Annotated in this window: 29 protein-coding genes and 1 pseudogene; 15 read left to right on the top strand and 15 right to left on the bottom strand. The window is 46.8% G+C overall.

Annotated elements, in window-relative coordinates:
* The first annotated feature begins 32 nt into the window (after positions 1-32).
* Positions 33-275: a hypothetical protein gene (locus HRU42_RS12510; protein ID WP_295031591.1), complete on the top strand. Its 243-nt coding sequence runs from the start codon at positions 33-35 to the stop codon at positions 273-275.
* 184 nt (positions 276-459) lie between these two features.
* Here the strand turns inward: HRU42_RS12510 and HRU42_RS12505 are convergent, their stop codons facing one another.
* The gene (locus HRU42_RS12505; protein ID WP_295031590.1) at positions 460-1,443 is read right to left on the bottom strand and encodes a transposase; all 984 of its coding nucleotides are present in this window, start codon (positions 1,441-1,443) and stop codon (positions 460-462) included.
* Between the two features lie 70 nt (positions 1,444-1,513).
* On the opposite strand from HRU42_RS12505, the gene HRU42_RS12500 reads away from it, so the two are divergent.
* The 3 genes from HRU42_RS12500 to HRU42_RS12490 all read left to right on the top strand — a co-directional run bounded on the left by HRU42_RS12500 (position 1,514) and on the right by HRU42_RS12490 (position 4,313).
* Positions 1,514-2,437 (top strand): DEAD/DEAH box helicase, encoded by a 924-nt coding sequence (locus HRU42_RS12500; protein ID WP_295031588.1) that lies wholly within the window; start codon positions 1,514-1,516, stop codon positions 2,435-2,437.
* A 331-nt stretch (positions 2,438-2,768) separates the two neighbouring features.
* Entirely contained in the window at positions 2,769-3,380 is a 612-nt protein-coding gene (locus tag HRU42_RS12495; RefSeq protein ID WP_295031587.1) for a hypothetical protein, read from the top strand.
* A 201-nt stretch (positions 3,381-3,581) separates the two neighbouring features.
* Entirely contained in the window at positions 3,582-4,313 is a 732-nt protein-coding gene (locus HRU42_RS12490; protein ID WP_295031585.1) for an NYN domain-containing protein, read from the top strand.
* A 1,010-nt stretch (positions 4,314-5,323) separates the two neighbouring features.
* Here HRU42_RS12490 and HRU42_RS12485 read toward each other — a convergent pair.
* The 12 genes from HRU42_RS12485 to HRU42_RS12430 all read right to left on the bottom strand — a co-directional run bounded on the left by HRU42_RS12485 (position 5,324) and on the right by HRU42_RS12430 (position 16,727).
* A complete protein-coding gene (locus tag HRU42_RS12485; RefSeq protein WP_295031583.1) occupies positions 5,324-6,538 on the bottom strand; it encodes a porin in 1,215 nt (404 codons plus the stop codon).
* Positions 6,538-7,809 (bottom strand): glycine betaine/L-proline ABC transporter ATP-binding protein, encoded by a 1,272-nt coding sequence (locus HRU42_RS12480; RefSeq protein ID WP_295031581.1) that lies wholly within the window; start codon positions 7,807-7,809, stop codon positions 6,538-6,540. Before HRU42_RS12480 ends, HRU42_RS12485 begins: the two co-directional genes overlap by 1 nt.
* Positions 7,802-8,701 (bottom strand): proline/glycine betaine ABC transporter permease, encoded by a 900-nt coding sequence (locus HRU42_RS12475; RefSeq protein WP_295031579.1) that lies wholly within the window; start codon positions 8,699-8,701, stop codon positions 7,802-7,804. Before HRU42_RS12475 ends, HRU42_RS12480 begins: the two co-directional genes overlap by 8 nt.
* Positions 8,702-8,785: 84 nt before the next feature.
* On the bottom strand, positions 8,786-9,790 hold the full coding sequence (locus tag HRU42_RS12470) for an ABC transporter substrate-binding protein (RefSeq protein ID WP_295031577.1): 1,005 nt from the start codon (positions 9,788-9,790) through the stop codon (positions 8,786-8,788).
* Between the two features lie 354 nt (positions 9,791-10,144).
* On the bottom strand, positions 10,145-10,561 hold the full coding sequence (gene mutT / locus HRU42_RS12465; protein WP_295031575.1) for an 8-oxo-dGTP diphosphatase MutT: 417 nt from the start codon (positions 10,559-10,561) through the stop codon (positions 10,145-10,147).
* 5 nt (positions 10,562-10,566) lie between these two features.
* Positions 10,567-10,779 (bottom strand): DNA gyrase inhibitor YacG, encoded by a 213-nt coding sequence (yacG, locus tag HRU42_RS12460; protein WP_295031573.1) that lies wholly within the window; start codon positions 10,777-10,779, stop codon positions 10,567-10,569.
* Positions 10,780-10,891: 112 nt separating this feature from the next.
* Positions 10,892-11,626 carry a cell division protein ZapD gene (zapD, locus tag HRU42_RS12455; protein ID WP_295031571.1) on the bottom strand — a complete coding sequence of 245 codons (735 nt, stop codon included), beginning with the start codon at positions 11,624-11,626 and terminating at the stop codon, positions 10,892-10,894.
* 7 nt (positions 11,627-11,633) lie between these two features.
* On the bottom strand, positions 11,634-12,239 hold the full coding sequence (gene coaE, locus HRU42_RS12450) for a dephospho-CoA kinase (protein ID WP_295031569.1): 606 nt from the start codon (positions 12,237-12,239) through the stop codon (positions 11,634-11,636).
* A 43-nt stretch (positions 12,240-12,282) separates the two neighbouring features.
* Complete coding sequence (locus HRU42_RS12445) at positions 12,283-13,194, bottom strand: A24 family peptidase (RefSeq protein ID WP_295031566.1); 912 nt, start codon at positions 13,192-13,194, stop codon at positions 12,283-12,285.
* A 43-nt stretch (positions 13,195-13,237) separates the two neighbouring features.
* Positions 13,238-14,512, bottom strand: a complete 1,275-nt coding sequence (locus HRU42_RS12440; protein ID WP_295031565.1) for a type II secretion system F family protein — start codon at positions 14,510-14,512, stop codon at positions 13,238-13,240.
* Between the two features lie 29 nt (positions 14,513-14,541).
* Positions 14,542-16,248: a type IV-A pilus assembly ATPase PilB gene (gene pilB, locus HRU42_RS12435; RefSeq protein WP_295031564.1), complete on the bottom strand. Its 1,707-nt coding sequence runs from the start codon at positions 16,246-16,248 to the stop codon at positions 14,542-14,544.
* 113 nt (positions 16,249-16,361) lie between these two features.
* Positions 16,362-16,727, bottom strand: a complete 366-nt coding sequence (locus HRU42_RS12430) for a prepilin-type N-terminal cleavage/methylation domain-containing protein (RefSeq protein ID WP_295031562.1) — start codon at positions 16,725-16,727, stop codon at positions 16,362-16,364.
* A 607-nt stretch (positions 16,728-17,334) separates the two neighbouring features.
* On the opposite strand from HRU42_RS12430, the pseudogene HRU42_RS12425 reads away from it, so the two are divergent.
* A pseudogene (locus tag HRU42_RS12425) lies at positions 17,335-18,066 on the top strand (IS1595 family transposase); the annotation flags it as partial.
* Between the two features lie 63 nt (positions 18,067-18,129).
* On the opposite strand, the gene nadC reads toward HRU42_RS12425, so the two are convergent.
* Complete coding sequence (nadC, locus tag HRU42_RS12420) at positions 18,130-19,047, bottom strand: carboxylating nicotinate-nucleotide diphosphorylase (protein WP_295031560.1); 918 nt, start codon at positions 19,045-19,047, stop codon at positions 18,130-18,132.
* A gap of 328 nt (positions 19,048-19,375) precedes the next feature.
* Between nadC and ampD the strand changes: the two genes are divergently transcribed.
* The 9 genes from ampD to HRU42_RS12375 all read left to right on the top strand — a co-directional run bounded on the left by ampD (position 19,376) and on the right by HRU42_RS12375 (position 39,817).
* On the top strand, positions 19,376-19,951 hold the full coding sequence (ampD, locus tag HRU42_RS12415) for a 1,6-anhydro-N-acetylmuramyl-L-alanine amidase AmpD (protein ID WP_295031558.1): 576 nt from the start codon (positions 19,376-19,378) through the stop codon (positions 19,949-19,951).
* 105 nt (positions 19,952-20,056) lie between these two features.
* Positions 20,057-20,908: a beta-lactamase regulator AmpE gene (gene ampE / locus HRU42_RS12410; RefSeq protein ID WP_295031556.1), complete on the top strand. Its 852-nt coding sequence runs from the start codon at positions 20,057-20,059 to the stop codon at positions 20,906-20,908.
* A gap of 210 nt (positions 20,909-21,118) precedes the next feature.
* Positions 21,119-21,871, top strand: coding sequence for a pyruvate dehydrogenase complex transcriptional repressor PdhR (gene pdhR, locus HRU42_RS12405; protein ID WP_295031554.1), 753 nt, complete (start codon positions 21,119-21,121; stop codon positions 21,869-21,871).
* Positions 21,872-21,983: 112 nt separating this feature from the next.
* Positions 21,984-24,644, top strand: a complete 2,661-nt coding sequence (aceE, locus tag HRU42_RS12400; protein WP_295031552.1) for a pyruvate dehydrogenase (acetyl-transferring), homodimeric type — start codon at positions 21,984-21,986, stop codon at positions 24,642-24,644.
* Positions 24,645-24,657: 13 nt separating this feature from the next.
* On the top strand, positions 24,658-26,535 hold the full coding sequence (gene aceF / locus HRU42_RS12395) for a pyruvate dehydrogenase complex dihydrolipoyllysine-residue acetyltransferase (protein WP_295031550.1): 1,878 nt from the start codon (positions 24,658-24,660) through the stop codon (positions 26,533-26,535).
* A 159-nt stretch (positions 26,536-26,694) separates the two neighbouring features.
* Entirely contained in the window at positions 26,695-28,125 is a 1,431-nt protein-coding gene (gene lpdA, locus HRU42_RS12390) for a dihydrolipoyl dehydrogenase (RefSeq protein ID WP_295031548.1), read from the top strand.
* Between the two features lie 297 nt (positions 28,126-28,422).
* Positions 28,423-32,802, top strand: a complete 4,380-nt coding sequence (locus tag HRU42_RS12385) for an EAL domain-containing protein (protein ID WP_295031546.1) — start codon at positions 28,423-28,425, stop codon at positions 32,800-32,802.
* Positions 32,803-33,001: 199 nt separating this feature from the next.
* Positions 33,002-37,480: an EAL domain-containing protein gene (locus HRU42_RS12380; protein WP_295031544.1), complete on the top strand. Its 4,479-nt coding sequence runs from the start codon at positions 33,002-33,004 to the stop codon at positions 37,478-37,480.
* Positions 37,481-37,621: 141 nt separating this feature from the next.
* The gene (locus HRU42_RS12375; RefSeq protein WP_295031593.1) at positions 37,622-39,817 is read left to right on the top strand and encodes a patatin-like phospholipase family protein; all 2,196 of its coding nucleotides are present in this window, start codon (positions 37,622-37,624) and stop codon (positions 39,815-39,817) included.
* A gap of 37 nt (positions 39,818-39,854) precedes the next feature.
* Here HRU42_RS12375 and HRU42_RS12370 read toward each other — a convergent pair whose 3' ends face one another.
* Positions 39,855-40,205: an HAD hydrolase-like protein gene (locus HRU42_RS12370; protein WP_295031543.1), complete on the bottom strand. Its 351-nt coding sequence runs from the start codon at positions 40,203-40,205 to the stop codon at positions 39,855-39,857.
* A 427-nt stretch (positions 40,206-40,632) separates the two neighbouring features.
* On the opposite strand from HRU42_RS12370, the gene HRU42_RS12365 reads away from it, so the two are divergent.
* On the top strand, positions 40,633-42,539 hold a 1,907-nt coding region (locus HRU42_RS12365), incomplete at its 3' end, for a bifunctional aconitate hydratase 2/2-methylisocitrate dehydratase (RefSeq protein ID WP_295031542.1).

The following is a 42,539-nucleotide window of genomic DNA, read 5'->3' as shown; positions in this document are numbered from 1 at the left end:
ATAGAGAAAGTCTCATTACTAAAGGATAATCTATGTTTCGAAACCTATTAAAAAAACTGCTTTCATGGCTTAGGGAACTCTGGAGTCTCTTTAAAGCCATTGATGGTGCAGTATCTAAAGAGTCCAAGGACACAATCAAAGCCAGCCACAATCAAAGCCAGCCACAATCAAAGCCAGCCATTATTAATCAGCCACAATCAAAGCCAGCCATTATTAATCAACACAATCAAAGCCAGCCATTATTAATCAACACAATCAAAGCCAGCCATTATTAATCAATAACATACCTCGCTGGCAATGCATGTCAATCTTCAACCACCCATCAGGACCAAAACCCTAAATGTTTGCTGGTAATTTTGTTTTGCAGGAGGTAAATAGTTAATTTCTGTTCGAAATTATGAATTTCAGGCAGCACAAAACTCAAACCTAAGATGTAAGTCTGAGTGAAACGTAAAAACCTTAATTATCAGCTCGTTTGAAGTAATCACAGCAGTGAGCAAAGTGCCGTCGTCGCTTACCCAAGTGTTCACAATAGCTGGTGAGTTCTTGCAGTGTCCCCACTGGGCCATGAAATAATTTGCCAAACTCAGAGGTCATATGTATCCAGTTGTCACTGGAAATATTTAACCGAGTGAGTATCTTAGAAGCACTTGCAGATATAGCCCCTCGTTTATCATCACGAAGAATCCTGCCGGTTTCATCGACTAATTCAAGATAGTCTTTAAGTGAAAATTGAATGCCTTTTGGCTGCTTGAGGCGCTCATTCCCAATAAAAGGCAGCAGTTTTTCTGGTTGTTTGCCTTTTAAAGCTGCTTTTACTCGCAATTTAAGGCTGGTGTGATCTGAAGTTTCTGGTGTATTAGCCATCTTGGCACGTATTGGATTGAGCTCTACATAGGCCATACAGGCCAGCACGGCGGCTTCATCGAGCAGGGCCTGTGACTTGAACCGGCCTTCCCAGAAATGCCCTGTACACTTATCCTCTTTATTCGCCATCCTCGCGATTGGCTCATTGAGGCAGCGCATAAACCAACTTATGTCACTTAATCGGCTACGATATAAGGCTATTGAATGTTTGAGGGCGTTAATTTCATGGCTTTCAATTATCTCACACTTTAGAAATTTTTGAGTTATTTCAGTTCCTTTAAACAGTTGATGCCAATGCTCGACGACCTCCCTATCTGTCCAGCTATTGGCTGACTCGATATCGATTCTCAACACCAGATGAAGATGATTAGACATCACCGCATAAGCTGCAATATCAATAGCAAAGATTGCACCTAACTTAAGCAACTGAGATTCAACCCATTCTCGTCGATGCTCATAGGATTGACCCGTATTAGGATCGACTCCTGTTAGCCATGCTTTGCGAACACATCTTGAGACTGCGTGGTACCACGGCGTATCTTCAATACTAATTTGAGTTCTTCTGGGACGGGGCATAACAACCTCCTACTTCTACTAATCTAACCAAAGCTTAGTAGGTGGATAGAAAATGCACAATTAACTCTGGGTGGCTCTATTTCTGCTAGATGCTTATAAAAAACATAAAGCAAATAAAAAGCGATTTGATTATGAAGATCAATTGTTTCTTATGTTGAAACACCTGAAAGACGACACGATTTTCAGATCTAAAATTCAGGCCAAGAATAAGTATATTATCGTTGATGAACTCCAAGATATGAGTAAACTTCAATGGAGAATCTTAGAGGAATTGATTAAAGGTGGGAGTAAGTTTTTTGGTGTAGGTGATCCAGCGCAAGCCATTTTCTCTTTTAGAGGTGCTGACTGCGAACACCTCAACACATTTATGAAGAGGTACACCAAGGGTAAGTCTTATCCTCTAACAAACAATTTCCGTTCAACACCACAATTACTCGCATTATCGAATTTTATTCGAACCAAAATCAGCAATAAATACCAGCATTTAGTTACTACAAATAGCGATGGCCTAAAAGCTACTGTTCAGGAGTGTTCCACGATTAATAGCTTTGCTGATTGGTGCCTTGAAGATATTAAAAAGAAGCTCAAAAATGGTACGAAAAGAACCGATATCTTGATTGTTGCGAGGTATCACGAACAAGTTGATCTTATTCAAGACATTCTTAAGAAGGGGAAGGTCAAAGTAGAAAGTGATGACCCTAATAATAAAGGTGACCTGAGGCCGAGCCTGAGAGGGGTTAAAGTCTGCACCATACACAGTGCAAAGGGAAGGGAGCGTAATGTGTGTTACGTAGTTGATCCTAGACTGTCAAGCAACGCTGTACTTGATACTAAGGCTGAGTATTTGAGACTTATGTATGTTGCTGTGACGAGGGCTATGAGTGAGCTTGTGATAGCAAAAAGTATGTGTGGTCAGACGAATTATAAAAACGCCACTACGGATGATATGAATATACTAGATGAGATTTTGTACCAAGATAAATTGTATACGTAATACAAGCCAGTAGCTTTATTCAGGCTCATTCATCTGATTTTAGGTAGTATAAAACAGTAACTGCGATGACGCTTACGACGGCCAAAAGAAGGCCGAGATCTAAGTGTTCCATGCTATCCCTTAACGATCCTTGTTAATGATGTGGAAGTATAGTAGTGGCAGTAACTTAATGGTAACGACAATTATCATGGAATTGTCTGAATTTGTAATTGCTCTGGTTCGGTTTAGGGTAAACGCTCTAACCTGTTTTTACCACTTTCCTTTTTAAGTTGCTTGAATGTCGATTTTAAGTTGTAATGCCACTCCTTAATAGGTATGCGGGTAGGTTGCTATGGATTTAAAGAGAATGTTATTAATCGCTACTATAGTTCCAATAACCTTAGCAGGGTGCGGAACATATGATCCAATGGTCTGGGATCATTACAATGAAAAGTCTGATAATTTAGGGTTAATTACAACAGTAAATAATTATGATCGAAGTACAAGGCGTGGTTCCTATTCTAGAACCGGTATCGAATCAATAACTGATGAATCGGGAAAAAAATTAGAAGTTAGTCTTTTTGCAAAGTATGTTTTAGCTCCCCCAGGTCGGTATGTCGTGACCTATTCTTGGGATCAAAAATGTAAAAGTAGTAAATGTGAGACAGAATATTATAGTGAAATAGTATTTCTGAAAGCTAAACGATGCCATATAACTCGTTCGTTCTATCGTCCTTTAATAAGATATCGAGAACAATCTTCTATGCTTTGTGAAGACACTTTTGTTAACAACGGTGACGGAACCTATACTCGAGGAAAACAAGTTTGTAAACCTATGTACAGCACTAGGACTAAACAAGGGCCTTTTTCTATAAAAGCGGATGAGTATGAGCTGGCTAATGATAATGAAACTTGTTTGTTAAATAAGGTTTTATCGACAACCGTTTCTAATAAAATAAATTAGCCAGCCATTGTTAACGTTACAGTTTTTGTGTTGTAGCCAAACATTGTTTTTGGAAGTAGGGAATCGCTTCACATAAACTTAACGATAACAGTAATTATCATGGTATTGGTCTAGCTCTCGTAAATTTTGTGCTTACCTATTTAGCAGTGTGGTATTGTTGGTGACATGAGTAGTTGTCAGGTTGTAAAGCAAGGAATGCTAATGAAAGATAAGGAAAAAATAGCTCTTTTTATCGATGCGGATAATGCACCAGCAGCAAAAATTGATGTGATCTTGTCTGAGCTAGCAAAGTATGGTGTCGTTAACATACGCAGGGCATACGGTAATTGGAAAAGCCCTAACATCAAGCCTTGGGAAGATGTATTGCATGAATATGCGATTCAGCCTATCCAGCAGTTCGATCTCACTAAAGGCAAGAACGCCACAGACATAGCTTTGGTTATCGATGCTATGGATATCCTCTATACCAAAGACGTTGATATCATATGTCTGGTGTCATCTGATTGCGATTTTACTCCCCTAGTCACTAGAGCACTCGCAGATGGTAAATTCTTGATTGGATTTGGTGAGCGTAAGGCACCGACCGCGTTTGTAAATAGCTGTTCCCGCTTTCTGTATCTGGACGGGTATGAACAGGGTGACGAAGAGCAACCTAAACTCGATAAAAGCCTGAACAAAGACACTAAGCTTATTAGCCTTTTAAGGCAGGCCATAGAGGCTGTTGAAGAGGATGATGGCTGGGCTATGCTCGGTCCAATTGGTTCTCATATTTCCAATCAAGCATCCTTTGATCAGCGAAACTATGGATTTAAAAAGCTTAGCGATCTCTTTGCTGCTATTGATCTGTTTGAATCGAAAGTGACACAAGGAACAGTGATTTGGATACGCGATATCAAGAGAGCGAAGCAGCAAGCTAAGAGACTGTCATCATGAGACTTCATGATAATCATTATGTTCGTACTTGACCACGATATAGTGGCAATAGCCTAATCGCTCCAGGTTCACTAGGTTGAGCCAAATTAGAACCTGTCGTGAAGTGGTTGTAACTTACGGTTATCGTGAAGTTGAGCCAGTTTAAGTCGTAAAATGTACGGTTTACCAATGGCTTGCCAACTTAATGATAATAATCATTATCGTTAAGTTAGGTATACATCTGCTCGCCATACTGATCTGTCACACGCTCTGTTACACTAAGTGTTACACGCTCTGTTACACACATTAGTGGTTACTTACTATGAAGATCAATAAAATTATATTGTGTGAGTCGGCTGAGTTGTCTTATCGGCCAACTCAACCTATTTAAACAACAACCGCATTCCGAAAGGGATGCGGTTTTTTGTTGTCTGTTAAACACGCTGAGCCTATGGCTCTTTGCTGTTGCTACGAACGCTATTAATTTATATTTCATAGCAAAAAGGTCAATTCCAGCATATTAGCCAATAGTGCTTACGGCTCGTCGTCGAGCTTTTTGCAAAACCAATCTGTTGGTCAAAACAACCCAAAACAACCAAGACACCCTGGATTGTCAGATTAATATCCTTTGACTAGGCTTAAGTCCGAGTTGTAGAGGAGGGTTTGTTATGCCAACATCAAGAAAAGCGTTAGTCAGTTTAGTACATTTATTTAATAATAAATCTCTATTGTTACTATATCTCATTGTGTTAGATAAGCTTTTCTGTGCGGAGTCTATTTATTACATCCAATAAAAAACCGCATTCCTTTCGGAATGCGGTTTTTTGTCTGTTAAGCAGGCCTGGCTCGGTGGGTATGATACCAATCGATATTCACTGCACCCGAGTCAGGCCACCTGGTTACGCTTAGAAGTAGTAACCGAAGTGTAATGTTCAGGCGCTTGTCACCGTCACCGTCACCGACCATAGAGCCACCGATAGACAAGGATTTGGTTCTCGGCGCTCACACGATCACATGCTCACACGTTACGCTTAGAAGTAGTAACCGAAGTTAATGTTCAGGCGCTTGTTGGTGTCACCGTCACCGACCATAGAGCCACCAATAAAGGGTTGGTTCTCGGCGATCACGAAATCGATGTAGGTGTATAAACCCCCTGAGGTGATCGCGACACCTGTAACGTTCATAAAGGTGTCTGGCTGAGCCGCAGGCTTGTCGGTGACCACTGTATAATCATTATAGAAGGTGAGGTTTGAAATCGGTCCTATGTCGACAGGCAGGCTGTATGCCACGTTGGCCATGTAGCTGGTGGCTTCTGCTGGGATCGAGTCATAGAAGGCGTAGGCGCCGACGATCATGCTTTCAACATCCATGCCTTCGACATCGTACTCGTAGTCGGTCAGCTGTAACTTAACGTTCCAGCGGTCATAGTTGACCACGGCATGCAGCGCTGCTGCCATGTGATCGCCATCGGTACCGTCTTGTATTTCCAGTTGACCTACCTGGCCAGATATACCCAGCTCGAGGGCAACATCATCGAATGTTAGGTTATGAGCATAACGAACGTTGACCGTGTTGGTTTCGGCCGCGGCCTTGTCGACACTCGGAGCGTCGTAGATGCCTTCGCCTGGCAGACGCACACCCACCACATCGTAGGAATAACGTGCGCTACGGTCAGAGACATAACCATCTAGGCCGCCCTGTTCGTCATTCTTGTAGAAGGCCAGATCGAGTCGGCTGGTATCGCCGCTATAGGTGTAATTTAGACCCATGTCGTAGTCGTCTTCCAGGCCAGTGTAGAAGTTGGAGCTGAAGAAGAAGCTGTTGGACGCCCAGGTCAAGATACCGAAAGGCACCTGAGTGATACCGATTTTACCCTGTTGCTTGTCATCGAAGTTATATCCGACCCAAGCATGGTGAATGACGTCCATGTACTGGTGCCAACGATACTGGGCAGAAAAAATGATGTCATCTAGGTTGCCATCGACATCGAGGCGGAATACGTCGAAGTCAAAATCGCCACCACGATCTTTATTATTCTCATCATAGTCCAAGTAGCTATACTGGAATCGAGCCGCACCGCCAAGCTTGATGGAGCTGTCTTTATCTTGTTTTGCCTGATCTTTATCGGATTCCAATTGTTCGATACGGGCTTTAAGAGCATCCAGCTCTCCGTCTGTTGGCGCAGCATTGGCGTTCGTGGCCAGTGCCAAGGCGATACAGGAAGCAGCAAGTGTGTAGCGGTTCATCATTTATCCTTATTGGTTAAGTTTTCTGTTTCTTTTTCTGTTTCTTTTTCTGTGCTGCTGTCAGCATCATCGCCGTAGAAATCTGCGAGCACGTCGGCGAGGTGAGAGCGGGAGAGCTCACCCTGTAAGTCACCATCTGCATCGACAACAGGCAGGGGAAAGTCTGATTCCATGGTCGCTGGAATAATACTTTCAAGCAGCGCATCTGGTGATATTGGGTCCATTTCTTCTACCTTGAACTCTTCCATCGGCGCTTCTTCATCTGTCTTGACGGCATCTTCCAATGCTTCTTGGCACACAACGCCCTGGAAACCTTCATCGGTAACGTAATAGGCATAGTTAGCCGGGATACGTTTCATCTGTTTGAGGGCTTCACCTGTGGTATCGGCGGTTAGACGATAGGCGGGCGGCTTCATGACGGTTTCGACCGTCAGGGCTCGCGGCCGGTTTACGTCCTTGACGAAGGCTTCGACGTAGTCGTCGGCAGGGTTAAGCAAGATGTCCACCGGCTCACCGACCTGGATCAGGTTGCCGTCTTTGAGGATGGCGATGCGGTCGCCAATTCGCAGGGCTTCATCTAGATCATGGGTGATAAAGATGATGGTCTTATGTAGCTTTTTTTGCAGCTCAATCAGTTGATCTTGCATCTCACTGCGGATCAGAGGATCCAGTGCCGAGAAGGCTTCATCCATCAGCAGGATTTCTGCATCGGTACACAGGGCCCTCGCCAAGCCGACGCGCTGTTGCTGACCACCGGAAAGCTGAGATGGGTACTGCTGTTCATATCCAGTCAGGCCGACGGTTTCAAGCCATTGTGTCGCTTTGGCATTTCTCGTGGCCTTATCTATCCCCTGTACACTGAGGCCATAGGCCACATTGTCCAGTACACTCCTGTGGGGCATTAACCCAAAGCGTTGGAATACCATGGCCATTTTGTTGCGACGAAATTGCTCCAACTCCTTGGTATTTAGCTTCATCACATCTATGCCTTCAACCAGGATTTGCCCTTCGGTCGGATCTATGAGGCGATTGAAGTGACGGATCAGGGTCGATTTTCCCGAACCCGATAGCCCCATGATCACGAAGATCTCACCCTTGTGAATGTCGAGGTTGATGGCCTTAAGGCCCACTGTATGGCCGGTTTTTGCCAGGATGTCATCCTTAGATAAACCAGCTCTAACCATAGACATGACGTTGGCTGGTTTTTTACCAAAGATCTTGTAGAGATTTTTTATCTGAATGAGCGGCTGTTTTTGTGCTTCATTAGTCATGTTGTCCACCCTGCATATGTTGCTGAGATCGCTTGGCGTAGGCTTGAGAGGTGCGATCAAAAATGATAGCCAGAGCGACGATGGCCAAGCCGTTGAAGAGTCCCAGGGTGAAATACTGGTTGGTGATTGACTTGAGCACCGGCTGACCTAGGCCCTTGACGCCGATCATAGATGCGATAACGACCATGCCCAGCGCCATCATAATGGTCTGGTTGATACCAGCCATGATGGTGGGTGAGGCTAAGGGGAGCTGAACGCCCATAAGGCGTTGCATCGAATTGGCACCATAGGCGGTGGCCGCCTCCAACACTTCTTTGTCTACTAGGCGGATCCCCAGATTGGTCAGACGAATGACAGGCGGGATAGCATAGATGATCACGGCAATGACTCCGGGCACCTTGCCAATGCCAAGCAACATGACCACGGGGATCAGATACACGAAGGCCGGCATGGTTTGCATCACATCCAGAATCGGCGTCACTATCGACTGGGTTCGATTGTTGCGAGCCATTAATATGCCGATGGGCACACCCAATAATATGGCCAGCAAGGTACATACGGTAATGATGCTAAGGGTGCGCATCGTATCTTCCCACATGCCGAAATAGCCGATAAGCAGAAATGACACTATGACGCCCAAGGACAATTTTTTTGAACGACTGGCCAGGTAGACCAAGCCGGTGATCGAGATGAGTACAGCCCACCAGGGGGATTGCACCAAGAGTTTTTCAAACCAGATAAGAAAGCGGAGCAGTGGATCGAAGAATGACTCGATGAGATCACCATACTCACGGGAAAAGTCCCGAAAGCTGCTGTCTAAATATTTACGAATTTCCAATAACGTGGCACGGTCCATTTTCGGAAACTTGCTGAACCAAGAAAAGTCAGCCATTACTACCTCTAAAGTGTTTACACGGGATAATCTAGATGGGAAGCAAAAACGCGAGGCCCTGAGGCCTCGCGTTTTTATTTGGGTTTACAGTGCTTTTATTGCCGTTTTCACCCTGGCGGCGACATCGGCGGGAACCCATTTTAACCAGGTATCTTCATGGTTCATCAGGAAGTACTCGGCGGCGATAATGCCGTCTGCCTGATTGTCTTCCATCCAGGCCAGCAAACCGTTCAGCTGGGTATTGGTCAGAGAACGATTACCTAGATACTCGAATATCTGCGGGGATTTTTCGGCGAAAGCTGTGGTGGTGACGGTTTGCACCAATGACGATGGGTACATGGTGACCTTAGGCTCGGCGCACTCCTCCTTGGTAGTACAGTCGCGAAAATGATCCGCATCGATACCGCTGCCAAAATCTACCTTGACCATCTTGTATTTACCCAATATTGCTGTGGGCGCCCAGTAATAACCAAACCAAGGTTTTTGACGCTCATAGGCACGGGCGATGGATCCAGACAGACCCGCTCCTGAGCCTGGATCGATAAGATCGAATCCAGCATCTTCGAGTTTTAGCGCTCGATACAGGTTTTCGGCCGAGAGCTGACAGGCCCAACCTGCCGGGCAGCCGTAGAAGGCACTCAGTTCAGGGTCTTCCGGGTGGACAAAAGTTTTGGCGTTGGCGATGATACCCGCAATGGTTGCCAGGCTGGGATCCTTGTCGACCATATATTGGGGGACCCAGAAGCCTTCTTCACCACCTTCAGAGAGGGAATTGCCCGCGATAGCCAAGCGATGGTTACTGACGCCTCGATCGATAAGCTCTTTGATGCTGTTGCTCCAGATCTCCGGCGCTATGTCAGGCTCACCCTTCTCGACCATTGACGTGCTGGTTGGCATAGTATCGCCTGGGATCAACTCGGCCTCACAGCCATAACCATATTCTAGAATGAAGCGATCGACATTAGCGATTAATGAAGCCGAGCTCCAATTCATGTCCGCGATTGTGACCTTACCGCATTGCGCATCGGCAAAGGCTGGAAGTGTAGCGCTACTGAGGAGTAAGCCGCCAATTAACATCATATTTTTCATAAGGATTCAGTGCTCAAGGTTAGCTTTTTTTTGCGCACGTGCCTTTAACCAACTAGTGTCAGCGTTCGAACTTGGGGTTGTACTCAGGTGGTTGCAGGCGACGGCATCATTACAAATCATTTACCGAAAGTTGAGCTTCGGCAAATGATCTGACATCATTAATTTAACATAATGCGCACCTGGTTAACACCCCTATGGGCTAAGGGTATAGAGTTTCGCCGGTTTTCTGGAGTCCAATCAGCCACAGGTTTGTCCCTATGAGGGGTAGGTGGCTGTTCGACAAGGGTGGGGCAATTAATCGGCAGCTTGAGCAATAAAGACTATATAAATCACTGTCCTTGTGATGGATTGATATTAGTCCTCAGCGGCTAATATTTTCTCGATTATAGGCTTGTTAGCTTCGGGGAAGTCGTAGTTCGGTAAATCGGATTTAGGCACCCATTTAACTTCTTGTCCTTCGAGTCCGTGAGCGTTTCCGGTGAAACAAGTGACCCAGTGGATATCTAAGAGGACTTGTTTATCCGGATAGTCATGACTGATGCTCATCAGGGAGCGGGTAGCTGTGATGGTTAAATCAACTTCCTCTTTTAACTCTCGAGTTAATGCCTGGGTCACTGATTCACCCGCCTCGACTTTGCCGCCGGGGAACTCCCACTTTCCACCTTGATGCAGATGGGTGAGACGTTTGGCGAGCAAGATCTGATTATCTGCATTGATTATCACGCCGACAGCGACATGTACTCTCTTGGTTTGAGCTATCGAGACTGACAATTGGATTAATCCTCTTTAAAGAAGCCAGATTCATCATACCCTTCGGCATCCAGAGTCTCATGATCAAATTCTGGCTGGACTGGGATTGCATGTTTTTCGGATGCCCAGTCACCTAGGTCGATTAGCTTACAGCGATCGCTGCAGAAAGGTCGATATTTGGACTCGGCATTCCAGATCACCTCTGTTTGGCAGGTGGGGCACTTTACTCGGGTTGTCATTGTTCGGTCTCTACAAGGTAGGCTTACAAAATTGGCTTAACTTTGGGCTCGAGAGCGGCTCAAGTTAAGCAATTTAAGCATGATGTTTGATATGAAACCTATGATACTGGCTTTAGATACAGGTTGCTAACTTAAACTCAATCGCTTTATCCGAGTGTTTTTGTTGGTCGAACTGCACGAAGTGAATCGCGTATCTATTCTTATGGCCGCTAATGGTAGGGTAACAGCCTTGAACTGAGTCCAGTTGCACCCTAATTAATGACAGTGCCTGAGCACTATTGCCTTGATAAAAACCGGCTTTCGCCACGGCTTCGGTGTACTCATTGGTTAACCTGGTTAGCGCTAGAAGCAGACTGATAGGTGTCAGTAAGGCTCTAAAGGTATCTAGCCACTGTGAGTATTCTTGTTGTCGAACATCCCAAGGCTTGCCTAACCAGTAATGAAGTTGTGGTAGGTCAAAATTACAAGATGCCCCAGGCATATTGAATCGTTGGCGTAGAGCCATTAAGAATCGATTCTGTTTCAGTCGGCTACCGGGTCTTTCGCTTATTTGAAGTGTGTCTCTGGCGTCAGATAATAGGGATAAATATTTATCGACTTGCTGTTTATCTATGTGGGGCAGATTCTGCCAATTGGCCAGCAATGCAATCTGCTTATCTAGGTCTTTGAGTACTTCGCCGCGGTAATCACACCGCTCAGCCAGCTCACATAATGAGAAAAGAGGGTAGAAACAAGGCTCTCGATGATCTTGAGTTAAGTTCATCTGCAGTTGTTGCTCGAGGTACTCGAGTCTAAGATAACTTCGAGTCTTCTCGTTTAGAGGTTGTTCATAGATCAATTCAGTCATGGGTTTATTAAGCGTTATTGGACAATTTTAAATAATTATTATGCAGTGCAATTACTTTGCTTTTTAGCGCCGATATCTCTCCATGATTGTCTATGACATCATCAGCTTTAAGCAGCTTCTCGGCTCTTGGGGCCTGGCTGCTGATAATTTTTTCTACTTGCTCATGAGTTACCCCATCCCTGCGAACGGTACGTTTGCCTTGTTGTTCAGCTGAAATATCAATCAAAACCGTACGGTTTACTAACCTATCTAATTCATTCTCAAATAGCAAGGGAGCGACGAGAATAGTGTAGGGCGATGACGTAGCGGCTAATTGTTTTAGCATCTCGGTGCGTATCATGGGGTGTAGTAAGTCGTTGATCCAGAGTCGCTCTTTCGGCTCGCTGAAGATGATTTCTCTTAGAGCGGCTCGATCTAAGCTGTTATCTTGGTTCAATATCTGTTTACCGAAATGGGCCGCTATTTGATTCAAGCCGCTAGTGCCTATTGCAACCACATCTCGTGCGACGATATCGGCATCGACTAATTCTATGCCTAATTCTGCAAATAGATTGGCGACTGTGGTCTTACCGCTACCTATGCCGCCGGTTAAACCTATTAAATATTTAGCCATGATCCTACTTCTTAATCATTTTATGAAGAACGCTAGCTTATACCTATAGGGTGGATAAATACCAAGTATTGATATCACTGCCCCAGATCATGGCTATCCAGCCTGCTAGCGCGATATAAGGGCCAAATGGAATTGGATTACCGTGATTGAGTTTTTTACTGATGATCAGCATGATGCCAACGACAGCGCCGACCAGCGATGATAGCAGTATGATGAGTGGCAGTAGTTGCCAACCAAACCAGGCGCCAAACACGGCTAACAGCTTAAAATCACCATAGCCCATGCCATCCTTGCCCGTTAATAGTTTAAATACCCAGAAGACACTCCAGAGGCTCAGATAACCCGCGGCGGCGCCGATTAATGCGTCAGTTGGGCTGGTAAAGGTGCCATTTAGGTTAATCAATAAACCGAACCATAGCAGAGGTAGGGTGAGTTGGTCGGGAAGCAGCATTTCATCGAGATCTATGCCTGTTAGGGCTATCAGCACAAAAGTGAGTAATGTTGCGCAGGCAAACTCCCAAGTAGGGCCGAAATGCAGCGCGAGAAAGGCCACGGTTAAGCCAGTCAATAATTCTATGATTGGGTAGCGCGTCGAGATAGCCGTGCTGCATGAGGCGCACTTTCCTTTTAGCATCAGCCAGCCAATAACGGGCAGGTTATGCCAGGGCTTGATATCTGCGTTGCATTTCGGGCAGGCAGAGCCAGGTACTATCAGATTATATTTCTCTGGATAACCGTCTATGGCTCCTTCGAGCGCCTTTGAGATGGGGCCTACAAGCTCTTTATGATACTCGTTGAGGTATTGGTTACACTCTTGCTGCCACTCGCGTTTCATCATCACGGGAAAGCGATGAATGACCACATTGATAAAGCTACCTATGACGGCGGCAAAGATAAAAGCGAGCGCGCTGAAGAGCCACAAGTTGTGGCCTAATATGGTTATTAATTCTGACATCTATTGGGTTCTTCTGTTGGGAGTCTTTTATGGAACTTGACGATTAGGTGATTATATTACCCATCTGGAAGATGGGAAGATACATGGCGATGATTAAGCCACCGACTAAGGTGCCAATGACCACCATCATGATAGGCTCGATCAGGCTAGAGAGTCCATCCACGGCGTCATCGACCTGCATCTCGTAAATATTGGCGACCTTGTTGAGCATATCGTCGAGTCCACCTGACTCTTCACCTATCATCACCATCTGGATCAGCATGTCCGGGAAGAGACCTGTGGTACGCATGGCCACGTTCATCTGCATGCCAGACATCACTTCTGTGCGTACCTTGAGTACGGCCTTACGGTAGACGGCATTACCGGATGCGCCTGCAGCAGACTCAAGGCCATCGATTAGCGGGACACCGGCTGAAAACGTCGTCGCGAGTGTGCGTGCGAAACGCGCCATGGCGGCCTTATGGAGTATGGGGCCAATAACGGGGATTTTAAGGAGTAAAACATCGACTCTATCTCTGAATAATAGAGAATTTCTATGGGCACGCTTAAATAGAAACACGCCAATAATAATAGCGACGGCAAAAATGTACCAGGAAGCCTGTAATGCCTCAGAAATGCCGATGACGAACTGGGTAAAGGCGGGCAGTTCGGCGCCGAAACCGGCAAAAATCTCCTGAAACTGTGGCACCACAAACAGTAACAGCAATGATGTCACGGCTATGGCAACCACCACCACGGCAGCGGGGTAGAACATGGCCTTCTTGATCTTAGATTTAAGTGCCTCGGCCTTCTCTCTGTAGGTCGCGACGCGATCGAACACGGCATCTAGGGAGCCCGAGTGTTCACCGGCGGCGACCAGATCCACATAGAGGTCGTCGAAATATTGCCTATGGGGCCTCAATGCATCAGATAGCGGAATACCGGCTTGGACATCGTTTAAGATCGTTCCGAGCAGCTCACGTATCTTCACTTTTTCATGGCCGCGGCCCAGCATGTCTATGGTTGTCACCAGCGGCACCCCGGCCGAGAGCATGGTGGCTATCTGGCGGGTGATCATGGCGATATCCATGGCATTGATCTTGGGAGCACCCAGCTGGAATAGACTCGCCGATTGCTTGCGGACCGATTTAGGGCTGACCCCCTGAGTTTTTAGCTGACTTCTGACTTCCGCAGCCGTGGCCCCCTTAAGCTCACCTGAGGTTTTTTGACCGGCCTTGTTGACACCCTTCCAATCGAAGGTATAGATCTTAGCTTGGCTGTGAGCATTGGCTTTCTTAGCTCTTGCTTGTCTTTTTTTTATGGTGCTTGCGGTAGCCATGGCCGTTCCTTAAGATAAAAATGTCCAGTCTAGAAGCTGGTGACTCGGTTTATTTCGGCGATGCTGGTGACGCCCTGGATGACCTTGAGCAGCCCAGACTCGCGTAGATCCCGCATTCCCTGCTGCTTGGCCTTAGTGGCTATCTGTAAGGAGTTTCCCCCCTCCATGATGATGCGGGCTATCTCATCCGATATCTCCATCAGCTCATAGATGCCGACCCGGCCCTTGTAGCCGCCGGAGCAGAGATCGCAGCCCACAGGTTTATAAGTGGTGATGCCTGCATCTATGTCAGCTTGCTTAAAGCCTAGCCTCTCTAGTTCGTGTACTGGAACGTCTTCCGTTTGCTTACACTCGGGGCAGAGGCGGCGCGTCAGACGCTGAGCTATGATGAGGTTTACCGAGCTGGCTATGTTATAGCCGGGCACACCCATGTTGATGAGGCGGGTCAAGGTTTCGGCGGCGGAGTTGGTGTGCAGTGTCGACAGCACCAGGTGGCCGGTCTGTGCCGCCTTGATGGCAATCTCGGCGGTCTCTAAGTCGCGAATTTCACCCACCATGACCACATCGGGATCTTGACGCAGGAATGAGCGCAGTGCTGACGCAAATGTCAGCCCCGCCTTGAGGTTGATATGGACCTGATTGACCCCTTCGAGATTAATCTCCACCGGGTCTTCGACGGTCGAAATGTTGCGAGCCTCGGTGTTGAGTATGTTGAGGCCGGTATAGAGGGAGACTGTCTTACCCGAGCCGGTAGGGCCGGTGACCAAGATCATCCCCTGGGGTTTTTCCAGCATTTCCTCGTACAGCTCGCGCTGATCGTCTTCATAGCCCAACTTTTCTATGCCTAGTTGCGCCGAGGAGGCGTCGAGGATCCGCATCACTATCTTCTCGCCCCAGATGGTAGGCAAGGTGCTGACACGAAAATCGATAGACTTGGTGCGTGATAGCTTCATCTTGATGCGGCCATCTTGGGGGACGCGGCGCTCGGCGATATCCAGCTTAGACATCACCTTGAGTCGCGCCGATATCCGGGCGGAAAGGTTGACCGGAGGCTCGGAGACTTGATGTAGGATGCCATCGATACGAAAACGGATGCGATAACGTTTCTCATAGGGCTCAAAATGCAGATCCGATGCGCCCTTGCGTATGGCATCGGTCAAGATTTTATTGATATAGATGACGATAGGCGCATCGTCGCCAGTCTCTTTTTGTTCCTCTTCGCGCTTGCCAGGGGCATCTATCTCGATATCTGCCAGCGCTGCATCGTCGATGCCACTGATATCCAGTGCCGAGATATCATCCTCGAGTACCTTGTCTATGGCCTTACTGAGCTTGTCATCTTCGACCAGTATGGCTTCGGCATGCAAACCCGCGCTGAATTGGAAGTCTTCCAGGGCGGGGATATTAGTCGGGTCTGAAGTGCCGATATAGAGGCGGTTGCCGCGCTTAAACAGCGGCAGGCACTTATGTTTGTCGATCAGCTTCTTGTTGAGGAAGGCTTCGGGAATGCTGCTGATGTCAAACTCATCGAGATCCAGCAGCGGGGTGCCGTATTCCTCATAACAGAGTTCGGCTATCTCACGGGCGGAAATCAGCTTCTCTGAGACTATGGTGGAGACCAGGGATTGCTTATTATGCCGGGATTTGGCGATAGCGGATGCTATCTGCTCTTCGCTGAGTAGATGCTTGCGAATGAAGAGGGTGGATAAGCCGAGGTGGAGGCCGGTTGTGGGCATACTTACTGGAACCTTTAATCGCTTGCTGTATCTATTTGATTAAATTCTAGCATATTCATTAATGTAAGCTAAATGGTAAAGCGCCTCTCCTATGTTGGAAAGGCGCCTAAGGATTAGTTCATTTCTACTGCTTGGTCTGTTGTACCTGGCTTTTTAGGTGTACCAACAATATCGGTACCGAAAGCTGGTGTACCATCACCAGTGAAACTTGCACAAGCTCCACCTGATGGAGCGGTTGGCTTTGTTCCAGTTTCTCCATTATGTAGCCAAACTGTCAGCGTTGTAGCATAAGCTTTTGTTTCGGCAAGACATGCACTGTGAGCACTGTCGACGGTGTACTGTCTATATTGTGGGATCGCAATCGCGGCGAGAATACCGATAATGGCCACCACGATCATTAATTCAATCAGGGTAAAACCCTTAGCACTCTTGTTACGTGTCATAGTGTTTAGTCTGTTGTTCAAGTTGCTGGCTTTCATTTTCTCTCTCCGTTGAGCTCAATATTAAAGTTACTGCATAGAAAACTTAAGCGTCGATTAGACTCGATGGTAAGTTAATTCTACTTTGGCTGTTGCTGCTGTTGCTGTTGCTTTTTTTATGTACCGCTAGCTACGTACCGCTAGCTGTGTGCATTAGGGCAAACCGCACCTCGCGTTCTCCTTCATTTAAATGTTTTTTAAGTGAAACTAAATTGAAGAAAAAGTGAACTTAAGATGAGGTTGGCCGCAGTGGCCATCTCGCTTACGTCCAAAGTTAGTATAAAGTTAACGTAAATGGAACTATAAATTGCAATAAATGACGGGTGTGACGTCAATTTGGTCTAAATGAGTTGCGTTTATGTTAATTTGCTTCTAGCGTTTTTTTGACTGTGTATAAAAAACTGTCACTTCTGTGTTGGGTGTCAATATTTGGGCGTTTTAAGGCGCTGACCGCTACTTACTTCTTATACATCACTGATTTTAATGATACATGTGTTATCGAGTGGTGTTTAGGTGGTTGAGGTGGGAATTAAGCGCAAGCTGAGCTTACTTGTATATCTAGTGCTTATAAAAAAGGGGCGCTGTTGTAGGTCTATGTTGACTATGAGTTAATCAGTGAAGCTAACTGATCCAACCCCTTTTTGATGCAAAATCACAGTGTCCACATTGCTATTCAAGTCAGTTTAACAAATGGGGCAAGGCAGGTGGAATACAAAGGTACCGCTGCAATGACTGCAGTAAAACGTTTAACAATAAGACTAAAACCCCGCTAGCCAGGCTGCATAAGAGTCACATTTGGCAAGGGTATGCTCACTGTATGCAGTTAAGGTTAACCCTGAGACAGGCTGCAAAAATATGTGACATTAATCTTAAAACCGCCTTTTTATGGAGGCATAGATTTCTAATGGCTCAGGCTGGTAAAAATGATGACAAACTATCGGGCATTATCGAAGTTGATGAATTCTTTCTTGCCTACTCAGAAAAAGGTGACAAGACGCTTATTTCAGCGCAAAAAGCCAGAAAGCGAGGTGGTGATATTGATAAAAGGACCAAGGAAGGACAGGTTGCAGTTCTTTTATCGATAGATCGCAGTAAGCATATGATCACTCCGATTTTATCTGCAGATACGTCTGCTGAAATAGCGGCTAATTTTGCTAACAACAAAACTGTCAATGGTGCAATCGCTCTCTTTAAGAGCTGGGTTAATGGCCAAATGAGAGGAGTGGCGACAAAGTATTTATCGCATTATCTCGCTTGGTTTAAAGAAAGTAACGCAAAGCTAGATAAGCGCCGAATATTGATCGCAGCATATGGAGGACAACAGTGTTATGGAACATAGCCAAAAAAGGTGACTCAAGGTCATCGAGTCACCTCAAAATATGCTGGCGGGTCTAGATTGCGCTTAGTGTTTCAAGCGCAGAGACAGGTCGAGTGCATGGATATGCTTAGTTAGCGCACCGACCGAGATGTAGTCGACGCCAGTTTTCGAAAAATCGGCGATAGTGTCGAGAGTGACGTTGCCCGATACTTCGAGCTTGGCTTGCTTATCGTCGGGCAGACGCTTATTGATTTCTACCGCTTCGAGCATCATGGTCACGTCGAAGTTATCCAACATGATGATATCCGAGCCCGCTTCCAATGCCTGTTGTAGTTCTAAGATGTTCTCGACTTCGACTTCGACGAGTTTGTTTGGGTCTAGCACTCTGGCCTTAGCGATCGCTTGCGCTATGCCACCACAAGCCATGATATGGTTTTCCTTGATAAGGAAGGCATCGAACAGGCCTATTCTGTGGTTTTTCCCGCCGCCGCAGGTGACTGCATATTTCTGCGCCGTGCGTAGTCCTGGAATGGTTTTACGTGTGTCTAGCAGCTTGGTATTGGTGCCGGCTATCTTATCCACATAATGCTTGGTGAGTGTGGCGACCCCAGACAAGGTTTGAATGAAGTTCATCGCGGTGCGCTCGCCGGTGAGTATGGCGCGTGCCGGGCCCGAGAGCTCACACAGAACCTGATTGGCTATTAACAGATCACCATCATCGACATGCCAGTGGAGCGCGACTTCACCACCGAGTTGGTTGAAGACCTGCTCAGCCCAAGCCTTGCCACAAAATACACCCTCTTCACGAGTGATTAAGCTTGCTTGTGCATGCTTGTCTGCTGGGATTAGTTGCGCGGTGATATCTGCATTCGCCTTATTCTGGCTAGTCAAATCCTCCGGGCTATTAACATCATGGCTGGTCGCAGCTTGAATCGGGGCTTGATAGCCTAAGTCTTCTTCGAGTGCGGCTTTTACTGCAAGCCTAATATCATTTTCCAACATTATTGGGATCCTTGGTGAGCTTACTTTATATAAGCTGATACAACAGGTGAATGATTTAGATTATAAATCGGCTGTTATGCTTGATAAGAGTAATAATAACAAATTTGATCTATAAAGGTAGAGTTTAGTGCTCATACTCTATGCATCTTGTCTCATTAGCTACAGAGGTCGCGGTCGATTCATTCTTTGAGCTACACTTTTTCAAGTCGCGACCCGTGTTTCACATATGAGTGTCAGTTATCTAGAATGAATTCGATGGGTCTTTTCAGTGAGGAGGCTAACTGGTAAAGTGCTGATAAGACATGACAGATTCAGGGTTAACTGATTGTTGACAAAAGCTAAACTAATTCCAGGTTTTGAACTTGGTTGGAGCCATGGGGTGAAGCGGTGTGTGTCACCACATTTTAATGCCAGGCCCGATAATGAGGTCAGCCTGCTGGTTATTCATAATATTAGTCTTCCAGCAGGCTGTTTTGGTACGCCCTATATCGATCAGCTGTTTCAAGGTTGTTTAGATATAGCCGCAGATCCCAGTTTTAACGCGCTTAAAGGCCTCGAAGTCTCGGCGCATTACCTTATTCGCAGAGATGGGGAGGTTATTCAGTACGTCTCTTGCGATGATCGCGCCTGGCATGCTGGGGTGTCTAGTTTTCGGGGGCGAGAAAATTGCAATGATTTTGCTGTCGGAGTAGAGCTTGAAGGCACAGATAGCCAAGATTATACCGAGCCACAATATCAGCAGTTGCTTAGGCTGACGCTTGGCTTGATGGCAAGATATCCCTTGTTGAATTTGGATGCTATTGTCGGTCATTGTGATATCGCGCCGGGCAGGAAAACCGATCCCGGCGATTGTTTCGATTGGAGCAGGTATAAGAGCGAGTTAACCTTGAGTCTGAGCCTCTAGTATCGCTACAGTTTATATCTAGGCTAGCCGAGCATGTCTTAGGCTTGGCGAGATGAATGAGCCCACATGCTGGATGTTTAAATCTGAGTAAAAAGGATGGACCTAATGGCACTGTTTTCCCTATTAGTGGCGATAATGGTTGAGCGATTAAAGCTGCTACCTAAGTCATGGCAACTCGAATCATTTCTAGACCGCTATTCTGCCAACTTGTTTGGTAACAAGCAGCTCAACTCAGAAGCCATGATGGCGCTGGCGCTTCTTTTGCCCGCCATTAGCGTTTTAGTGCTCACTTGGGCCGTCAGCGGCCTGCTATGGGGAGGGGTAAGCTTATTACTTTGGGTCGGGATCTCAATTCTATGCTTTAGTCATCAGAAACAAAGAACGGCTTTTAAGCGATACATGCAGGCGGCTTGTCGAGGCGATTCTCAGGCGTGTTATCATTTTGCCGAAGAGCTAGATTGTAAGCGTGCTATCGAGGCCGTAAGCGAGAGTGACTTAGGCGCTAAAGTGGGCCAAACCGTCACCTGGCTCAACTATCGTTTCTATGGTGCGGTCGCCCTTTATCTCATCTTCTTCGGTCCTGCGGGCGCAGTCTTATACTGTACCGTGCGTTACTTCGCCGATTTCAGTCATCAGCAATCGCTCGAGTTACCCCTGGTGGATAAGGTGCTGGCACTGTTAGATTGGTTGCCGAGCCGCATTTTTTCTTTCGGTTATGTGCTCAGTGGTCAATTCTCGCAAGCCTTCAGCAGTTGGCGCAAGCTGGGGTTAAGCCTGGAGCATAGCGCCAGAGATATAGTGACTCAAGTGGCCTTAGCCGCAGAGCCTAGGCCCGAAGCCTCGGCCACCCCCATTTGTGTCCAGGCGACATTGGCATTGCTGCAGCTGAGTAAACGTAATTTCATTTTACTGTTAACCACGCTTTCCTTGTTGACCATCTTTGGTGTGGTGGCATAACGTCAACATAGCCAATTCTCTTGCCTCTGGCTTGTGACTGTTAAGTCAGTGACAATGGTCTGACCTTTCTCGGTTAAATTTCCGTTATGCTCACACATCGTGAACATCCCAGACTCAGGTCACAAACTGGACTTTCAAAATGTGATTTGCTAAAGTGCGTTCAGTCATCTAAATTGGTAAGACCAATTTACAATAGTAGCTGAGGGTCACATGGCTTATAACAAAATAAACCAGCCAAAAATTTCCGATGTCATCATGGGTCAGTTAGAACAGATGATTTTGGAAGGAAGCCTACAACCGGGTCAGAAGCTGCCTCCTGAGCGTGAGCTGGCACTTCAATTTGAAGTATCCCGTCCCTCGTTACGCGAAGCCATTCAAAAATTAGAAGCTAAAGGCCTGCTGATGCGCCGCCAAGGCGGTGGCACCTATGTCAAAGAGCAGCTGTGGCAGAGCCTGGCCGATCCCATCGTTGAATTGATGCATAGCGACTCTGAGAGTCAGTATGATCTGCTCGAATTTCGTCATGCCACCGAAGGCATGATGGCTTATTTTGCCGCGCTTCGTGGTACCGATGCCGATATGCAGAATATCAAGCGCACCATCATGGATGTAGAGGCGGCGCAAGAGATTGAGCAGCAAGCGCAAGCCATAGTACATTTCTATCGTGCCATAGCAGAGGCGTCACATAACGTGGCCATGTTGCATCTGGTACTCAGTTTAGCGCCTGTGCTGCATAAGAATGTGGCACAGAACCTGGAATTGCTGAATCGAAGAGAGGAAGCAGCCACAAGGGCAAACGAACATAGGCTAGCATTGCTAGCCGCAATCGTTCGCCGTGATCCTGACGCGGCTCGTGAAGCCTCGAATGAGCATTTAAGCTATATCGAGGAAGTGATGTTGACCGTTAGGAAAGAAGATAGTCGGTTGCAGCGCAGTCTGCGCCGTTTAAAAAGTGGTGACTAGGCGTTCTTCAATGTGAGAATCAGCCGGCACCAAACCATATTTTTAATATTTCAAATATCGCTAAGTATTGAGGTTAGGTACTTGGGTATTACGTATAGGAAAGGACTGCGAAATGTCTGAACATATGCTACAAGATTTAGATCCATTAGAGACTCAAGAATGGTTATCTGCTCTAGAATCGGTTGTTCGTGAAGAAGGTGTTGAGCGTGCTCAGTATCTGCTGGAACAAGTACTCGATAAGGCCCGCTTAGATGGCGTCGATATGGCGACTGGTATCAATACCAGCTATATCAACACCATTCCAACCAGCCAAGAGCCTGCATATCCGGGTAATACTACGCTAGAGCGCCGTATTCGTTCTATCATTCGCTGGAACGCGATCATGATCGTGCTTCGAGCTTCTAAGAAAGATCTGGATCTAGGTGGCCATATGGCTTCTTTCCAGTCTTCTGCTGCGTTCTATGAAGTGTGTTTTAACCACTTTTTCCGTGCACCAAACGATGTCGATGGTGGCGATCTAGTCTATTACCAAGGTCATATCTCTCCGGGTATCTATTCGCGTGCATTCCTTGAGGGTCGCTTAAGCGCAGAGCAACTGGATAACTTCCGTCAAGAAGTCGATGGAGAAGGTATCCCTTCATATCCACACCCTAAGCTGATGCCTGAGTTCTGGCAGTTCCCGACCGTGTCTATGGGTCTGGCGCCTATGTCTTCTATCTATCAGGCTCGCTTCCTCAAGTATCTCGATGGCCGTGGCCTTAAAGATACTTCGGCTCAGCGTGTCTATGCCTTCCTAGGTGACGGTGAGATGGATGAGCCTGAATCACGCGGTGCGATTTCATTTGCGGCCCGTGAAAAGCTAGATAACCTATGTTTCTTGATTAACTGTAACCTACAGCGCCTCGATGGCCCTGTTATGGGTAACGGCAGCATCATTCAGGAACTCGAAGGCCTGTTCAGAGGTGCCGGTTGGAACGTGGTCAAGGTGATCTGGGGTAACAACTGGGATTCACTGTTAGCCAAAGATACCACTGGCAAGTTGCTGCAGCTGATGAACGAGACTGTAGATGGTGATTACCAGACATTTAAGTCAAAAGATGGCGCCTACGTACGTGAGCACTTCTTCGGTAAGTACCCTGAGACTGCGGCGCTTGTTTCAGATATGACAGATGCCGAGATCTTCGCACTTAAGCGTGGTGGTCATGAGTCATCTAAGCTTTATGCTGCCTTTAAGAACGCTCAGGATACTAAGGGTAAACCTACTGTGATCTTGGCCAAGACCGTTAAAGGTTATGGCATGGGCGGCGCAGCCGAAGGCAAAAACATAGCGCACCAGGTGAAGAAGATGGACATGAGCCATGTACTGCAACTGCGTGACCGTCTCGGTCTTCAAGACCTGCTAACAGATGAGAAGGTCGCTGAGCTGCCTTACCTATCTTTAGAGGAAGGTTCGGAAGAGTACAAGTACCTGCATGCCCGTCGTGATGCCCTACATGGTTACACGCCTCAGCGTCTGCCTAACTTCACTAAAGCATTAGAGCTACCTGAAGTTGCAGATTTTAAGCCCTTGCTCGAAGAGCAGAAGCGTGACATCTCGACCACTATGGCATTTGTTCGCGCGCTAAACATATTGCTTAAGCACAAGGGTGTGAGCAAAAATATCGTGCCTATCATCGCCGATGAGGCGCGTACATTTGGTATGGAAGGCCTGTTCCGTCAGATTGGTATCTACAATCCTCAGGGCCAGAACTACACCCCACAAGATCGCGAAATTGTTTCTTACTATAAAGAGGCGACTTCGGGTCAGGTATTGCAGGAAGGGATCAACGAGCTAGGTGCTATGTCTTCATGGGTTGCCGCGGCAACGTCATATAGCACTAACGATCTGCCTATGATCCCATTCTACATCTACTACTCTATGTTTGGTTTCCAGCGCGTTGGCGACATGGCATGGATGGCGGGCGATCAACAGGCCCGTGGCTTCTTGTTAGGCGCTACAGCCGGTCGTACCACCTTGAACGGTGAAGGTCTGCAACATGAAGATGGCCATAGCCATGTTCAGGCAAACACGATTCCAAACTGTATCTCTTACGATCCTACTTATGCCTACGAAGTAGCAGTCATCATCCAAGATGGTATGCGTCGCATGTATGGCGATCAGGAGAATGTGTTCTATTACCTGACCCTGATGAATGAAAATTACGCCATGCCAGCCATGCCTGAAGGTGTTGAAGACGGTATTCGTAAGGGTATCTATAAGCTTGAGTCATACCAAGGTAGTAAGCAGGTTCAGCTGATGAGCTCAGGCACCATCATGAACGAAGTGCGTAAGGCGGCGAAGATTCTCAGTGAAGAATATGATGTTGCATCTGACGTTTACTCGGTCACGTCGTTCAACGAATTAACTCGTGAAGGTCAGGATGTCGAGCGTTACAACATGCTGCATCCAGAAGCTGAGCAGAAGCAAGCCTATATCACTCAGGTAATGGGGACGGCTCCTGCTATTGCGGCCACGGATTACATGAAGAACTATGCCGAACAAGTGCGTGCCTTCATGCCGTCTGAATCATTCAAGGTACTGGGTACCGATGGTTTCGGTCGCTCTGACAGCCGTGACAACTTACGTCGTCACTTCGAAGTGAACGCCGGCTATGTGGTCGTCGCAGCACTGACTGAATTAGCTAAACGTGGTGATATTGAAAAATCTGTCGTGGCTCAGGCCATCGCTAAATTCAATATCGACGCAGACAAGATCAACCCGCTATACGCGTAAGAGGCAATACAATATGACAATCGAAATTAATGTACCTGATATTGGTACGGATGAGGTTGAAGTCACCGAGATTTTAGTTAGCGTAGGCGACAGGGTCGAAGAAGATCAATCGCTGATTGCTGTCGAAGGCGATAAGGCCGCGATGGAAGTGCCTGCATCTCAAGCGGGTATAGTGAAAGAGATCAGAGTTGCCGTTGGAGATAAGGTGGCTACCGATTCATTGATCATGGTTTTCGAAGACCATGCAGCATCGGCTCCAGTAGCCCAAGCTGCGGCGGCTACTGCGCCAGTTGCGGCTGTAGCCGCTCCGGCATCAGCCGAGCTAAGAGAAGTAAACTTGCCTGATATCGGTGACGATGAAGTCGAAGTGACTGCCATCTTAGTCAACCTGGGTGACAGCATCACCGCAGATCAGCCCATCTTAAGCGTCGAAGGTGACAAGGCATCGATGGAAGTGCCGGCTCCTTTCGATGGCGTGTTAAAAGAGATTAAAGTTGAGATAGGCGATAAGGTTGCTACCGGTAGTCTAGTCTTGGTGTTCGAAGTTGCTGGAGCATCTGCTGCGCCTGTAACGTCTGCTCCAGTCGCTGCTGCGGTTGCCACCGTTGCGAGCGTACTCGAAGTCACACTGCCCGATATCGGTGACGATGAAGTCGAAGTGACTGCGATCTTAGTCAACCTAGGTGACAGCGTTACCGAGGAGCAGGCAATCTTAAGTGTCGAAGGTGACAAGGCTTCGATGGAAGTGCCGGCTCCTTTTGCTGGCGTGTTAACAGAGATTAAAGTTGAGATTGGTGACAAGGTTTCTACTGGCTCGTTAATCATGATCTTCGAAGTACCAGGCCAAGCGCCTGTTGCTGCACCCGTAGCCGCAGCACCCGCACCAGTTCAAGCATCTGCTCCGGCCGCTGCTGTAGCGGCATCTAAGGCTAAAGCGGCTAAGACTGACTTTGTTGAAAATGATGCTTATGCCCATGCATCCCCTGTGATCCGCCGTATGGCTCGTGAGCTCGGTGTTAACCTGGCTAACGTCAAAGGCACGGGTCGTAAGAGCCGCGTCATAAAAGAAGACGTGCAGAACTACATCAAGGCTGCGATTAAGCAAGTTGAATCGGCTAGCGTCAATGCTACGGCCGGTGGCAACGAGCTTAACTTACTGGCATGGCCTAAGATCGATTTCAGCAAGTTTGGTGAGACAGAAGTTAAGCCCTTATCTCGCATTCAGAAGATTTCTGGCGCTAACCTACACAGAAACTGGGTGAAGATCCCCCATGTTACTCAGTGGGATAATGCGGATATCACTGAACTAGAATCATTCCGTAAGGCGCAAAATGCGGCGGAAGCTAAGAAAGATTCTGGCATGAAGATCACCCCCTTGGTGTTTATCATGAAGGCGGTTGCTAAGGCTCTGGAAGCGTTCCCTACGTTCAACTCATCTCTGTCACAAGACGGTGAGAGTTTGATCATGAAGAAGTACGTCAATATAGGTATTGCTGTCGATACGCCAAATGGCCTGGTTGTCCCTGTTTTCAAAGATGTGAACCAGAAGGGTATCCATGAGTTATCGGACGAGTTAAAGCTGATATCTAAGAAGGCGCGTGGCGGTAAGTTAACGTCTTCAGACATGCAAGGTGGTTGTTTCACCATCTCTAGTCTGGGCGGCATAGGTGGTACGGCATTTACCCCTATCGTTAATGCACCGGAAGTGGCCATTCTTGGGGTGTCCAAGTCTGAGATGAAGCCAGTATGGAATGGTAAAGATTTCGAGCCTCGCTTGATGTTACCTCTATCACTGTCTTACGATCATAGGGTCGTAGATGGCGCCGAAGGTGCACGTTTCATCAGCTATTTAAACAGCTGCTTATCAGATATTCGTACCCTAGTGCTTTAAAAAATGGGCTGCTGGTTAACAGCAGCTTTTTTTATCGTCAATGTATGATTGTGATCGGTATCAAACAAAGGTTAAAATGCGGCCACCTTACAAGATTTGGCAACGTTTTATTTTTGCGCTACTCGTTAGTGTAAGAAAATGAAAAGAATAGAGGAAATCATGAGCAACGAAATCAAAACTCAGGTAGTGGTATTAGGCTCAGGCCCTGCTGGCTATTCGGCGGCATTCCGTGCGGCTGACTTAGGACTAGAGACTGTCATCATCGAACGCTTCAGCACGCTTGGCGGTGTTTGTCTGAACGTAGGTTGTATCCCATCGAAGGCACTGCTACACGTATCTAAAGTGATCGAAGAGGCGAAAGCCGTTGCCGATCACGGTGTGGTTTTTGGCGAGCCAAAGATCGATTTGGACAAGCTACGTGGTTTCAAAAATTCGGTTATCAGCCAGTTAACAAGCGGATTGGGCGGCATGTCCAAGATGCGTAAAGTCGACGTGGTTAATGGTTTCGGTAAGTTTACCGGCCCTAACACTATCGAAGTTGTTGGTGAAGATGGCGTTAAAGTGGTTCATTTCGAGCAGGCTATCATCGCCGCGGGCTCTCGTCCCATCGAATTGCCATTCATTCCACATTCAGATCCACGTGTTTGGGATTCTACCGATGCGCTGGAGCTTAAAGAAGTTCCGGGTAAGCTACTTATCATGGGCGGCGGCATTATCGGTCTTGAGATGGGTACTGTGTACGCGTCTCTGGGTAGCCAAATCGACGTGGTCGAGATGTTGGATCAACTGATCCCAGCAGCAGATAAAGATATCGTTCGTGTCTACACCAAGAAGGTTAAGAGCAAGTTTAACCTTATGATGCAGACTAAGGTGACAGCCGTAGAAGCCAAAGATGATGGCATCTATGTGACTATGGAAGGCAAGAAGGCACCGACTGAAGCGATTCGTTACGATGCTGTGCTAGTGGCAATCGGTCGTGCACCCAATGGTAAGTCGCTGGATGCCGAGAAAGCCGGCATCAATGTCGATGAGCGTGGCTTCATCAATGTCGATAAGCAGATGCGTACCAATGTACCTAATATCTATGCTATCGGTGATATCGTCGGTCAGCCTATGCTAGCGCATAAAGGCGTGCATGAAGGCCATGTGGCTGCAGAAGTTATCTCAGGTTTGAAGCACTTCTTCGATCCTAAGGTGATTCCTTCGATTGCCTATACAGATCCTGAAGTCGCTTGGGTTGGTCTAACCGAGAAGGAAGCCAAAGAGCAAGGTATCGCCTACGAGACAGCAAGTTTCCCTTGGGCCGCCAGTGGCCGTGCAATCGCTTCAGATTGTAGCGAAGGTATGACCAAGCTGATTTTCGATAAAGAGACTCATAGAGTCATAGGTGGCGCTATCGTCGGTGTTAACGGCGGTGAGCTTCTTGGTGAGATTGGTTTGGCGATTGAGATGGGTTGTGATGCCGAAGATCTGGCATTGACTATTCATGCGCACCCTACCTTACATGAGTCTGTAGGCCTGGCGGCTGAGATTTATGAAGGTTCGATCACAGATTTGCCAAATCCGAAGGCAAAAAAGAAGAAAAAGTAATATTTTCTTAAGATCATAAACAGGCGCTCATTTGAGCGCCTTTTTTGTGTTTAAAATAAACATATTGAAACAATTTATGCGGACCAAATACTGATATTTTGATGGGTTAACCTGAACTAACTGATATATTTGTACTAACAATGTGACAGCTGTGTGTCTAATTCGTTAAAATATCAGGATGGCCACTTGCCAAAGCGAATAATAAAAATAGCCGTTTTATTCATATTCATTTGTACATGCTTACCTTCATTAGCCGCAAATAATTTTGTTTTGCGTGTCTTCGATCATGAAGAAGGCTTGAACAATGGCACGATAAACGATATCGGTTTTGATGCCCATGGCTTCGTCTGGCTGGCGACAGATGGAGGGGTTTTTCGTTTAAGTAACTCTAAGATAAGACGGATAGACGGTGAACATCATCAGCTCAAGCTGTCCAGCGAATCGATAAATATCGTTGAATCCTTGAGTGCTAAGCATCTGTTAATCAGCGGCGATGCTGACACCTACTTGTACGATATACGGCAAAATACCTTTGCTCGTTTCGGTAGCCCGTCACTTTTCCCCAATTATAAGGGAGGCGGGATCACCGCTCTAGTTAAGCAAGATGATCACCACATATTATTGACCTCCGAGGGTGAGCTACTTCATTATTTCTACGAAAAAAACATCCTAGAAGGGATCCGATTTCTTAAGTTTGATGCGGATACACCGTGGAAACATCTAGTGGCATTAGATGAGGGCCGATTCTTAATTGCGAGTGAATTTGCGCTACAGCTTATGGACAAGCGAGGCTTAACCTTAGCGAGTTTCCCCTGGGATGAAGGTCGTGGTGAGGTTAATTATCTGTTTAAAGATGCCGGGGGGCGAGTTTGGCTGAGCACGAGCGTGGGATTATATGAGGTCGATATTGCGAGTCTGGAGCTCGATGCTGTCGAGGCTCTGGCGTTATTTGTGACGCGAATGGTGGAAGATGATGATGGATTTTTCTGGATTTCTTCGAGTAGAGGCTTGCTCAAATGGAGGCCGGGAGATGTTGAATATTCATTCTATAAAGAACAGCTTGAGCAAGACGCCGGCATAGATGTTATTAATGTGATTGAAATCGATGATTCTGGACTTATCTGGGTCGGTGGCGATGGCGATGGTGAGGGCTTAGCGATTGTGACGACTAGGGCCGATTTTTTGCTGGATACCTTCACGGCATCGCTGCCTTATTCCATCAGTAATGAAATTATCTGGGGGATCTATGCCGATGAGCATAGTATCTGGCTTGGCACCGATGGGGGGCTGATTTTAATCGATAAGTTAAGCCGCACATCTGCAACCGTGCGCCTTCCCGGATTGGAGTTCGATGACAGTATCTTCAGTGTAGATAACCTGGATGCTAATCATCTGTTATTATCCACCAATGATGGCTTGTACGTGGTGAATAAAAAACGTTTAACCAGTCAAAAATTTGCCAAGTGGTCCCATGGCGAGGGCTCACTGGAACATAAGACTGTTTTTGATAGTTATCAGGATCCCTCGATTGTTGACCGCTGGTGGTTTATGACCTCCACTGGGCTTTACTTCTGGGAGCCGGGTCTAAGTGTCCCTCAACATATGCCGGTATTAACGAAAAATAGCCAGACTAAACGGGTCAGCGTAAGAAGGGTATTTAGGGATTCAAGCGGCAATCTTTGGCTCGGTGGGGTAAACTTATTCGGCTATCTGGATCCGCGAGGGACGTTTCATTCTAAACTGGCCGCATTGAGTGAACTTGACAGCGAACTGATCATTAATGACATAGAGGCAATCGATTCAGATACATTTTGGTTGGGGACTTCTTCCTTGGGCGTGATTGAATATTCGCTCTCCTCCGGTGATGTTAGGCACTTAAATAAACAGTGGCAGACCGATTGCACATCGGTATCTTTCATACAGGATACGGCCAATTTCAGGCTCGTTGGCTGTTCAAATTCGATACTCAGATATACCAAGTCTTCCCATGAGGTGCTGGTACTTGATCACGCCGATGGCTTGTTGGGGCACGAGATAAACCAGGGTGCATTCTTCTATGCTCCCGATGAGGGGCTCTATGTCGGCACCCCAGACGGCGCCATGTTGCTCGATATTAATAACTTATCCCATCGATTTATACATCATGATGTCATTCTAGAGGCGATGTCAGTTTTCTATGATGACGGAGTTCAACTTGATCTGAATCCTCGAGATGACAAGATCATCAAACCCGGTGCCAGGATGATTCGTTTTCAGCTAACCGGCCTGGATTATCTCGATGATGCTCCTATGACTCTGCGCTATCGTCTCAGGTTCGAAACTGGGACAAGTGAAGCAGAAATTGAATATATCCTTATCGATGGTCAGCCTGAGGTCATCATAACAGGTTTACAATTTGGCCATTATGTCTTAGAAGTTATGAGCCAGATCCATGGCAGCTGGTCGACTGTGCCATTAAGATTTACGTTTTCCGTCGAACAGAATTGGTGGAAGGCGATCTGGTTCAAGGCTCTGTTTATCTCCGTTTTTTTCAGCATATTTATTGGGGTGATGATTTTTCGTCACCGGCAAGTAGAGGTCTTTAAAAAGATAAACCTAGCCCTGACCGAAACCGAAGAGAGGTTGAGGCAATCTTTGAGAGGCAGTGACTCTGAGCTCTGGGAGTGGCGTCATGACACTCAGACATTTGATAAAGAGAATCAAGGCGCAGATCGTAAGTCAGATCAATTAAATTACATATTCTCATGGGATGAGCTACCTATTCATCGCGAGGATAAAGCAAGGGTGAGTGAAGCCTGGCATGACATGCTCCAGGGAAAGACCGAGAGATTGGAGATCGAGTTTCGCTTCCACAGAAAAGATCTAATCTGGGGCTGGTCGAGAGTCATGGGGCGCCCAATCGAAGTCGATGAAGAGACGGGGACAATTTTGCGGGTCGCGGGTATCTTTTCCGATATCACGGCGCAGCGACAGCTGGAAGATGATGTGAAGCTGTTGGCGCAAGCCTTCGCTAATACCTCGGAAGGTGTGCTGATCTTAGATGTTCGTGAAAACATCATAGTCTCCAATGTCGCGGCGCAGACCATGATAGCGACCACTGCTGAGGAGTTGAATGAGAAGGTTTTTTCTGAATTGATTTTTGCCAAGCAAGGACACTCGGATGAAATCGTTAACTTATTGCAGCAGAAGGTCACCTGGACGGGGGAAAGGGAGTTGCTAGATGAGTCTGGTGCCCATTGTCCCGTATGGTTAAATGTATCCGCCATGTTAAACAGTAAAGGCGATGTCACCCATTATGTGGCGGTGTTTTCCGATATTACCGAGCGTAAACGCACCGAAGCCGATCTCAGGCGATTGGCAAATTACGACATTTTGACGGGTCTGCCGAATCGCTCCTTGTTTGCTACCCGCCTGGCCCAGTCGATCCATCATGCCGAGCGCAGTGGAGAAAAATTGGCGCTGATCTTCCTCGATCTGGATAGATTTAAACACGTCAATGACTCATATGGCCATAGCATGGGGGACGCCTTGTTGGTCGAGGCGGCAAATCGGCTACAGTCTTGTATCTCACAAGAACACACCTTATGTCGTTTCGGCGGCGATGAATTTGTGATCTTATTAAGAGATGCCGCCAATTTAGACAGGATAAATCATATCTGTACTCGCTTGCTGGCGCAGATAAAGACACCTTTCGTGCTCTATGGACGTGAGTTTCATATCTCTACCAGCATAGGGGTGAGTCTATGGCCCGATGATGCTAGGCAAGCCGAAGTGCTGATTAAGAATGCCGATCAGGCCATGTATCACGCCAAGGAAAAAGGCCGTGGCAACTTTCAGTATTTCTCTTCCGAGCGCAATGCACAAGCCCTGTTTCATCTGAGGCTGGAATCCGAGCTGCGTAAGGCGATAGAAAGAGATGAATTTGAGCTCTATTATCAACCTCAGGTAGATGTGCTCGATGGCAATACCTTGTTCGGCATGGAGGCATTATTGAGATGGCGTCACCATGAAGATGGATTGATACGCACGGATATTTTTATCGCGGTGGCCGAGTCATGCGGCTTGATTGTCGATATCGATAAATGGGTGTTACGTCAGGCCTGTAAACAAGGTGTTATCTGGTCTCAGTCCTATGACGCTAGCTTTAAACTGTCGGTTAATATCTCGGCGGTTCATTTTCGCCAGCCTGATTTTGTTACAGGGCTTAAACAAATCTTACAGGAAACCCAATTTGACCCTAACAGACTGGGGTTGGAGATTACCGAAGGTGTGTTGCTCAAAGAAATCAATATTGCTAAGGAGCATCTTATAGAGCTCGCGGCTCTAGGCATAGATGTCGCCATCGATGACTTCGGTACCGGTTATTCTTCACTAGCCTATTTACGTGACTTGAATGTGAACACCTTAAAAATAGATCGCTCCTTCCTTATCAATATCGCCACCAGTGAAGTCGATCAAGCCATAGCAAGCAGTATCATAGAGCTTGCCAGAAACCTTAAGTTAAACCTAGTTGCCGAGGGGGTGGAGACAAAAGAGCAATATGAACAGGTCATTAACCGGGGCTGCTATGTGATCCAGGGGTATTTTTTTTCTAAGCCCTTGACTGCGGCCCTGATGGAGAAATATATGCAAGATGACCATGTGATCTTGCCTGAGCCGCAGAATGTTGATGGATAGCGTTACCTAGTGAGTATAGATTTGCCAAATCTGCGGAAAAAAGAACAAAAGCACTATTTTATTAGGATCATGAAAGGCGCTAAAGTTAGTGTTATTTGCTATTAATCAGGTGTATTAGCGTTAATGAACTGATACATTCGAAGTCAGTATTGTAAAAGTGGATCTAACACCCAACTTATATGAATTGCGCTAATCGCTAATGCTATTAACTAAAATAATAAAAATCATCACTTTATGCCTATTCATCAGCATTTTTTTGGTTCCCGTCGCTGCAAATGATTTTGTCATCCGTATCTTTGGAGAAGCAGAAGGTTTAGAAAATGGCACCATAAACGATATCAGCTTCGACTCTCATGGCTTCGTGTGGGTGGCCACAGAGCAAGGGCTATTTCGATTAAGTAACTCTAAGATAAGACGCATCGATAAAGAAGCGTTCGACCTCAGGCTTTCCGGTGAATATATCAATCTGGTTGAGCCGCTGAGCGCTCGGCATCTGCTGGTCAGTAATTACTCAGATACTTACCTGTACGATATGTTACAAAATAAGTTCGTTCGTTTCGGTAGCGAGTCACTTTTTCCTGACTATAAGGGCGGTGGGGTTATCGCTCAAGTGAAGCAAGGCGAACACTATATTTTACTGAGCTCAGAGGGTGAGTTACTGCAATTTTCCTACGAGAAACGGCTGCTCGAACGGATCAATTTCCTCCCCACTAATGCAGATATACCTTGGAGAAGTTTAGTCGCTTTAGATGATGGCCGCATCATAGTGGGCACTGAATATGAGCTACAACTTAGAGATAGCCAAGGGCTGAGAATCGCTGTTTTTCCCTGGGGAGAGGAAAACGGCCTGATGAAGCAGTTATTTAAAGATTCCCAGGGGAGAATTTGGCTCAGCTCGAGTGAAGGGGTCTATAGAGTCTATGCCGATACCCTCAAGATTGAAGCCGTCGAAGCCCTGTCCTTCTATGCCACCAATATAGCCGAAGATAACGAGGGCAGCTTTTGGTTCTCCGGAAGAATGGGATTGATCAAGTGGACGCCGGGAGACCTTGAATACCTTCTATATAAAGAGCAGCTTAAACAAGATGCAGACATGGATTATATTTATGATGTTGAAATCGATGATTCTGGACTTATTTGGGTCGGAGGCGCCGGGGAGGGGCTGGCCATAGTCGCCAGCGAGCCCGACTTTTTGCTCGATACCTTTACCGCAGCGCCACCATACTCCATGAGTAATGAGATGGTTTGGGGGATCTATGGAGAGGGGGATCGTGTTTGGTTTGGTACCGATAATGGCTTGTTATTGATAGATAAACTTGCCCGCACTTCTAGCTGGTTTTTCCCTCAAGGTTTAGAGGTTAACGATAGTATTTATAGCGTTGAGAGTCTGGACGCGGCACATCTTTTATTAGGGACCACCAATGGTCTGTTTGTGGTGAACAAGGCGACGTTTACGGCTCAAAGCTTCGCAGACTGGACTCATGGTGACAACTCACTGGAACATAAGATAGTTTATGCCACTTATGATGATCCCTTAATTCAAGGCCGCTGGTGGTTTATGACCTCCACTGGCTTATATTTCTGGGAGCCCGGTCTTTTCAATCCTCAACCTATGCCGATTTTCATCGGTGGGCTCAACCCCAGAGTGGTTGATATTAGGTCGGTTATCAGAGACGAGTCTGGCAAGCTGTGGCTAGGTGGCACCGAGCTGTTTGGCTATCTGGATCATGAAGGTGATTTCCATTCAAGACTCGACAACTTGAGTGATGGCAGTAGTGAAACGAGTATCAATTATATCGAGCTAGTCGACTCGGATACATTTTGGCTGGGAACATCACCAACAGGTTTGATCGAATATTCACTCGATAGCGGTGAGGTCAGGAAATTAAATAAAGAGTGGGAAATTGATTGTTCATCCGTCTATTTTATTCAGCAAACTGGCGATCACTGGTTAATTGGCTGCCCTAAAACGCTGCTAAGATATACCAAATCGACAGGGGATATCATGGTCTTGGGTCATGACGATGGCTTGTTAGGGGGTGAACTCAATGATGGTGCATTCTTCTATGATCCCGGTGAGGGGCTCTATCTCGGCACGCCGGATGGCGCTATGTTGCTCGATGTCGACAGTTTCTCCAATCGAATTCAGCACGATGGTGTGTTCCTGGAGGCGGTATCTGTTTTTTATGATGACGGAGTTCAAACCGATCTTATCCCCCAAGATGAAAAAATTATAAAACCCGGTGCCAGGATGATCAGTTTTCAGATAACCAGCCTGGATTATCTCGATGATACGCCCATGACTCTGCAGTATCGTCTCAGACGAGAAGGAGAAATGACCCAAGCTAAATATTTACTTCTCGATGGTCAGTCTCAGCTTAATATATCTGGCCTGCGATGCGGAAAATATACTTTAGAGATCCTGAGCCAGCAGAATGGGATCTGGTCTGCCGAGCCATACCGTTTCAGTTTTGTTGTGAAGCAATATTGGTGGCAGATGATCTGGGTTAAAAGCCTGCTGCTATTCACCCTATTGTGTATCTGCGGCGGTATTATCTTTTATCGCCAGAGACAGATTAAGGCATTTAAACGGATCAACACGGCCTTGGTCGAGAGCGAAGAGAGGCTCAGGCAATCTCTGAAAGGCAGTGATTCTGAACTATGGGAATGGCGGCAAGATTCTCAGATGTTCAGCCTGGAGAATCAGCGGGCAGAGAAAGAGGATGACAGAGGCGATAGAATACTCAGGTTAGAGGATTTTCCCATTCATAGGGAAGACAGAGACAAGGTTCTCAATGCTTGGGAGAGTATGGTTAGAGGCTCGAGCGACCGTTTCGATGTCGAGTATCGCTATCGCCGCGAGGATAAGAGCTGGGGATGGACCAGAGTCAGGGGGCGACCGGTCGAGGTGGATGCAGAGTCGGGCCGTATATTAAGGGTCGCGGGTATTTATTCAGATATCACCCTACAGCGTCAGCTCGAAGACGATGTAAAGCTGCTGGCCCAGGCATTCGGTAACACCTCCGAAGGCGTGCTGATTCTGGATGCGGCGGAGCGAATTAAGGTGTCTAATACGGCCGCTCAAACCATATTGGGAGCATCGGCTAAGCTGCTAAATGGTAAGTTTTTCTCTGAGCTGATTTTAGCTAAAGAGGGGCGAACTGATGAAATTGTTCACCTTTTGCAGCAGGGGATCAGCTGGACAGGTGAGAGAGAGTTCTTATGTGAACAAGGCGGCTCATGCCCGGTCTGGCTTAACGTCTCTGCCATGTTGGGAAGTAAGGGTAATATTACCCATTATGTTGCCGTGTTTTCCGACATTACCGAGCGTAAACGTACCGAGGCAGATCTCAGACGCCTGGCAAATTATGATGTGCTAACGGGTCTGCCAAACCGCTCTCTATTTTCTACTCGCTTAGCTCAGTCGATACATAGTGCCGAGCGCAGTGGTGAAAAACTCGCACTGATATTTCTCGATCTGGATAGATTTAAATACGTCAATGACTCATATGGTCATAGCATGGGGGATGCCTTGTTGGTCGAGGCCGCCAATCGTCTCCAGTCTTGTATCGCAGAAGAGCACACCTTATGCCGTTTTGGTGGCGATGAATTTGTGATTTTATTAAGAGATGCCTCAAATTTAGACACGATAAATCATATCTGTGCTCAATTGCTCGAGCAGATCAAGACACCATTCGAACTCTATGGTCGTGAGTTTTTTATCTCTACCAGCATAGGGGTGAGCTTATGGCCCGATGATGCCAGGCAAGCTGAGGTGCTGATCAAAAATGCCGATCAGGCCATGTATCATGCCAAAGAACAAGGCCGTGGTAACTTTCAGTACTTCTCTTCCGAACGTAATGTAGAGGCCTTGTATCATCTTAGGTTAGAAGCCGAGCTGCGTAAGGCAATTGAGAGAGATGAGTTTGAGCTGCATTACCAACCTCAGGTCGATATTCTCAAGGGGGATAAGCTGATCGGTATGGAGGCGTTATTGAGATGGCGTCACCATAAAGATGGCCTAGTTCGCACCGACATCTTTATCAAGGTGGCAGAGTCTTGTGGCTTGATTGTCGATATCGATCGTTGGGTGTTACGTCAGGCCTGTATACAAGGTGCCATCTGGTCCGAATCCTATGAAGAGACGTTTAAATTGTCGGTGAACATCTCGGCGGTGCATTTTCGCCAACCTGATTTTATCGAAGGTGTTAAACAAATCTTAGCTGAGACCGGGTTAGATCCACGCTTGCTGGGTTTAGAAATTACCGAAGGCGTGTTGATGAAGGAGTTGGATACCGCGAAGGAGCATCTACTAGAGCTCAGAGCACTTGGGATTGAGGTGGCTATCGATGATTTTGGTACCGGTTATTCTTCATTAGCCTATTTACGCCATTTCGATGTGGATACCTTAAAAATCGATCGCTCATTCCTTATCGATATCGCGACCAATGAAGCCGACCAAGCCATAGCCAGTAGTATCATTGAGCTTGCCAGAAACCTAAAGTTAAACGTCGTTGCCGAAGGCGTGGAGACCAAGGAGCAGCTTGAGCAGGTCTTTAGCCGTGGTTGTTATGTGATCCAAGGATATTATTTCTCCAAGCCCTTAACTGTGGCTGATATGGAGACCTATATGGATAACGCTAGCCTATTTCCCAATAAAAGTGCATCTGCATATTGAGGTAATGACTCAGCTAAACGCCCTTAATTTCCACGTGATTTTTTTGCTAAGTTGTTGCTGGTTTTTTGTTAGAATGAGCGTGGCAAATGTAACTAATAATTAAAGAAAATATATATGACCCGCTTACTCTGCTTATTTCTCATGCTCTCTGTCAGTTTTTCGGCATTCGCCGACGAGGTGCGTCCTAAAATTGGTCTGGTGCTGAGTGGCGGCGGGGCTAAAGGTGCCGCACATATTGGTGTACTTAAAATTTTGGAAGAGAATCGTATCCCTGTCGATTATATTGCCGGAACCAGTATCGGTGCCTATGTCGCCGGCATGTATGCACTGGGTTACAGTGCCACAGAGATCGAGAAGATCATGCTCAACGAGACCTGGTCTGACGGCTATTCAGACACCATTCCAAGGCAGGACTTGAGTTATCGTGATAAGCAGCAGAGAGACAGGTTCAACCTTCCCATCAATATGGGCTATAGCGATGATGAGGTCAAAGTGCCTAATGGTCTGCTTCGAGGGCAGACCATGTCGCAGTTGTTGCAACGCTCAACTGGCTTAGTGAATCAATTTGGCCATTTCGATGATCTTGCCATCCCCTATCGCGCCGTGGCGACAGATCTAGAAACCAGCAAGCCTGTGGTTATTGCCAATGGCAGCATAGTCAATGCGATGCAAGCATCGGCGACAGTCCCCGGAGCGCTTCAGCCTGTGGAGTATGAGGGGAAGCTACTAATCGATGGTGGTATCGGCAATAACATGCCTGTGGACGTCGTCAAAGCTCTGGGTGCAGACATCATCATAGCCGTAGATATAGGTTCATCCTTGGTGAAGAAAGAGGAGTTAACCAGTACCATCGCCGTGCTCAATCAGCTCTCAACCATGCTGACGAATGCCAGTACAGAGCGGCAAAAATTACTATTAACGCAAGACGATATTCTTATCCGCCCCGATGTGGGAGGCATGAGTACCACAGATTTTACCATCATGCCTGAGGCGTTCTCATTAGGTCAACAGGCGGCGCTTGAGCACTTGATCAGCCTACAAGGCTTGAGTATCGGTGAAGAGGCGTTTGAGGAGTATCTCGCCAGAAAGAAGCAATTGAGCCGTCAATGGCTCGATGATATCGACCATCCCATCGTTAATATTGTGTTCAACAATGAGTCGAAAGTCAGCGAGTCGTTACTGAGAGAAACCTTAGGTATTGAGGAGGGGGAGGTTGTCACTCAAGAGAGGCTGGCAGAGGGAATCGCCGCTATTTACTCGCTGGATAAATTTGAGCGCGTCAATGCAGAGTTTATCGACACCGACCAAGGCAGAATATTAACCCTCAATACCCATGCAAAATCCTGGGGGCCAAACTATTTCCAGCTGGGCTTTAGCTGGGAAGATGACTTTTCCTTAGACTCCGCCGTTTCATTAGATCTGGCTTATACCTTGACCGATTTGACCGATACTGGCGGCGAATGGCGTAATGAAATTAAGTTGGGTTATGAAAAGTTGATCTCTACCGAGTTCTATCAGCCCTTAGATTATGATCAAGCCTTCTATAGCAGAGCTAAATTGAGCTACGAGATTAAAGATTGGGACTTCTTCGATGCCAACTCCAGAATAATTGAGCTTAAGCAGAAGCAGTACCGCGCCGATGTCGGCATTGGCTATAACTATGTTCAAGAGGGCATGATTGAACTCGGCGTCATCGGCGAGACAGGATATTTGGAAAATGGATTTTTTCTCGAGGATTTAGCATACAATTCCTATGGTGGATATTTTAAGTTTGGCTATGACGATCTCAATAGCATCAACTTCCCCACATCTGGAAATCGATTGACCTTAGATGTTTACTATCGCAAAGAAGACAACCCAAGTGTCTTCTTCGAAGAGTTAGGTGAGTTCAAGGAGAATTCACTGCAAATTGAATTGGATTGGCGCGGCGCCTTGAGTATGGGGAATCACGCGTTTGTCGGCATCGCATCACTGGCCACCGTCAGTAAAGGTGAAGGGTTTAGCGTGCACGTGTCCGAACTCGGTGGATTCTTGAACCTCTCCGGTTACCATAAGAATGCCCTAGTTGGACCGCATAAGATTTTCGGCGCATTCGTGTATCAATATGATCTAGGAAGGGATGTGCTGGGCATGACAGATTACCCGCTCTATTTGGGCGCGAGTATCGAGGCGGGTAATGTCTGGCAGTTAAGAGACAGTGTGGATCTGGATGACCTCATCTATTCCGGCAGCCTGTATTTTGGCACAGATACCAGCATGGGGCCTGCGGCAATTGGTTTCGGTTGGGCGGATGATGGCGAGAAGGCCATATTCCTATTTATCGGCAAGAACTGGTAATGCCAATTTGCGAAATTGCCGATCACTAAGATTAATACTAAGTTACAAATTTGGCTAAACCTATCTTATAGTCATTAGCCCGGCAATATTCCAGTGCACTCTCCACACCTGTCATGGCTTGGCCGCTAGTCGTAATCGCACTGACAACTTGATCGACTATGGTGTTAGCCGTGTGTTGATTGTCATAATTATCCCAGGGGAATCTCTGATGCCAGTAACCGACGACTTGATCGATTCTCAGCCCCGTCGTTTGAAGTGTATCCTCATAACATATAGGTAGCCCCAAGAGTTTCATCGTCTCAAATTCAGCTTCTTGCCAGCTGGGTTCTGAATCGATCAAGACTCCATCCATGTCGAAAATGACGGCTTTTAACTTAGGCGAGGTCATAGTGTTCCAAAATATTCGTTATAACTAGCATGAATAGTACCCCTGTTTTTCGTCAGTTTGTTGGGGAATTACCTATAATTTATGCAGTAATATTTTCTTTCAAGCCAATACTTGAGGATGTAGATACGGTTTAGTATATATTTAAGTGATTTAAATTCAATGCGTTAGTTAGGTCTTGCCTAGAGGGTGTTATGTTATTCGTGGTATTTATAGACTAATCAACCAAATAACCATGATAATAATATGGTTATTTGGCTCGGTGATGTCTGATAAGAGTGTGATCTGTTTCAAACTTTTGCTTAGCTATAGTATAATAGTCACCAGAAAAAAGGTCGTGAAAAAAAGGTCGAGCCTGCAGGACTGTCAGCTTTCAATATCAAGAAGTGCAGTTTCGTTGTTAGAACGCCAAACAAAGAGGAATGTTGCCGTGCTAGAAGCATATCGTAAACACGTCGCAGAACGTGCTTCAGAGGGCGTAGTCCCTAAGCCATTAGATGCCCATCAAGTGGCCGAGTTAGTTGAAATCGTCAAGAACCCACCCGCGGGAGAAGAGGCATTTATCCTCGACCTGCTTGAGAACAGAATTCCACCGGGAGTAGATGAAGCCGCCTATGTTAAAGCGGGTTTCCTGGATGCTGTTGCCAAGGGTGAAGTCACATCGCCAATCCTAACATCGGCTCGCGCCGTTGAACTGCTTGGCACCATGCTGGGGGGTTATAACATAGCGCCCTTGATTGCTCAGCTGGATGTTGCAGCCCAGGCCCCATTGGCTGTTAAAGCCTTATCAAAAACCTTGCTGATGTTTGATTCTTTTCACGATGTGGTTGAGAAGATGCAAGCGGGCAATGAATTTGCTAAGCAGGTCGTTCATGCATGGGCCGATGCCGATTGGTTCCTGACTCGTCCTAAGCTTGCAGAGAAGATCTCTCTCACCGTGTTTAAAGTCACGGGTGAAACCAACACAGATGACCTGTCTCCGGCGCCCGATGCCTGGTCTCGCCCCGATATTCCTTTGCATGCATTAGCCATGCTAAAGAATGCTCGTGACGGTATCGTACCCGATGAGCCTGGTGCTCTGGGTCCAATCAAGGAGATCGAACAACTTAAGACTAAAGGTTTCCCACTCGTCTATGTGGGTGATGTAGTCGGTACAGGCTCTTCACGTAAGTCGGCCACTAACTCAGTGCTATGGTTTATGGGTGATGATATCCCTAATGTGCCTAACAAGCGCGCTGGTGGTTTCTGTCTCGGTGGTAAGATCGCGCCTATCTTCTTCAACACCATGGAAGATGCCGGTGCGCTACCGATAGAACTCGATGTGACCAAGATGAACATGGGCGATGTTATCGACATCTACCCATACCAAGGCATAGTTAAGCGTCATGATAGCGATGAAGTTATCTCCGAGTTCAGTCTGAAGACTGAAGTCTTGATGGATGAAGTTCGCGCCGGTGGCCGCATTCCATTGATCATCGGACGTGGCCTTACTGCTCGCGCTCGTGAAGTACTTAAGCTTGAAGACTCAAAGGTTTTCGTCTTACCAAAAGACGTGGCCGATACGGGCAAAGGTTATACCCTTGCTCAGAAGATGGTGGGTAAAGCTTGTGGCGTTACCGGTATTCGTCCGGGCCAATACTGTGAGCCTAGGATGACTTCTGTGGGTTCGCAAGATACTACCGGTCCTATGACTCGTGATGAGCTTAAAGATCTGGCTTGTCTTGGTTTCAGTGCCGATCTGACCATGCAGTCTTTCTGTCACACGGCGGCTTACCCTAAGCCTGTCGATGTGAACACTCACCATACGCTGCCTGATTTCATCATGAACCGTGGTGGTATATCACTGCGTCCTGGTGACGGAGTGATCCACTCTTGGTTAAACCGTATGTTGTTGCCTGATACTGTAGGTACAGGTGGTGATTCACATACTCGCTTCCCCATTGGTATCTCTTTCCCAGCGGGTTCAGGTCTAGTGGCATTTGCCGCGGCGACAGGCGTTATGCCTCTGGATATGCCTGAATCTGTCTTGGTACGTTTCAAAGGTGAGATGCAACCGGGTATCACGCTACGTGATCTGGTCCACGCTATTCCACTTAAAGCCATCGATATGGGTCTCTTGACCGTAGAGAAGCAAGGCAAGGTTAACTTCTTCTCCGGCCGCGTACTTGAGATTGAAGGCCTTGAAAGCTTGAAGGTTGAGCAGGCATTTGAATTGTCTGACGCTTCAGCCGAGCGTAGTGCTGCAGGTTGTAGCATCAAGCTGGACAAAGAGCCAATCATCGAATATCTAAACTCCAACATAGTCATGTTGAAGTGGATGATTGCCGAAGGTTATGG

Origin of the sequence: Shewanella sp., from assembly GCF_013214165.1 — a bacterium.
GTDB lineage: Bacteria > Pseudomonadota > Gammaproteobacteria > Enterobacterales > Shewanellaceae > Shewanella.
The sequence above is the reverse complement of the archived record's forward strand: the minus strand, read 5'-3'. Positions and strand labels throughout refer to the sequence as shown.

Coding starts and splice junctions, on each gene's coding strand:
- HRU42_RS12510 (WP_295031591.1), top strand. CDS start 33: ATGTTTCGAAACCTATTAAAAAAACTGCTTTCATGGCTTAGGGAACTC.
- HRU42_RS12505 (WP_295031590.1), bottom strand. CDS start 1,443: ATGCCCCGTCCCAGAAGAACTCAAATTAGTATTGAAGATACGCCGTGG.
- HRU42_RS12495 (WP_295031587.1), top strand. CDS start 2,769: ATGGATTTAAAGAGAATGTTATTAATCGCTACTATAGTTCCAATAACC.
- HRU42_RS12490 (WP_295031585.1), top strand. CDS start 3,582: ATGAAAGATAAGGAAAAAATAGCTCTTTTTATCGATGCGGATAATGCA.
- HRU42_RS12485 (WP_295031583.1), bottom strand. CDS start 6,538: ATGAACCGCTACACACTTGCTGCTTCCTGTATCGCCTTGGCACTGGCC.
- HRU42_RS12480 (WP_295031581.1), bottom strand. CDS start 7,809: ATGACTAATGAAGCACAAAAACAGCCGCTCATTCAGATAAAAAATCTC.
- HRU42_RS12475 (WP_295031579.1), bottom strand. CDS start 8,701: ATGGCTGACTTTTCTTGGTTCAGCAAGTTTCCGAAAATGGACCGTGCC.
- HRU42_RS12470 (WP_295031577.1), bottom strand. CDS start 9,790: ATGAAAAATATGATGTTAATTGGCGGCTTACTCCTCAGTAGCGCTACA.
- yacG (WP_295031573.1), bottom strand. CDS start 10,779: ATGACAACCCGAGTAAAGTGCCCCACCTGCCAAACAGAGGTGATCTGG.
- zapD (WP_295031571.1), bottom strand. CDS start 11,626: ATGACTGAATTGATCTATGAACAACCTCTAAACGAGAAGACTCGAAGT.
- coaE (WP_295031569.1), bottom strand. CDS start 12,239: ATGGCTAAATATTTAATAGGTTTAACCGGCGGCATAGGTAGCGGTAAG.
- HRU42_RS12445 (WP_295031566.1), bottom strand. CDS start 13,194: ATGTCAGAATTAATAACCATATTAGGCCACAACTTGTGGCTCTTCAGC.
- HRU42_RS12440 (WP_295031565.1), bottom strand. CDS start 14,512: ATGGCTACCGCAAGCACCATAAAAAAAAGACAAGCAAGAGCTAAGAAA.
- pilB (WP_295031564.1), bottom strand. CDS start 16,248: ATGCCCACAACCGGCCTCCACCTCGGCTTATCCACCCTCTTCATTCGC.
- HRU42_RS12430 (WP_295031562.1), bottom strand. CDS start 16,727: ATGAAAGCCAGCAACTTGAACAACAGACTAAACACTATGACACGTAAC.
- nadC (WP_295031560.1), bottom strand. CDS start 19,047: ATGTTGGAAAATGATATTAGGCTTGCAGTAAAAGCCGCACTCGAAGAA.
- ampE (WP_295031556.1), top strand. CDS start 20,057: ATGGCACTGTTTTCCCTATTAGTGGCGATAATGGTTGAGCGATTAAAG.
- pdhR (WP_295031554.1), top strand. CDS start 21,119: ATGGCTTATAACAAAATAAACCAGCCAAAAATTTCCGATGTCATCATG.
- aceE (WP_295031552.1), top strand. CDS start 21,984: ATGTCTGAACATATGCTACAAGATTTAGATCCATTAGAGACTCAAGAA.
- aceF (WP_295031550.1), top strand. CDS start 24,658: ATGACAATCGAAATTAATGTACCTGATATTGGTACGGATGAGGTTGAA.
- lpdA (WP_295031548.1), top strand. CDS start 26,695: ATGAGCAACGAAATCAAAACTCAGGTAGTGGTATTAGGCTCAGGCCCT.
- HRU42_RS12380 (WP_295031544.1), top strand. CDS start 33,002: ATGCTATTAACTAAAATAATAAAAATCATCACTTTATGCCTATTCATC.
- HRU42_RS12375 (WP_295031593.1), top strand. CDS start 37,622: ATGCTCTCTGTCAGTTTTTCGGCATTCGCCGACGAGGTGCGTCCTAAA.
- HRU42_RS12370 (WP_295031543.1), bottom strand. CDS start 40,205: ATGACCTCGCCTAAGTTAAAAGCCGTCATTTTCGACATGGATGGAGTC.